Source organism: Paraburkholderia strydomiana, from assembly GCF_046030495.1.
Classification (GTDB): Bacteria; Pseudomonadota; Gammaproteobacteria; order Burkholderiales; family Burkholderiaceae; genus Paraburkholderia; species Paraburkholderia strydomiana_A.
Genome location: NZ_JAQQCJ010000025.1, coordinates 1 through 56752 on the forward strand (window position 1 = coordinate 1; position 56752 = coordinate 56752).

Here is a 56752-nt window from a genome sequence, read left to right on the forward strand (position 1 = left end):
TATACCCACCGGGGGGCGGGGGGCGCCGGGCGGCCCCCCCCCGCGCCGCGCGTCGACGAGGCCACACGATGAAAACGATCGCCGTCGTTTCCACCGCCGGCGGCACGGGCCGCACGACGCTGAGCGCCGCGCTCGCGGTATTGCTCGCGCGGCGCGGCGCTCAGGTGGTCGCACTCGACTTCGATCCGCAGAACATGCTCGGCGTGCATCTCGGGATCGACGGCCTCGCGCCCGCCGGGCTCGCGCAAGCGCTGCTCGACGAGACCCATGCGTGGCACGCGCATACGTGGCGCAATGCCGAGGGCGTGCTGTTCGTGCCGTACGGCGAGGTCTCGCTCGCACACAGCGCGCGCTGCGATGCGCGGCTTGCCGCCGAGCCGCGATGGCTCGCGAGCGCGCTCGCGCAACTCGATTTGCCGCGCGATGGCGTCGTGCTGATCGACACCGCCCGATATCCCTCGCAGCAGGCCGCGCAGGCGCTGCGCTGCGCCGACCTGGTGCTGTGCGTGACGCCGCCCGAACCGGCCGCCTGCGCGACGCTCGTCGCGCGGCTCGATGACTTGCGGCGCGACGGCGCGACTCTGAGGATCATCGTGAACCGCCTGAACCCGGCGCGCGACATGCAGCGCGACGTGCTCGCGATGCTCGCGGCGGCGCTCGGCGATGGTCTGCCGCTCGCGCAGCGCGTGCATCTCGATGTGGCGATGCCGGAGTCGTTCGCGCGCGGTACGTGGCTCTTCGACGATGCGCCGCATTCGCAGGCATCGCACGATCTGCATGGCCTTGCCAACTGGCTCGACGCGTGGGTCGGCGGGACATCGGCGACGCTCGCGCGCCGCGCAGGCGAGGCGGCATGAACCGGCCGATGAACGGCGACACGGGCGAGCGGGGCGAGGAGTCCGGCCTGGCGCCCCACGCCACCCCAACCCCCACCGGCGCCACCACACGCACCCGACGTCAGCGCACCGTCGACTGGCTCGCCCGCAACCTCGGCGTCCCCGTCAACCGCACACCGCTCGACTGGTTCGTCCGCCTGATGTTCCAGCCGCCTTCACCGGGCAAGCCCGACTACCCGCGCCGCTGGATCAGAGCCGTCGTGCTGCATCTCGCGCTGCAATGGGGTGTGCTCGAACCCCACCGCCTGCGCGCCTGGCTGTGGCGCGCTTTCATCCGCGCGCCGCGCCTGTCCGAGCGAAGCGCCGCCGCGCAGGTGCGCGCCGTGCTCGCGTGGATCGACCGCTGGCTGGTGCCGGTGCTATTGCGCTGGCGCCGCCTGCGCCGCCGTATCGAAGCGATGCTGCCGCGCCTGCCGTGGCAGCGCTGGGGCGCGCAACTCGAAAGCGGCACGCAGCGCGTCGGCCACATTCGCTGGCTGCTGCCGCTCATCGTGCTGGCGGGCGCAGTCCTGTGGACGATGATCGGCACCTCGCCGTTGTCCTCGGATGGTCAGTTCGAATTCTTCGCAGTGCTGGTGGCCGTCGCACTGACCTTGCGCCGCTTCCCTGGCCGCATGCCGGTGCTGATCCTGACGACACTCGCGTTGCTCGCGATGGCGCGCTATGTCTGGTGGCGCATCACGCAGACGCTGTCGTTCCAGACGCCGGGCGAGGCGATTCTCGGCTATCTGCTGTTCGGCGCCGAGGCGTATACGTGGGTCATTCTGCTGCTCGGCTTCGTGCAGACCGCGTGGCCGCTGAACCGCGCGGTCGCCGAACTGCCGGCCGATACCGCGAACTGGCCGAGCGTCGACATTTATATTCCGACCTATAACGAGCCGCTGTCGGTGGTGCGGCCGACCGTGTTCGCCGCCCAGGGCATCGACTGGCCGGCGGACCGGCTGCGCGTGTATCTGCTCGACGACGGCCGCCGCGAAGAATTCAGACAGTTCGCGCACGACAGCGGCATCGGCTACCTGACCCGCGACGACAACCGGCACGCGAAGGCCGGCAACATCAACCGCGCCCTGGAGAAGACCCACGGCGAGTACATCGCGATCTTCGATTGCGATCACGTGCCGACGCGCTCGTTCCTGCAAACCACGATGGGCACGTTCCTGCGCGACGCCCGTTGCGCGATGGTGCAGACGCCGCATCACTTCTTCTCGCCCGACCCGTTCGAGCGCAACCTCGGCACGTTCCGCCGCGTGCCCAACGAAGGCAACCTGTTTTACGGGCTCGTGCAATCCGGCAACGATCTGTGGAACGCGTCGTTCTTCTGCGGCTCGTGCGCGGTGATCAAGCGCACGGCGCTCGAAGAAGTGGGCGGCGTCGCGGTGGAGACGGTCACGGAAGACGCGCATACCGCGCTCAAACTGCATCGGCGCGGCTATACGACCGCTTATCTACCGACCGTGCAGGCCGCCGGTCTCGCCACCGAAAGTCTCGCGAGCCACATCAAGCAGCGCACGCGCTGGGCGCGCGGCATGGCGCAGATTTTCCGCATCGACAATCCGTTTTTCGGCCGCGGCCTGAGCTTCTTCCAGCGGCTCTGTTACGGCAACGCGATGCTGCATTTTTTCTACGGTATCCCGCGGCTCATCTTCCTGACCATGCCGATGGCGTATCTGTTTTTCCAGATGTATTTCATCAACGCGTCGGCGACCACCATCGCCGGATTCGTGCTGCCGTACATCGTGCTCGCCAACATCGCGAACTCGCGGATGCAGGGTAAATTCCGCCACTCGTTCTGGGCCGAAGTGTACGAATCGGTGCTCGCCTGGTATATCGCGCTGCCGACCACCATCGCCTTCTTCAGTCCGAAGCACGGCCAGTTCAACGTGACCGACAAGGGCGGCCGCATCGACGAAGGTTATTTCGACTGGGCCGTGTCGAAGCCGTATCTGGTGCTGCTCGGACTGAACGTGTGCGCGCTGGCGGCGGGCGTGTACCGGCTGATGTTCGGCCAGGGCGACGAGACCGCGACGATCCTGATGAACGTGTTCTGGACGCTCTACAACCTCGTGATGCTCGGCGCGGCGGCGAGCGTGGCGCGTGAGGCGAAGCAGGTGCGCGTGACCCATCGTATCGCGATGCGCGCGGCGGCCACGCTGCTGCTCGCGGACGGCACGACGCTCGCGTGCACCACCAGCGATTACTCGACCGGCGGACTCGGTCTCGAAGTCGATCCGGCATTGCGGCTCGCGCCCGGCGACAGCCTCGGCGTCTGCCTGAGCCGAGGCGACCGGCAATTTCATTTTCCCGTCTACGTGAGCCGTTTCGTCGGCAAGCATCTGGGCGTGCGCTTCGACGGCCTGACGCTCGAACAGGAACGGCAGATGGTGCAATGCACGTTCGGCCGCGCCGACGCATGGCTCGACTGGGACGAGCAAACCGTCGAGGACACCCCGCTGCGCGGCCTGAAGGACGTGCTGACGATGGGCATCGAGGGCTATTCGAGGCTGCTGACCGGCGTGCTGCGCGTGTGCCAGTCGCTGCTCGCGCTGGACCGCACACGCTATTAATGCCGCTGGCGTGCGCGCCCGGCCAATGTGAGAACTCTGTTCATGACTTTGTGGAACCTGTACTTCATCGTCAAGCTGTACCTGTTCGCGGGCGGCCATCTGCAACCGCTGTGGCTCGTCAACCTCGGCTTCGCGTTGCTGCTGGCCGCGAGCGCGACGCTCAGGCATCGCGGCCTGCGCGTGTTGCGCAACCTGCTCGGCCTCGCGATCGGCATACCGCTGATGTACCACGAAGCGAACGTGCCGCCGTTCGCGCGTCTGACCGAAGAATTCGGCAACCTCACCACCTTCAGCTTCGGCTACTGGGTGGAGCTCGCGCAGCGTTTCCTGCCGCCGATGCTGCTGCTCGGCGCGCTCGGTGGTCTGGTCGCCTATCTGATCGTGAACCGCTGGCTGCGCGTCGCGACCTTCGTGCTGATCGCGCTGGTCGCGATTCCGATGTGGCAGGAGGGCAGCACGGTGCTGGCGCAATGGCGCAGCGCGCCCGTGGCGGCAGCATCGGGCAATGCGCTCGCCGCGCAGCCGCTCGACCATAACGCGGCGCTCGCCGCATTCCGTACGCAGGAGTCGCAGCGGCAGGTCACTTTCGGCCATCTCGGCGCCGATCCGAACACGCAGTTCGACGTGATCGTGCTGCACATCTGCTCGCTGTCGTGGGACGACCTCGATGCCGTGAAGGCGCGCAATCACCCGATGCTGAGCCATTTCGACTATCTGTTCACGAACTTCAGCACGGCGGCGAGCTATAGCGGACCGGCCGCGATTCGCGTGCTGCGGGCGAGCTGCGGGCAGGAGGCGCACGCGGACCTTTACAAGGACGCGCCGCAACAGTGCCACCTGCTGGCCGATCTCGCCCAGGCGGGTTACACGCCGCAGACGATGCTGAACCACGACGGCCACTTCGACAACTTCCTGCAACTGGTGCACGACAACGCCGGCGTGCCGAACGTGCCGATGATTTCGAACACCAGCGTGCCGGTCGCGATGCACGCGTTCGACGGGTCCGCGATTCGCGACGATTACGCGACGCTCGCCAACTGGTACGCGCAGCGCGCCAGCACACCGGGACCGGTCGCGCTGTACTACAACACGATCAGTCTGCACGACGGCAACCGTCTGCCGAACAGCAGTCTGTCGAGCCTCGATTCGTACCCGCAGCGCGTGAACAAGCTGATGAGCGACTTCGACCGGTTCGCGGATCTGATCGCGGCATCGGGCCGGCGCGCGGTGATCGTGTTCGTGCCCGAACACGGCGCGGCCTTGCGCGGCGACGCGAACCAGGTGGCCGGCCTGCGCGAAATTCCGACGCCGCGCGTCATCCATGGTCCGGCGGGTGTGCGGCTGGTCGGCTTCCAGGGCAACCATGGACCGACTACGGTGATCGACAATCCGTCAAGTTTTCTCGCGCTCGCGCAACTGCTGTCGAATCTCGTGTCGAACAGCCCGTTCAAGCCGGGCGTGACCTTGTCGCAGTACGCCATGAATCTGCCGCAAACGCAGATGGTCGGCGAAAACGAAGGGACGGTGACGATGAAGACGGCATCGGGCTATGTCGTGAAGACGCCGGACGGCGTATGGGTGGATGGCAAATGACGGCGGCGACTACGAAGGATGACGGCAAGACGGCTTCGACGGCGGCGGTGAAGACCGCAGGGAAAGCCGTCGGGCATGCCGCTGAAAATGGCGGCGGCTGGCCGGTGGACGATATCACCGGCCTCGCGCGCCGCTTGCCCGAAGTCGATCCGGCCCGTTACTTCGACGGGCAGGCGAAGGAGGCGTTTCAGCAGTCTTTGATGCGGTGGCCGGTGCTCGCGCGGCTCATGAAGCTCGTGCCGGCCGAGGAAGCAGACGCGCTCGCCGGGCATGACCCGGCGCAGAAAGTGGCGGTGGAATAACGGCGCTTCGTGGGCGTTTGCGCATGCGGCGCAAGGCGGCGCGCTGAACCACGCCTTCGCCGCAACGGATCGCGATTACCGCAACTGGGTCACCGCAAGCAGCAACACCATGCTGCCGATCGCGCCGTCCAGCACGCGCCATGCGGTCGCCCGGCGAAACAGCGGCGCCAGTGCGCGCGCTCCGTAGCCGAGACCGACGAACCAGATCCCGCTCACCGCCATCGCGCCGAGCGCAAACGCGAGCCGAGCGTCCTGCGGCTCGCGCGCGCCGGCCGTGCCGATCAGCAGGAAGGTGTCGAGATACACGTGCGGATTGAGCCAGGTGAGCGCGAGCGTCATCAGGATGATCGGCAGGGCGCGTTGCGCGGGCGGCGCGCCGTTCGCCTGGGCGTCGAGCACCGCATGCCCGGGGCGCACGGCGCGGCGCAGCGCGTTGATGCCGAACCACGCGAGATAGGCGAGCCCGACGTACAGCATCGCATGGACGAACACCGGGTAGCGTTCCACCAGCACCGAGGCGCCGCCCACGCCCGCGCCGATCAGAATGAAGTCCGACAGCGCGCACAGCACGACGATCTTGCCGACATGCGAGCGCAGGATGCCCTGACGCAGCACGAACGCGTTTTGCGCGCCGATGGTCACGATCAGCGATGCGCACAGGGCGGCGCCGTGAGAAAAGGATAGCCAGTTCATAAAAACGAATCCAGTAGACGGAAGAAGCCAACGGGGCTAGTCTGCGGTTTTGCATCTCATAAGAGAAGCTAATTTACTTAATGCCGATTAAGGAACGCTAATGCTCGACTATGCGTTGCTCGACGCGCTGGCCGCCGTGGTGCGCCACGGTTCGTTCGATCGCGCGGCCAGCGAACTGAATGTCACGCCGTCGGCGGTGTCGCAGCGGGTCAAGCTGCTGGAGGAGCGGGTGGGCAGCGTGCTGGTCAAGCGCGGCCAGCCGTGCGTCGCGACCACCTCGGGCGCGCTGTTGTGCCGGCACACCGAACGCGTGCAATTGCTCGAAGCGGAGTTGACCGGCCGTCTGCCCGCGCTGCCCGGCGCGTTGGTCGAGCCGTGGCCGGCGTTGCGCGTGGCGGTCAACGACGACAGCGTCGGCACCTGGTTCATCGACGCGGTGGCGCCGTTCTGCTCGGAGCGCGAGATGCTGCTCGATCTGGTGATCGACGATCAGGATCACACGGCGGAGCGGATTCGCGACGGCAGCGTGCAAGGCGCGGTCACGACCCAGGCCGAACCGGTGCAAGGCTGCCGCTCCACGCGGCTCGGACGGATGCGTTATATGGCGGTCTGTTCGCCGGCGTTTTTCGCGCGCTATTTCGCCGACGGCGTCACGCGTGACAGTTTGCGCGGCACGCCGTGCGTCGATTTCAATCCGAAGGATCAGTTGCAAAAGCGCTTCATGCGCCGCATCACGCGCGCGGAGCTCGATCCGCCGTTGCACTGGATTCCCCACGTCGCCGGCTTTTTGCGGGCCTGCGTGACGGGCCTCGGCTGGGGCATGTGTCCGGAGCGGATGATCGCCGCGCATCTGGCGAGCGGCGAACTGATGGAGATGGCGCCGGGCAAGCACATCGACGTCGATCTGTACTGGCAGAGCTGGCGCCTGTCGATCGGCTGGCTCGACGACTTCGGCGTGGTGTTGCGCAAGCGGGCGGCGGAGTTTCTCGATTGACCGACCGGGTGCCGGGCGCGTCGCGCCGAACCGCGCCCGCCACCCTCAAAGCAGCAACTCGATCGAATGAAACAGCCGGCGCTGCTCCGGGTCCTGCGAGCTCGCCCCTGCGTCGATCACTTCGCGCAGGCAGTCGAGAAAGCACTGAGCCGCCGGACTGGTCGGCGCGCCGCGCCGTGAGGTGATGCTGACGATGGTTTCATCGACCGTCTCGCGCAAGGGCAGCGCCCACAGGTTCTCTTTCGCGAGCGTCACTTCGACGAGCGGCCACGGAAAGATGCTGAGCATGTCCGTGTGCGCGAGCAGCCCCAGCACGATCGACAGTGAATGCGCGAGATGAATGGTGTGCGGCACGCGCATGCCGCGCTGGCGGAACAGGTTGTCCGCGATCGACTCGCGGCTTGCGGGATCCCAGTTCAGCACCCACTCCGCGTCTTCGAGTTCGAGCAGCGTGCGGCAACCGGCCAGCGGATGATCACGCCGCGCGACCACCGCCGAATGCGTCGAGAAGAGCGGCACGTTGTGAAACTCCGATTGCGGCGACGCGGGCGGCGGCCGGCCGATCGAAAAATCGAGGCTGCCGTCGCGCAGGCGCGGCTGCACCACCGCGAGCAGGCCTTCGAAAAACTCCAGCTGAACTTCCGGCATGCGTTGCCGGAACCGCTGCACGGCGGGCGGCAGAAAGGTCAGCGCAACCCATGGCGTGACGCCGATCGACAGCTTGCCGGCGGCCGCGCCGCGCAGCGCTTCGATCTCCGCCTGCGCGCGTTGCAATTGCCCGAGCACGAGGCGCGCATGCACGACCAGCGCGCGGCCGAACTCGGTGAAGGCGACGCCGCTCGCGCTGCGCACGAGCAGCGGGGCGTGCAGATCGGCTTCCAGTTCGCGCATCGCCTTGGTCACGGCGGCCGGCGAAAGGCCCAGCGCGCGTGCCGCCGCCCGGATACTTCCGGTATCCGCAATGGCCGCCAAGGTACTGAGTTGATGCAGTTTCATCTAAAGAAGGTGCGATGAGGGTGGCAACCAGGAGTTGCTGCCGCAACGATTCTACGCCTGCCGCCGGAAAATCGGCGTCGCTATGCTGGGTTCACGCTTTCATCAACGGAGACGACACGTGAACACCATGGCCATCCCGGCGGGCATCGCCGAACTCGAAGACGAAATGATCGCGCTGCGCCGACGCATTCACGCTCAGCCGGAGCTGGCTTACGAGGAATTCGCCACCGGCGACCTCGTGGCCGAACGCCTGCGGGAGTGGGGCTACACGGTGCATCGCGGATTGGGTCAGACGGGCGTGGTCGGGCAGTTGAAGGTCGGCAACGGCACGCGCAGGCTGGGTCTGCGCGCCGACATGGATGCGCTGCCGATTCACGAAACCACCGGCTTGCCGTACGCGAGCACGGTGCCCGGCAAGATGCACGCGTGCGGCCACGACGGACACACCGCGATGCTGCTGGCCGCCGCCAAACATCTCGCGCAGGAAAAGGGCTTCGACGGCACGTTGAACCTGATTTTCCAGCCCGCCGAAGAAGGCCTGGCCGGCGCGAAAAAGATGCTCGAAGACGGCCTGTTCGAGCAGTTTCCCTGCGACGCGGTGTTCGCGATGCACAACATGCCGGGCTTTCCCACCGGCAAATTCGGCTTCCTGCCGGGCTCGTTCATGGCCTCCTCGGACACGGTGATCATCACGGTGACGGGGCGCGGCGGCCACGGCGCGGTGCCGCACAAGGCCGTCGATCCGGTCGTGGTGTGCGCGCAGATCGTGCTCGCCTTGCAGTCGATCGTCTCGCGCAACATCGCGCCGCTCGACATGGCGATCATCACCGTCGGTGCGATTCACGCGGGCGAAGCGCCCAACGTGATCCCGGAGACCGCCGAGATGCGCCTGTCGGTGCGCGCGCTCAAACCCGAGGTGCGCGACTACCTGCAGGAGCGCATCACGGCGGTGGCCACCGCGCAGGCCGCCGTGTTCGGCGCGCGTGCCGAGGTGGATTATCAGCGCCGCTATCCGGTGCTCGTCAACGACGTGCAGATGACCGGCCTCGCGCGCCAGGTCGCGCTCGACTGGCTCGGCGAAGACGGCTTGATCGCCGACATGCAGCCGCTCACCGGCAGCGAGGATTTCGCATTCCTGCTCGAACGCTGTGCGGGCAGCTACCTGATCATCGGCAATGGCGATGGCGAGGGCGGCTGCATGGTCCACAACCCGGGCTACGACTTCAACGACGCTTGCCTCGCCACCGGGGCGGCCTACTGGGTGCGACTCGCGCAGACGTTTCTGGTTTGACGCGGGCACGGTATGCCATAGCAGGCCATGCGGACGCTAGCGCGATGCGCTGCGTCAGCAGCAAGCACATCACGGAGAGACAGATGGACTATTCCGCCACACCGCAACCCGCAGGCGCCGATGCGCCCGGCAGACAGAACGCGTCGGCCGCAGGACAGACGACACAGCACAGTGCAGCGCCGGCCGAGCGCATGCATCACGCGAAAGCGATTGCCGCGATCACGCTCGGCAACGGTCTCGAATTTTTCGACTTCACGATCTACAGCTTCTTCGCGACGATCATCGGCAAGCTGTATTTCCCGGTGGAAGGGCAGCTCGCGCAACTGATGCTGGCGGTCGGCACGTTCGGCGTCGGTTTCATCATGCGGCCGGTGGGCGGCGTGGTGCTCGGCGGCTATGCCGATCGCGCGGGCCGCAAGGCGGCAATGAGTCTGACGCTGTGGCTGATGACGCTCGGCTCCGCGCTGATCGCGTTTGCGCCGACCTATGCGGCGATCGGTCTCGCCGCGCCGCTGCTGGTGATTCTCGCGCGGCTGATTCAGGGTTTCGCGCTGGGCGGCGAGATCGGCGCGTCGACCTCGCTGCTGCTCGAATACGGCAGCGACAAAACGCGCGGGTTCTACGGCAGCTGGCAGTTCGTGAGCCAGGGCTTGAACACGGTGTGCGGCTCGCTGCTCGGTGTCGCGCTGGCGGCGTGGCTGTCCACCGACGCGCTCGAAAGCTGGGGCTGGCGCGTGCCGTTCGTGATCGGCATGGCGATGGGGCCGATCGGCATTTATATCCGGCGTCATCTGGATGAGACGCTGCCCGGCATCGAGGACGGCACGGCGCCGCAGGCCGCGGCCGTCGCTCAAGTGCCGGCTTCGCAGCCGGTGCGCAAGCTGTTTCGCGACCATTCGCGCGTCATCACGATGGGTGTGCTGACGACGATCGGCGGCACCGCGGCGAATTACATCGTGCTGTTCTATCTGTCCACTTACGCGATCCGGATCCTCCATCTGCCGATGTCGTCGGCGCTGTGGGCCGCGTGGGCCGCGGCGGTGGTCACGGTGATCTGTTCGCCGTTCGCCGGCGCGCTGTCCGATCGCGTCGGACGCAAGCGCGTGCTGTGGGTGTCGCGGGTGTTGCTGATCGCCGCGGTGTATCCGGCTTTCATGATCATTAATGCCGTGCCGACGGTGCCGGTGTTGCTGTCGGTGGTGGCGGGGCTCGCGGTGCTGGTCGCGTTCACGGCCGTGCCCAATATCGTGATGCTGCCTGAGATGTTTCCGCGTGCGATTCGCGCAACCGGCATGTCGATCGTTTATTGCCTCGGGGTGTCGATCTTCGGCGGCTTCGCGCAGTTCTTCGCGACGTGGCTGATTCAGATTTCCGGCAACAATCTCGCGCCGGCGTGGTATCTGATCGGCTGTGGGCTGGTGTCGCTGCTGCCGTTGCCGTGGATGCGTGAGACGGCTGGCCGGGCGATTGATTGAGGCGCCGGGTGGGACGCGCGGCGCAATGCTTGCGGTGTGGGTCGTGTCGTACCTGAAGAGGGCACGGCCAGATTGAAAAAGAGCCGCGATGAATTTTCATCGCGGCTCTTTTTCACATGCGGCGAGCGGTTTCGTTGCGGTTCGATGCACCTCAACGCCTCCCAGTGCCATACCTGACGAGCGACCTAAGTGGCCCGGCCGCGCATGCGCGTTCGCCTGCCACCCGTCCGCCATCACCTCGCCGCTGATTTTTCTCCATCGGCCAGCGGCGCATCACCGGCTGCCGACGCATCACGCGTCTCGGGCATGGCCGCCCACACGAGCAGCACGGCCAGCGCACCCGCTGCGGCGAGACCGAAGAAGCTGACCGCATTGCCGAAATGATCCGCGACGAAACCCGCGGCCGTCGTGCTCAACGTCGCCCCGATCCCCGCCGCCAGCCCGAAGAGCCCGATACACAGGTTGTAGCGGCCCTTGTCGCCGGCGACGTCGGCGGCAATCAGCGGCAGCATCACGCCGAACACCGCGGCGCTCAGACCGTCCAGCATCTGCACCGGCACCAGCAGATACGGGCTGCTGATTCCGGCGAACAGCAACGCGCGGATCGGCAGCGCCGAAAAGCCGAGCAGCAGGATCGGCCTGCGTCCCCAGCGTTCGGCGGAGCGCCCGACCCACGGCGACATCATCGCGACGATCGCCTGCGGCACGATGATGCACGCCGCGATCACGAGCTGCACGTTGTCGCCCATGCCGGCCGTCACTTCGCCCGCGGCCAGATTCAGCATCGCCGCGTTCGACAGATGGAACAGCACGATGCACGCCGCGAACAGCAGCATGCGCTTGTCGCGCAGCAGCTCGCGCAGGCTCTCGCGCCGTTCGAGCTGCTGCGGCGTGGGCGCGGCCTTCGGCAACTCGACCGTATCGGTGCGCTGGATCATCGACAGCGCGATCAACGCGGGCACCGCGAGCCCGGCGGTCAGCCAGAACACCGCGCGCGGCGAATAGTATTCGCCGAATACGCCCATCAAGCCGGCCGCGACCGCACTGCCGATCGACGCCCAGCGCGCATTGCGCCCGAGCCGGTCGCCGAGATTCGCGCGCCCCACCAGCGCGAACGAAATCGCGGCGAGCGCCGGCGTCAGCATGCAGCTTGCGAAGCCGTGGAAGACCTCGGCGGCGATCACCGGCAGCACCGTCGGACTGGCGGCCAGCAGCACCGCGCTCAGGATGATCGCGATGATCGCCCACGCGGCCGCGCCTTTCTTGTTGCGCAGCGCGTCGACCGCGGCGCCGCCCGGCACCTGGCTCACCATCGCGCTGATGGTGCCGACCGAGAGCGCCATGCCGATCTCACCCTGGGTCCACTTATGCGACGCGAGATACGACGCGATGAACGGCCCGAAGCCCGTCTGCACGTTGGCGACGAAAAAATTAAGCCAATCGAGCGCGCGCAGACTGCGCGCCGTGACCATGGTGCGGCCGATCATCGGGCCGCCCGTGCGTTGGATACCGCGATGGCCGTCGACGCGGCAGGCGCCGACGCGGCGGCTGGCGCAGGCGTCGGGGCGGGCGCGGGCGGCGGCGCTGGAGACACCGCGCGAATCGGCTTGTCGTTGGCGTAGGGCGGCGTCGCGTTGATCTGCGCGTCGCTCAGATCGATGAGCGGACGCAGTTCCTTATCGCGCGTGACGAAGCGCAGTGCCGACCAGTTCGCGGCAATCGTGCGCCGCTCGGTGCTGACCATGCCGTTGACGTCGAGCACGACGGCCTGCGGTTGCGCGTTGCCGTCGATCAGCACGTCGATCACACGGCCGACCTTGGCGCCGTTCGAACGCTCGACGGTGGCGTCGATCAGCGGCATCTGCACGACATTGGATTTGGCCGGGCCGGTGGGCACCGCCGCGGCGTTGAGCGTGATCGGCGCGGATTTGGCGGTGGGCGTGAAGCGGAACGCGCCCCACGGGAAGTTCACCTTGCGGTCGCCGACACCGAGGAAACCTTGCAGATTGACGACCATCTCGCGCGGCTTGCCGAGGGCGTCGGCCGTCATGTCGACGGCGCGGCCGACCACCTTGCCGTCGGGCTTCTGCACTTCGCTGTCGAGCAGCGCGTGCGCCTCGTTGCGCTCGATCGTGCGCAGCACGATCAGCGGCGCGGGAGGAGGAGGCGGCGGCGCGGGCGTGACGACCGGCGGCGGAGGCTCGACCTTGTGCGGCTTGACGACCGGCTTCTTCGGCTTTTTCGGCTGCTCGGGTTCGCTCGCCTCGGTTTCGACGGGCTCGGGCGCGGAGGCCTCCACCGGCGCGCTGGCGGCTTCGACGGGCATGATCGTCGCATCGACGATCGGCGCCTGCTGCGGGCCCCACAACAGGCTGCAGCCGGACAGCGCGAAAAGCGCGACAGCGAGGATCAGCACGCGCCAGGCAGGACGCGAAAAACCGCCAGTCATCGGGACAAACTCCATGGGCCGGTGCGGACGGGCGCGAGAGGCCGCCGCGGTTATCACAGGTACGGGCCAGAGTGTAACCCGCGAGCCGGGGCGGCCCCGATTTTGCAGGCATCCGCGCGCGTGTTCGCAAGCATGCTTCGTGCCGTGCGGCGCTCGTCCGTGTCGGGCCGGCGGGCTGTGAAAGCGTCGGAAAGCCGTCAGAAGCCTTTCACCTCTTCATGACGAGCCGTAGGTGTAAACGCGCGGCGCGCTCGCGGCTGTGGCGTCTCCTGAACGATATAAGCGTCGTGACATGTCCGGCATGCCATCCATGCGATTGGAGACATATTTGTGTTGGCCTACATTTCGATGCAACAAAACAAGGCAGCAAAAGCGAAGCACGCAGAGCGAAGCACCCACACATCAATCAATTCAACGAGACGAACCCTGACGACGGCCGCATCGATGGCCGTTTCAGCATGCTGATAAAGGAGGCACTCATCATGATGGAACCCCACGCCCAGGCGATTTCCGAAGTCGCGACCGAGTCGTTCGACGGAAAGGGCTTACTCGACCGCTATTTCGAAATCTCGTCACGCGGCAGCTCGCAGCGTCAGGAGATCGTCGCGGGCATCACGACCTTTCTCGCGATGGTCTATTCCGTGTTCGTCGTGCCGGGCATGTTCGGCAAGGCGGGTTTCGACACCAGCGCGGTGTTCGTCGCCGTGTGCCTGACCACCGCGTTCGGCTCGCTGCTGATGGGCGTGTGGGCGCGCCTGCCGATCGCGATCGGCTGCGCGATTTCGCTGACCGCATTCACCGCGTTCGGTCTCGTGCTCGGCAAGGGGCTGCAGCCGAACGTCGCGCTCGGCGCGGTGTTCCTGATGGGCGTGGTGTTCACCGCGATCTCGGTGACCGGCGTGCGCTCGTGGATTCTGCGCAATCTGCCGACCGGCATCGCGCACGGCACGGGTATCGGCATTGGTCTCTTCCTGCTGCTGATCGCCGCCAACGACGTCGGGCTGGTCGTGAAGAATCCGGGTGCCGGTCTGCCGGTCGCGCTCGGGCAGATCACCGCGTTGCCGGCGCTGATGTCGGTGGCGGGGCTCGCGGCAATTTTCGGGCTGGTGCGCCGCCGCGTGCCGGGCTCGATCCTGATCGTGATCGTCGCGATTTCGGCGATCGGGCTCGCGCTCGATCCGGCCGTCGCATTCCATGGTGTGTTCGCGGTGCCGTCGTTGAGCGCGCCGGGCCATGCGTCGCTGATCGGCGCGATGGACATCAAGGGCGCACTGTCGATGGCCGTGCTGCCGAGCGTGCTCGCGCTCGTGATGACCGCCGTGTTCGACGCGACCGGCACGATCCGCGCGGTCGCGGGGCAGGCGGGCCAGCTCGATGCGAACGGCCGCATCATCAACGGCGGCCGCGCATTGACCGCCGATTCGCTGAGCTCCGTTTTCTCGGGCCTGCTGGGCGGCGCGCCGGCGGCGGCGTATATCGAATCGACGGTCGGCGTCGCGGCCGGCGCGAAGACCGGGATGGCGGCGGCGGTGGTCGGCCTGCTGTTTCTCGGCGTAATGTTCTTCTCGCCGCTGGCCGGCCTGGTGCCTTCGTATGCGACGGCACCGGCGCTGATGTACGTGGGGCTGCTGATGCTGTCGAACGTCAGCAAGCTGCATATGGACGATATGGTCGATGCGATGTCGGGGCTGATGTGCGCGGTGTTCATCGTGCTGACGGCGAACATCGTGACCGGCATCATGCTCGGCTTCGCGACGCTCGTCATCGGCCGCGTGGTGAGCGGCGAGTATCGCAAGCTGAACGTGGGGACGGTGGTGATCGCGGTCGTGCTGGTCGGGTTTTATCTTGGCGGCTGGGCGATCTGAGCGGGGAGGCGGGCACGGTCGTGCGCGAAGTTGGCTACCTCTTTGCGTGACTGGAATGCAGGAGAAAGACAGTGTGAGGCGGGGCCGCTTCACATTGAGCAGGTAGTCGGTTGTTCTCCACCTTGACGCGGTGCGTCGCAGTGATCGATCTGCGGCGCACCGCGTTTTTTTGGGCCGCATGCCTGAGCCGCTGGGATGCGTCGCCGCTTGCGCGCGCGGCGAATACGCGTACTCTGTGATTGCCATCCCGGTGTCCGTTTTCGACGCGGCGCGCAGGATGATGCAACTGCCAGGGAAGCGCTCGGGAAGCGTGTGAGCGCACCTGACCAACCTGCATCCAGCAGGCAAGGAGGCATAAATGGAACCGCAACACAGCATGGCCACGAGAGAGGAATGGTTCGCCGCGAGCAGAGCGCTGCTGGCCGAAGAGAAAGCACACATGCGCGCCGGCGACGAACTCGCCCGCAAGCGCCGCGCGTTGCCATGGGTCAAAGTCGACAAGACCTACTGGTTCGATACGCCGCAGGGCCGCAAGACGCTGGCCGAGCTGTTCGGCGGCCGCAGCCAGTTGATCGTTTATCACTTCATGATGGGCCCGGATTGGGAAGAGGGCTGTGTCGGCTGCTCGTTCCTGTCGGATCACATGACGGGAATCGTGACGCACCTGGAGCACCACGACGTGTCGTACGTGACGGTATCGCGCGCGCCGCTCGCGAAGATCGAGGTGTTCAGAAAGCGGATGGGATGGACCTTTCCGTGGGTGTCGTCGAGTGGCAGCGATTTCAATTTCGACTACCACGTGTCGTTCACACCCGAGCAGCTAGCCAGCAGGAAGGCCTGCTACAACTTTACCGAGCAGGACGTCGGCATCGACGAACATCACGGCCATAGCGTGTTCTACAAGGACGGCGACGGCGTCGTGTATCACACGTATTCGTGCTATGGACGCGGCGACGAACGCTTCATCAACACGTACGCGCATCTTGACGTCACGCCGAAAGGACGCAACGAAGCCAGCAATCTGACCGACTGGGTCAAACATCACGATCGTTATGAAGATGAAACGCGCGGCGGTGGTGACGCGTGCGGTGCCTGAACGGTGCAATACCGTTTGAAGTGAAGGCGTAGGCAATACGGCATGCGCGTCATGCCGTATTGCTCGCCCATCAAAGTGCCATGTCGAAGGCGGGCTTGAGGAAAAACTCGATCGCCATCACGGCGAGACCCATCGCGGCCGCGCTCAGCGTCAAGACGCCGTATTCGTCGTAGCGCGCGTCGTACAGGCACGCTACGATAAATAGAATCGCCAGCAGGTTCGTCAGCCAGTCGAAGTTCAACGCAAGGTTCATCGATAAAATCCGGGCTCGTGTGCGACCCTGATGGTCGAATCGCACGGTCAGGTGAGCGCGATTTTATCGGCACGAGCTTACGGATTCGCAACGGCCGTGCTTACACGGCTTACGACGTCTTGCTGGCGGCCAGCATGTCGTGCTCGATCCAGTCGATCACCGAAGTGCGCTTCGGCTGCCAGCCGAGCAGCTTGCGCGCGCGCTCGCCGCGCACGCGGCTGTTCGAGCCCAGACCGTACGAAGCCATTTCATAGCCCCATTCCTTCTGCGCTTCATCGAGCGGCCAGTCTTGCGGTTCGCCGAGCTTCATCACGCGAGCGATCGCGGCGCTCATGTCGCGGAACGACGCTTCGCCGCTTTCGACGAAATAGAACGTGCCCGCCGGCGTCTTCTCCAACGCGAGGCGATAGAGTTCGGCGACGTCGTCGATATGCACGTTCGACCAGATGTTGCCGCCGCTGCCGACGTGACGCACCACGCCGCTCTTTTGCGCCTGACGCTGGAGGCGCGGCAACTGCACGCTCGCGCTGCCGGCTACCGCGCCGTGACCGTAGATCAGCGTGTTGCACAGCACGGCCGAGCGGATGTTCTGCTGCGCGGCGTCGAGCACCAGCCGATCGATTGCGACGCGCGCCGCTTTGTCAGCGCCCGGCGTGGGCAGCGCGTCTTCGTGATAGATGCGCGCCTCACCCGCTTCGCCACCCGACGCATCGCCGACGATGCTCGAACCGCTCGTATGCAGGAACGGCTTGCCGGAACCGGCCAGCCCTTCGATCAGCGCCTTCACCGCGCCTTCATGGTCGCTGCTCGCGGCATTGATGACGGCATCGGCGGCTTGCGCTTCGGCGATCAGCAACGCGCGGTCGTCGAGCGTACCGGTGACCGGCTCGATGCCGAGACGCTGCAACTCGGCGCTGTGTTCGGGTTTGCGGATCAGGCCGCGTACCTGGTGGCCGGCGCGCACGAGATGCGCCGCGATCGAACCGCCGATAAACCCGCTTGCGCCCGTGATGAAAATTTTCAAGACGTTCTCCCTGGTGGAAACACGATGACAGGCATGCAGTATCCGCCGTCCTGATTCTCGCAAAAAGCGTGTTGGTCTCAAATCAATCTTGATTTGAAATCAACAATGGGAACACGCGCGGACGAGGGACTGGGGTTCGCGAGCCGGCTCTCCTATAACTTTCCTGAGGTGCAGCCGGGCTGCGTGGGACGAGGGCCGTGGCTGAGTGTTTTTTGTCCGGCTGGCTTCGCGCATGATGAAGGTGTATATACAAGTTCATTGCCCTCACGCGGCAACCCAAGCCGAACGAACCCGCGCAGGGATACCACTTCTAAAGGCAAGTAGGGCCACCCAATCGACCCTTAATGGAAATCCCCAGGCCGGATTTATAAAAAATAAGTTGTATATACAAGACCTCGCCGCTAGACTTCTCTGAAATTGTATAGACAGGACAACGACACCATGATTCTGACACCCGGCTACCTGACCCTCCCACAACTGCGCCAGATCGCACGTGAGCACGTCACGCTGCAACTCGACCCCGCCAGCCACGCCGCCATCGACGCCTGTGCGCAAGCCGTCGCGGACATCGCCGCGAAGGGCGAGCCGGCCTACGGTATCAACACGGGCTTCGGGCGCCTCGCGAGCACGCATATCCCCCGCGACCAGCTCGAACTGCTGCAACGCAATCTCGTGCTGTCGCACGCGGTCGGCGTGGGTGAGCCGATGTCGCGTCCGGTCGTGCGTCTGTTGATCGCGCTGAAGCTGTCGAGTCTCGGCCGCGGCCACTCGGGCATCCGCCGCGAAGTGATGGAAGCGCTGATCACGCTGTATAACGCCGACGTGCTGCCGGTGATCCCGGTCAAGGGTTCGGTCGGAGCATCGGGCGACCTCGCGCCGCTCGCGCATATGTCGGCGACGCTGCTCGGCGTCGGCGAAGTGTTCGCGAAGGGCGAGCGCATGCCGGCCACCGAAGGTCTCGCGCTCGTCGGCCTGAAGCCGCTCACGCTGCAAGCGAAGGAAGGTCTCGCGCTGCTCAACGGCACGCAGGCGTCGACCGCGCTCGCGCTCTACAACATGTTCGCGATCGAAGACCTGTACCGCACCGCGCTGGTGGCGGGGGCGTTGTCGGTGGATGCGGCCATGGGTTCGGTCAAGCCGTTCGACGCACGCATTCATGAACTGCGCGGCCATCAAGGCCAGATCGACGCGGCGGCGGCTTACCGCTCGCTGCTGCAAGGCTCGGGCATCAACGTCTCGCACGCCGATTGCGACAAGGTGCAGGACCCGTACAGCCTGCGCTGCCAGCCGCAAGTCATGGGTGCGTGTCTCGACCAGATGCGCCACGCGGCCGACGTGCTGCTGCTGGAAGCCAACGCGGTCTCCGACAATCCGCTGATTTTCCCGGACACCGGCGAAGTACTCTCGGGCGGCAACTTCCACGCCGAGCCGGTCGCGTTCGCCGCGGACAACCTCGCATTGGCCGCCGCCGAAATCGGCGCACTGGCCGAGCGCCGCATCGCATTGCTGATCGACGCGACGCTGTCGGGTCTGCCGCCGTTCCTCGTGCGCGACGGCGGAGTGAACTCCGGCTTCATGATCGCTCACGTGACGGCCGCCGCGCTCGCCTCGGAAAACAAGACGCTCGCGCATCCGGCCTCGGTCGATTCGCTGCCGACCTCCGCGAATCAGGAAGACCACGTGTCGATGGCGACCTTCGCCGCGCGCAAGCTCGGCGACATCGCGGAGAACACCGCGAACATCCTGTCGATCGAACTACTCGCCGCCGCGCAAGGCGTCGATCTGCGCGCGCCGCACAAGACCAGCCCGAGCTTGCAGAAGGTGATGGACGCGGTGCGCAAGGACGTCGCGCACTACGAACTCGATCACTACTTCGCGCCGGACATCGCGGCGGTCACGAAGCTCGTGCAGGACGGCACGGTGGCGAAGCTGAGCCCGTTCTCGTTCGTGTCCGAGCAGTAAGTTGTGAATACGCGGACGAGGCCAATGAACGCACCGGCTTATCAGGGCATCAAGGACTTCATCCTCGCGCGCATCCATGCGGGCGAGTGGGGTGAAGGCGACCAGGTGCCCTCCGAAAACGAGCTCGCACGCGAATTCAACGTCGCGCGCATGACGGTCAACCGCGCGTTGCGCGAGCTGACCTCGGAGCAGGTGCTCACCCGCGTGCAGGGCTCGGGCACGTTCGTGGCGCGTCCGAAGTACGAATCGACACTGGTGGCGATCCGCAGTATTTCCGACGAAATCGTCGCGCGTGGCCATCGCTATCAGGCGAAGGTGCTGCACATCGGCGCGAGCATCGCCGACGCGGCGCTTGCCGAGGAGATGCAGGTGAGCGCGGGCAGCCCGGTGTTTCACTCGCGCGTGCTGCATTTCGAAAACGACGAGCCGGTGCAACTCGAAGAGCGCTGGGTCAACCCGGCCGTCGCGCCCGACTACGCATTGCAGGACTTCACGAACACCACGCCGAACCAGTATCTCGTGCGCGTCGCGCCGTTGCAGCGGGTCGAGTACCGGATCGAGGCGCTGGCGGCGGATGCCGACACGCGCGAACTGTTGACGATGGACGAACTGGAGCCGTGTCTCGTGCTGCATCGGCGCACGTGGTCGCAAAGCCAGGTCGCCTCGATTGCCAATCTGTGGCACCCCGGCAGCCGATACCGCTTCACCGGACATTTCTGATTTCGCTGTTCCCGACTTTTTGCCGACGCATTCCCAGAATCTCTCCCGAACATTTTCCCGCCTTCCGAGGGCCACCATGAACAACCCGAAACACATCGATCCGCGACTCGACCCGACCCGTACGATCCGTGCGCCGCGCGGTGCGGAAAAGACCTGCAAGACGTGGATCGCGGAAGCCGCGTACCGGATGATCCAGAACAATCTGGACCCCGAAGTCGCCGAGCATCCGCACGCGCTCGTGGTGTACGGCGGCATTGGCCGCGCCGCGCGCAACTGGGATTGCTTCGATCAGATTCTCGCGTCGCTGAAGGACCTGAACGAGGACGAGACGCTGCTGATTCAATCGGGCAAGCCGGTCGGCGTGTTCCGCACGCATGCGGATGCGCCGCGCGTGCTGCTCGCCAATTCGAACCTGGTGCCGCATTGGGCGACGTGGGAACACTTTCACGAACTCGATCGCAAGGGCTTGATGATGTACGGTCAGATGACCGCGGGCAGCTGGATCTACATCGGCAGCCAGGGCATCGTGCAGGGCACCTACGAGACGTTCTTCTCGGTGGCGAACCAGCACTTCAACGGCGATCCGAAGGGCCGCTGGATTTTGACCGGCGGTCTCGGCGGCATGGGCGGCGCGCAGCCGCTCGCCGCGACCATGGCGGGCTTCTCGATGATCGCGGTCGAATGCGACGAGACGCGCATCGATTTCCGTCTGAAGACGCGCTACGTCGACAAGAAAGCAAAGACGCTCGACGAAGCGCTCGCGATGCTCGACGCAGCGAAGCAGGCCGGCAAGCCGGTGTCGATCGGTCTGCTCGGCAATGCCGCCGACGTGTTCGCCGAGTGCGTGGCGCGCGGCATCACGCCGGACTGCGTGACCGACCAGACCAGCGCGCACGATCCGATTCACGGCTACCTGCCGCAAGGCTGGAGCGTGGAAGACTGGCGCGAGCGCATGAAGACCGCGCCGGACAGCATCATCATGCCGGCCAAGCAATCGATGGCCAAACAGGTGCAGGCGATGCTCACGCTGCAGGAGCGCGGCGCGGCCACGCTCGACTACGGCAACAACATCCGTCAGATGGCGCTGGAAATGGGCGTCGAGAACGCCTTCGATTTTCCGGGCTTCGTGCCCGCGTATATCCGCCCGCTGTTCTGCGAAGGCAAGGGCCCGTTCCGCTGGGTCGCGCTGTCGGGCGATCCTGAGGATATCTACAAGACCGACGCGAAGGTCAAGGAACTGATCCCCGACGATCCGCATCTGCACAACTGGCTCGACATGGCGCGCGAACGCATCGCGTTCCAGGGGCTGCCGGCGCGGATCTGCTGGGTCGGCGTGAAGGATCGCTATCGCCTCGGTCAGGCGTTCAACGAGATGGTGAGGAACGGTGAGCTGAAGGCGCCGATCGTGATTGGCCGCGATCACCTCGACACCGGTTCGGTGGCAAGCCCGAATCGCGAAACCGAATCGATGAAGGATGGCTCGGACGCGGTCAGCGACTGGCCGCTGCTCAACGCGCTGCTGAATACGGCGGGCGGCGCGTCGTGGGTGTCGCTGCACCATGGCGGCGGGGTTGGCATGGGCTTTAGCCAGCACTCCGGCGTCGTGATCGTCGCGGACGGCACGGATGCCGCGCGCGAACGCCTCGGCCGCGTGCTGTTCAACGACCCGGCCACCGGCGTGATGCGTCACGCGGATGCAGGCTACGAACTCGCGCAGGACACCGCGCGCGAGGCGGGCCTCAATCTGCCGATGCTGGGCCGCTGATCGTGGCGGACGTGGGCAGCATGGCGACGCTCACGCTGATTCGCGGCGCCGAGCTCGTGGCGGCGCCGTGGAAGAACGGCGGCGGCGTCACGCGCGAAGTGGCGGTGTTCCCCGAGCGCGCCGGCATGAACGATTTCGTGTGGCGCGTGAGCATCGCCGACGTCGCGCAGGCCGGGCCGTTCTCGCGTTTCGAGGGCATCGACCGTACGCTGGTGTTGCTGTCCGGCGCGGGGATGGTGCTCGACGAAACCGGCGCGCGCGCGGTGAAGTCGCACCCGCTGACGCGGGCACTCGACATCGCACGTTTCGACGGCGAAGCGCGGATCGACGCGCGTGTCGTCGACGGTGCGACGCGCGACTTCAACCTGATGGTGCGGCGTGACGCGGCGCAGGGCGAACTCGACGTGTGGCGTGGACAATCGCAGCAACGCAAGCAACACAGCGTGTCGGCGGATGTCGTGCTGCTGTACTGCGCAAGCGGCTCGGTTTCGCTCGCCGCCGGCGACGCCGAAGCGCTGGCGCTCGACACCGGCGACACGCTGCGCATCGACATGCAGGACCCGTCGAACGCGCTGTCGTGCACACTCGAAGGCGCGGGCGCGGTGCTCGCAATCAGCATCCGCTACACCGTACGATGACGACGCTTCGCGTGCGCGCCTCGACGCCGCAGAAAAGCGCGCGCATGCGAACCACCAGGGAACCCAACGAGCTGCAACGGGCACGCGATGAAGCAAACCGTCTGGCATCACCTGAAACTCTGCCCGCAGGGCGACCCCCAACACACGCTCGCCGATGCCGCGATCGCCGTCGAAGACGGGCGCATTGCATGGCTCGGCGCAGCCTCCGAATTACCCGCTCACTACGCCGCGTGGCCGCGCGAAGATTTGCACGGCGCATGGGTGACGCCGGGCCTCGTCGATTGCCATACGCATCTGGTGTACGGCGGGCAGCGCGCGGACGAATTCGCGCAGCGCCTCGCGGGCGTCAGCTATGAGGAGATCGCGCGGCAGGGCGGCGGCATCGTCTCGACGGTGCGCGCCACGCGCGCCGCGGACGAAGCCTCGCTGTTCCGGCAAGCGGCCGCGCGGCTCGAACCGCTGCTGGCCGAAGGCGTGACGGCCATCGAAATCAAATCCGGCTACGGCCTCGATCTCGCCAGCGAGCGCAAGATGCTGCGCGTCGCACGGCAGTTGGGCGAGCGCTATCCGGTGACGGTCTACACGACGTTTCTCGGCGCGCACGCATTGCCGCCCGAATTCGCCGGCCGCGCGGACGCGTATATCGACGAAGTCTGCAAGACGATGCTGCCCGCGCTCGTCGATGAAGGCCTCGTCGATGCGGTCGATGTGTTCTGCGAGCGCATCGGCTTTTCGCTCGCGCAAAGCGAGCGCGTGTTCAACGCGGCAGAGCGCTACAAGCTGCCGGTGAAGATGCACGCCGAGCAGTTGTCGAACGGTGGCGGCACCGCACTTGCCGCGCGCCATCGCGCGCTGTCCGCCGACCACCTCGAATTCCTCGACGAAGCCGGCGTCGCCGCGATGAAAGCGGCGGGCACGGTGGCCGTGCTGTTGCCGGGCGCGTACTACTTCATCCGCGAAACGCAATTGCCGCCGCTCGAATTGTTGCGCCGCTACGAGGTGCCGATCGCGATTTCGACCGACAGCAACCCCGGCACGTCGCCCGCCACGTCGCTGCTGCTGATGATGAACATGGCGAGCACGCTGTTTCGCATGACCGTGCCCGAAGTGCTGCAAGGCGTGAGCACGCATGCGGCGCGCGCGCTCGGCAAAGCGGACACGCACGGCGTGCTTGAAGCCGGACGTGCGGCCGACTTCGCGGTCTGGTCGGTCGATTCGCTCGCGGAGCTGGCGTACTGGATCGGACGTCCGTTGTGCGCGAGGGTCGTGCGCGCGGGCGAGACCGTTTATACACGACGTGACCTGAGCTGAGACCCCGAGCCAGGACCTGAGAGACGACTTAAGCGATGACACAATCGAATCGAGCGCTGTTCGCCGAGTACGCCTATCTGCCGGATGGCTGGCGCCGCAACGTGCTGCTGGAGTGGGACGCGCACGGCACGCTGACGGCGGTCACGCCGGATAGCGCCGCCCCTGCTGAAGTGAGCCAAGCGGCCGGCCCGGTATTGCCTGGCATGCCGAATCTTCATTCGCACGCCTTCCAGCGCGCGATGGCCGGCCTCACCGAATATCGCGCCGCGACCGGCACCGGCGCCACCGACAACTTCTGGAGCTGGCGCGACCTGATGTATCGCTTCGCCGCGCGCATTACGCCCGACGGCCTCGCGAGCGTCGCGCAATGGCTGTACATCGAAATGCTGAAGGCGGGCTATACGTCGGTGTGCGAGTTTCACTACGTGCATCACGCCCAGGACGGCAACCGTTACGCGAATCAGGCGGAGCTGGCCCAACGCGTGGTGGAGGCGGCGTCGGCGAGCGGCATCGGCATGACGATGCTGCCGGTGCTGTATCAGTACAGCGGCTTTGGTTCGCGGGCGCCGCGCGACGATCAGCGGCGTTTCATCAACACGCCTGAAAGCCTGCTCGATCTGCTCGGCACGCTGCGCTCGGCGCGTCCCGAGAGCGCCGCGTTGCGTTACGGCGTGGCGCCGCATTCGCTGCGCGCGGTGTCGGCGGATTCGTTGCGGGTGCTGCTCGGCGGCATCGACGCCGATGCGCCGGTGCACATCCATATCGCCGAACAGACCGCCGAAGTCGATGCATGCGTCGAGACCGAAGGCGCGCGGCCGGTGCAATGGCTGCTGGATCGTTTCGAGGTCGATAGCCGCTGGTGTCTCGTGCACGCAACCCACGTCGATGCAAACGAAACGCTGGCGCTCGCGAGAAGCGGCGCGGTGGCCGGTTTGTGCCTGACCACCGAAGCCAATCTCGGCGACGGCATTTTCCCGGCGCAGGACTATCTCGACGCGCAAGGGCGTATCGGCGTGGGCTCGGATAGCCATATCGGTGTCGATTGGCGCGCCGAATTGCGGCTGCTCGAATACGGCCAGCGTCTGACGCGCCGCCAGCGCAACGTGCTGGCGTCCGCGCAGGCCCCGTATGTCGCCGACCGCCTGTTCAACGCCGCGCTCGATGGTGGCGCGCAGGCGACCGGCCGCGCGGTCGGCGCGTTGCAGGCGGGCCGCCGGGCGGACTGGCTGGTGCTCGACGCCGATCACGCGAGCATCGCCGAGCATGCGCCCGCTGCGTGGCTCTCGGGCGTTGTATTCTGCGAACATGGCGAGACGCCGGTTCGCGACGTCTACGCGGGCGGCGACAAGGTCGTCGAGAACCGCAGGCATCGCGACGAAGAGGGCGCTTACGCGCGCTATCGCGCGGCGCTCGCCGAGCTGCTGAAGTGAAGAGCGCAAGTCGATGACTTGCCGAACCGACGCTTCGATCCCACCGATTCTTCCGGACTGACATGACTGCATTGAACACACCGCCGGTTTTCTCGCTGCATCAGGGAAGCCTGCCGCTACTGATCTCGATCCCGCATCTGGGCACGCAGATTCCCGCCGACATCGCCGCGACGATGACCCCGGTCGCGCAACGCACCGACGATTGCGACTGGCATCTGGACCGCCTCTATGCTTTCGCCAAACGCATGGGCGCCTCGATTCTCGCGCCCACGTACGCGCGCTATGTGATCGATCTGAACCGGCCGCCCGACGGCGCGAACCTCTATCCGGGGCAGGACACGACGGGGCTTTTGCCGGTCGACACGTTCGAGAAGGAGCCCTTGTACCTCGACGGGCATCTGCCGGACGACGCCGAAGTCGCGCGCCGCCGCGACGCGTACTGGAAGCCGTATCACGACGCGTTGAGCGGCGAGCTCGCAGCGCTCAACGCGAAGCACGGCAAGGTGCTGCTGTGGGAAGCGCATTCGATCCGCTCGCGGGTGCCGCGCTTCTTCCCGGGACGTCTGCCGGATTTCAATTTCGGCACGTCGAACGGCGCGAGTGCGGTGGCGGGCATGGGCGAGGCCCTGGCTGCTGTCGTCGAACGGCATGGCGGCTATACGGCGGTCGCCAACGGCCGCTTCAAGGGCGGCTATATCACGCGGCAATACGGGCAACCGGCGCAAGGCGTGCATGCGGTGCAGCTCGAGTTGTCGCAGATCACGTATATGGAAGAACAGCTGCCCTACGCGTATGACGACACGCTGGCGGCGAAGGTCGAGCCCTTGCTCGAAGCGCTGGTGACGACGGCGTTGCAGCGCGTCGCAGGGGCTTGAAAGACGAATCGGAGATCATCTGAAGGCGAGATCGCCTCCGCCTTCAACTCAACGCTTCTCCACGCGGGTTATGCCGCCGCGCTATCGCGCGAGGTCTGGTCCGTGTCGGCTCGCACCGCAAAGGTGTAACAGCATGTGTCCGTGATTGCGTGGCGGCGCTTTCGCGCGGAATGTATATCGCGTCGAACACGTCCGTTGGCGCTGTGCCGCATCAAACCCGTCTGCTATAAAAAAAGCCCCGCTTTTGCGGGGCTTTGCGACGCGTGCCGTGCCTGTCGGGCACGGCATCGCCACCATTAGTGGCAGCGCTTTTCCCAGTGATGGTGAACACGCACCTTGTGGCATTCGCGATGATGCTCATACGCTTGTGCGGGAGCGATCGCGCTCAGGGTGACGACGGCTGCAGCCATGGCGAGAACGATTTTCTTCATTACAAAACCCTTAAGTCAATGTTGTGGAGCTACCGATGCAGCACCGGACGTACCGCATCGGCACGCAAGGATGCCACATTGCGTGGCGGCGCGCGTAGGAACACCGTGCGAATGCGTGTGTCAATGCAACACGCGGTCCGGCGCGAGGCGCGTGCAGCAAGGCGGGGCGCGCGGTACCGTGTATTTTCGACACAACGGCGCAGGTGTGGGGCAATGAATACACGGGTGCGCACGCCGGGATTGCGCCCCACGTAGTGAAGCGGCTACCCTTTCAAAACGATGACGCGCGCGAGCGTGTCGTCACTACATCGGGCAACAAGATGGAAGACCCAGCGATGGAAGATTCCGACGAATTGCTGCTCCCGGTCTGGCGAGCGAACCTGGTGCTGCTGACCCGCGAGGTCGGCGCGGCGACCCGGCTCGCGCGCATGATGACCTTTTCCGCGAGCTACCTGAAATTGATGCTGTCCGGGCAGCGCGAATTCAGCGAGGAATTCGTGCGCGGCATTGAAGCGGTGACCGGTTTGCCGGGCGGCTGGATGAACGTGCCGCACACCGAGCACGAGATACCGCCGAACGCGCGCGAGGCGATCGACAACGAACAGCCGCTCGCGCGTTTTCGCGGCACGGCGCATCCGGTGCGAAAGAAAACCGTGTTGCGGCCGCCCGAGCCGATCTTCGGCCAGCCGGGACCCGCGAAACGTGTCGAGGAAGAAACGCTCGACGTCGAAGCGCATCGGCGTCACGCGCATTTTCGTAAGGTCCGCGAGTCGGCGATTCAGGACGTGCGGCGTTTCGAGCGGCATCTGATTCACGCGCCGGTGGAGCTGTCGGTGATGCGTGCGAAGGTGGAGGAGGTGATCGCCGCCGCCGAGCTCGACGACCCGATCCAGGCCGACCTTGCGGGCCGGCTCGAGCAGATCGAGAAACATCGCCATTTGCTGCTCAGGCATGTGGAGAGGTTGCAGGCGCTGCTCGCGCATCTGGGCGAAGGGGAGTGAGACGCGCGAGCAGCAGCGCTCCGATTACACCGATCCGGTCATGGACTGAGCTTTGCGCCGGGCGAGAAACTCGGCTTCGAGCGTCCACGTCACGCCGTCTGCAGCGAGGGCCACGCCGGTCCAACGGAACGCATCGCGCGTGATGCCGGTGAAATTCCAGCGAATCGGCGTGCCATTGGCGTGCGTGCCGATCTGCACGAGATCGTCGCCGATGCGCCGGCCGGTCAACTCGTCGCGCTGGCCGGTCCGCGGGTTGAAGTAGGTGACGCGCCACGCGCGCAGCGCCGGGTCCCAGATGCGCAGGGTGGTGCCGTACATCGCGTCGGCTGCCGGATTCGTCGCATCGGTATTGCTCCTCGCGCCGGTCGCGAGTTCGCGTGCGCCGCGCGGCGGCATGATCCACACGTCCTGCACGGCGCGGCCTTCGAGCACCCAGCCGAAATGAATCTCGCCGCGCCGCGGCGCGTCGCGCAGGTCGACGCGATAGTGCACCACGTCCATCTCCCAGCTGCCGATCAGCCAGCCGTAGAGGTCGTCAGCGGCGTCGATATCGGCGGCACGCGCCGGTGCGTTCAATGCGGCGACGAAGCCGCCCTCGAAGATGTTCTCCAGTCGCTTCATGCTGTGTGCTCCATGGGCCGAGAGTCGGATCGACATCGCCGGGCGGGCCGAACCGCGCCGCCCGCCGATGTGCTAAAACCACGATACGGACTCGGCCGAGGTGCATCTTGGGGAAAATTGCCGTCACGTTGCAGCAGGCGCTGGCTCAGCGGGAGCGGGACGGCGCGCGCGGCGCCATGGCCGCGCGTGCGCTCGCCCAGGGCGCGGGCTGGGAGGTCGCGGACATGCTGTGCACGTTCGGCCCGCGTGACCGGCCCTTCGAGGAGAGGCACGCCGGCGTGTGCATCGCGATGGTGGTGGCCGGTTCGTTCGACTACCGTGCGGCGCCCGGCCGCGAATTGCTCACGCCCGGCGCGCTGCTGCTAGGCAACACCGGCGAATGCTTCGAGTGCGGGCACCGGCATGGGGCCGGCGATCGCTGTATCGCGTTCCACTATGCGCCCGCGTACTTCGAGCGGCTTGCCGCGGATGCGGGCGTCGCGAGCGGCCAGTTGACTTTCAGGTGTGCGTGCATTGCGTCGCAGCGCGCGTTCTCGCCGCTGCTAGCGCGGGCTTGTGGCGGCGCTCGCGCGGATTCGGACGACACCAACGAAGGCGTCTGGGACGAGCTGGCCATCGAGCTGGCGGCCGCGACCCTGCAAGCCGCCGGCGCCGTGACGCGTGCCGAGGCGTGCGCGAAGGGCGCGGCCAGCAGCATGGCGAAGTCGCGTGTCGCGCAGATCGTGCGCCTGATCGACGAGACGCCAAGTGCGCCGCATACGCTCACGAGCCTCGCCGACGCCGCGGGCTTGAGCGAGTTCCACTTCCTGCGCACGTTTAGGCGCGTGAGCGGCGTGACGCCGCATCAATACCTGTTGCGGGCGCGTTTGCGAGCGGCGGCGCTGCGTCTTCAGGACGGCGGCGCGAAGATCGTCGACATCGCGCTCGATTGCGGCTTCAACGACCTGTCGAATTTCAATCACGCGTTTCGCGCGGAGTTCGCCGCGAGTCCGCGTGCGTGGCGTGCGCGGGGCAGGGCGCGCCGTTCATGACGGGGCGCGTCGCGTTGCCGGGGCGGGCCGCTGCTTCGACGCCGGGTGCGTATGCCGCCTTTACCGTCCTTGTTGGCTTTGCCGCCTTCACGTTCTGCGCGCCCGCTCACGCCGACGGCGACGCAGCGGCAACCACCGTCGACGACCGCGCGCCATCCACGATGGAAAGCGACGTCCACGTGTTCACGATCCAGAAAGACGGTTCGATCGAAGAGCACGACGACACCATCCTGCGCGCCAACACGACGAGCGGTGTCGACGACATCGCGCAACGCTATGTGTGGTTCAACAAGGACATCGAACAGGTGCAACTGCTGGTGGCGGAAACCATCGACCGCAACGGCGTCGCGCATCCGGTCGGCCCCGAGGCGATCCGCGACGTGCAGGAGCCGCGCTCGGCCGGCGCACCGAGTTTCGAGGACGGCGTACTGCGCACGGTGATCTTCCCCGGCGTCGAACCCGGCGCGCGCGTGCATCTGGCGTTTCGCAAGACGCGCGCGAAGCCGCTGCAGGCGGGCACCTTCGCCTACCTGGTCGAGCCGACGCGCGAGCCGGTCGAACTGCAACGGCTGATCTTCGATCTGCCTGCCGACGTGCCGCTCCATGCCGACGCGCGCGGCTACACGGCGGTGCCGCCGGTGACGGCCAACGGCCGCACTCGCTATGAATTCGACTACCGGCACGGCCCGTATGCGCCGCTCGAAGCGGGCGCCGTCGGCTACGCGAACTGGGGCGACCGGCTGATGGTGTCGACGGTGCCGGACTTCGCGAGCTTCGCCGCGCGTTACCGCGGGCTCGCCACTGATGCGACCATCGACGATCCCGCCATCGTGCGGCTCGCGCAGAGCCTGAGCGCCAACGCCGCCGATCCGCGCGCGAAGGCGCAGGCACTGTACGACTGGATGCGTATGAACATCCGCTACGTCGCGTTGTTTCTCGGCGAGACGGCGGCGATCCCGCACAAGGCGAGCGACATCCTGCGCAACCGTTACGGCGACTGCAAGGATCACGTCGCGCTGTACGGCGCGCTGCTGGCCGCGGTGGGCATTCGCAGCGAGGCGGTGCTGCTCAACCTCGGGCCGTACTACAGCTTGCCGGACGTGCCCGGCTACGGCGCGAGCGCGATCAATCACGCGATCATCTGGATTCCTGAGCTGTCGCTGTTCGCCGATACGACGGCGGGCGGCACGGCGTTCGGCTATCTGCCGCCGGGCGTGATGGACCGGCCCGTGCTGCTGGTCGGTGAAGGCGTGTTGTCACGCACGCCGGCCACGCAGGTGCGCGGGCGCAGTGCGCGCCTGCAGATCGACGTCGACGAAAGCGGCGCGGCGAATTACGCGTACCGTGTCGAGGACGCCGGCTTCACCGCGGAGGTCGAGCGCAATACGTTCCGGCGCGCGACGCGGCAGCGCACGCAGCAGATCGCGGCGAACCGTCTGTTGCAGACGGGCTTGCATGGCACGGCACAGTTGCGCACGGACGACGTAAGCGCGACCAACGGCCCGTTCGCCACGGCGATGCAGGGCACGGTCGCGCATTTCGTGTGGCAGGACGGCACGACGGCGGTGCCGGCGCTGACGAGTCTGTCCGGCGGGATGGGCTCGCAGGTACAGAGCTGGCTCGCGGAGCCGACGCGGACCCAGCCGTGGGCGTGCATCGGTGGAGAGTTCGACGAGACGCTGGAGATGACGCTGCCGCGCTTCGTGCGCGTCACGGATCTACCCGCCGATACGGCAGTGCAGGACCGCTTTCTGACGTTTTCATCGCGCTACGTATTCGATCCCGCGACGCGGATGTTGCAGGTCACCCGCCATCTGCGCGCGGCGTTCGGCCATCAGATGTGTTCCGCCGACGAATTCGCCGCGATGAAAGACGACCTCGTGCGGATCGAGCGCGATCTCGATGCCGAGCTGGTGGTGAAGGTGACGAATCCAAAGTAGCGGCCCTGGCCGTTCGGAGCCCAGGGCCGTACACGCTTAAGGTTTTCGCTCTACGTTGGGCACTAGCCAGCTCAGGTCCCGCTCTTCGTGACGATCGGCACCCACCCGCCGTTCTTGACCTGATACAGCGTGGACGCACCGCTCTTCAACGCGCCGGTGCTATCGAACGAAATCTTGCCGGTCACGCCTTCGAAATCGATCGCCTTCAGCACCGGCCGGTAATCCGCCGGCGAGGTCGATTTGGCCTGCTGCATCGCCTTGATCGCGGCCCACGCGCCGTCATAGCCGAACGGCGCATAGGACAGGATGTCTTCGCCGAAACGCTTCTTGAACTTCGCGGAGAAGTCCTTGCCGCCAGGCAGCTGCGCAAGCGGGCGGCCGTATTCCCAGGCCATCACGCCGTCGGCCGAGTCGCCCGCGAGCTTGATGAAGTCCGGGTCCATCACGCCGCCGCCGCCCACCAGTTGCGCGCTCAGGCCCAGTTGCTTCATGCGCCGCGCGAAACCGGCCGCCTGGTTATCCAGTCCGCCGAAGAACACCAGGTCCGCATTGGTCCCCTTGATCTTGGTGATCTGCGTGCTGAAGTCCACCGCGTGATTGTCGGTGTACTCGCGCGCGACGATCGTGCCGCCGTGCGCCTTCACCGCCTTCTCGAACTCGTCGGCTTCGCCCTGGCCGAACGCGGTCCGGTCGTCGATGATCGCGATGCGTTTGGCCTTGGTCACATCCACCGCGTACGCGCCCGCGTTGCCGGCGTTCTGACCGTCGGTGGAAATCACCATGAAGGTGTTCGCAAAACCGCGCCCGGTGATGATCGGATTGGTGGCGGCGGGGTCGATCACGGGAATGCCGGCCTGTTCGTACACCTGCGAGGCGGGGATCGTCGTGCCCGAATTGAAGTGCCCCACCACCACCGACACGCCCGAATCGACGAGCTTCTGCGCGGCCTGCACGCCGATGCGCGGGTCGGCCTGGTCGTCCTGCGAGATGAGCTGGAATTGCGCCACCTTGTCGCCGATCTTGAGCTTCTGCGCATTGGCTTCCTCGATCGCGAGCCGGACTCCGTTTTCCAGATCCTTGCCGTAGCCGGCATTGGCGCCGGTCAGCGGCGCGGCGAAGCCGATCTTCACCTGCAGGTCGTCGGCAAAGCTGCTCAGCGGCGCGACTGCGAAGAGGGCGCCCGCGAACAGGGCAAGCGGTTTCAGCGTGTTGCGAAGACTCATGGTCTCTCCTTCCGTCGACGGTTCAAGTGATGAAAGCGGCAAGGCAAGTAACGCTGGCTCGACACGCGCGTTGAAGCCTGGCTTCGCGCGTATCGACAGACTACGAATGATCGAACGCCATAAACAATGCTGGAATACGCGCAGTGGCACGCAGCCGTGTTTATGCGTGGTCAATCTGGCGCGAATATAGAAAGCCAATTTGCCGCCGTCTTGGCAGTTCGAGGCGTTTTGGATGAGCATTTCGGCACAGGCCGCGCGGCGTGTCGGCGGCAAGCCGTGCGTGCCGGCGTGTGAGGTGCCGATTGCGGCACATGCTTAAGAAACCGGCGCGAGCGCGCCGGCGGTGTTGCTTGATGGTTGCTTGACGGTTGCTTCGTGGTGACGGGTGACGATGGCGCGTGGCGCTGAGCGATGTGCCAACCCGCCGGTCTCAGCGCCAGGCCGGATCAATACTCAACGCTCGCCTTGCTGGCGCAGCAATTCTTCACGCAGACGCAGCAGCGGCGCCTTGGTTTCGTCGTCGGCCCAGGTGTCGAGGTCGTCGATCGCGCGCTGGCAGCCGTCGAGCACGAGGTCGAGGTCCACCGGCACGCCGTTGTTCAGCGCGAACTCGATGGTTTGCGCGAACTGCTCGCACTCGTCCTCGCCGTACGAGATGTCGAGGTTGTCGGCGATGATGTCGGCGATGTTGCTGCGCGCCTTGTCGTCGGGCGTGACCATGTCGACGATGCCGCGCGCGACGGCCGGCGAGTAGTAGAGCGCGATGTCGAGCCACTGCGCCGGATCGAAATCGGCCTGATCGAACTGGTTCTCGAAGTACTCGATCGCTTCCTGCTCGTGCGCTTCGTCGGCGTCGACGCTCATGCACAACTGCTCAAAAAATTCTTCCCGCTCGCTGCGGATATAACCGTCCATCGATGCCTCGTCTGCTGAATGCCGGATGCGTGTGAAATGCCATGCGGACAGGCGGATGCCTCGTCCACGCGGCACGCATTATAGGACGGCCGGCTCACAGACGCGGCTGGCGGCGTGCCGCGCGCCTCCAGTTGCGGCCCTGAGCACGCCCCATGGCCACACCCTAAGCCGTCTCCGCCACCCACGCATCGAACCACTCGCGCGGCTGCGCGATGTCGTTCTGCGCGGCGACCAGTTCCAGCTCGTAACGGCCGGCCTGCCAGGTCGCCTTGACCACCGCGTTCACCGCAGCCAGCGTGTGCTCGAAGGCCGCGCGAATCGAATCGCCGAGCAGCGTGCGCGCGACGAACACCGCGCTCGTCAGATCGCCGACCCCCACCGGCTGCCGCGCGAACGGATAGAGCGGACGTTGCCCCATCCACGCCTCGCGCTCGGTGACGACCAGCATGTTGAAGCTGTCGGCGGGACTGTTGCGGTCGAGCAGGTGTTTCACCAGCATGAGCTTCGGCCCGCGGGCGATGACTTCGCGGCACGCGGCCACCGCTTCTTCGAGCGTCTCGATCTCGCGGCCCACCAGCCGCTGTAGTTCGGTGTGGTTCGGCGCCATCGCGTCGGCCGCTTCCGGCATGGTGCGCACCAGAAATTCCTGGATGCCCGGCTCGACCTTGCAGCCGCTCGCGGCGCCCATCACCGGGTCGCAGAAGAACCATGCGCGCGGATTGGCGGCCTTCACGGCCTTGACGATCTCGAGCACCGACTGCGCCTGCTCGGGTGTGCCGAGATAGCCGGAGAGCACGGCGTCGCAGCGCGGCAGCATGCCGATCGCGCCGATGCCTTCGACCAGATCTTCCATCTGCGGCGCACCGATCGCACTGCCGGTCCAATGGCCGTATTGCGTGTGGTTCGAGAACTGCACGGTGTTGAGCGGCCAGACGTTGACGCCGAGCCGGCGCATCGGAAACACGGCCGCGCTGTTGCCGGCGTGCCCGAAGACCACATGTGACTGGATGCTCAGAACGTTTTTCGTCATGGTATCGCCGCGCGCAAGCGGGGTTGCGCGTTTCAAGGGTCGCTGGAAGGATGTGCCGCGCCGGCGTGACCGAAGGTGGCCGGTCGCCGCGTGCGGCAGGACTGCTTCAGATGGTGCAAGAAAAATGCGCAGTCTGCATTGTCAGGAAACAATACATGAGTTTGCGGCGCGCGAGTCGATCCGTCCCTGTGTTGTTGCGTCGAACCATCAGAATGGCGGGAGAAGGGCGGGGGCGGCGTGGGGAGCGGGTGGGTGGGGATGCGGCGATGCGGGGGAAATTGAACGAGCGAGGCAAGCGAGGCAAGCGGGACAAACGGGACAAACGGGACAAACGGGACAAACGGGACAAACGGGACAAACGGGACAAACGGGACAAACGCTCGACACCTCAGCCGTCGCCCCGACACCTTTCCAGATCAAACCAGTTCCCGATACAACGCCAGATACCGCTCCGCCGAGGCCCCCCAGCCGAAATCCTGCCGCATCGCGCGCCGCTGCGCCGCCTTCCATTCGGTGCGCCGGCCATACAGCGCGAACGCGCGGCGAATCGCGGCGGCGAGGCCCTTCGGCTCGAAGCGTTCGAACACGAAGCCGGTGGCGAGATCGTCGGCGAGATTTTCGAGCGACGCGTCCGCCACCGTATCGGCGAGGCCGCCGACGCAATGCACGAGCGGCAGCGAGCCATACGCGAGCGCATAGAGCTGCGTGAGCCCGCACGGCTCGAAACGCGACGGTACGGCGATCACGTCGCTGCCCGCGACGATCGTATGCGCGAGCGTTTCGTCGAAACCGAGTTCCACCGCGACCGACTCCGGATGCGCCTGCGCGACACGCTTCAGGCCATTCTCCAACGCCGGGTCGCCGGTGCCGAACACCACCAGTTGCCCGCCGCGCCTGACGATTTCGGGCACCGCGCCGAGCAGCAGATCGAGGCCCTTCTGTTCGGTCAGGCGGCTCACCACGCCGAACAGCAGCGCATCGCTTTTCTGCGCGAGGCCGAAGCGCTTTTGCAGCGCCTCCTTGCACGCGAGTTTGCCGGCGAGGCGTGTGGCGTTGTAGTGGGTGTCGAGCAGCGCGTCGTCGGCGGGGTTCCAGACTGCGTAGTCGACGCCGTTGAGAATGCCGCTCAGATCGTGCGAGCGATGGCGCAGCAGCGCGTCGAGCCCGCCGCCCTGGGCGAGCGTCTGGATTTCGCGCGCATAGGTCGGGCTGACGGTCGTGATGCGGTCGCTGTAGTAAAGCCCAGCCTTCAGAAACGACAGCTGCCCGTAGAACTCGATGCCGTACATGCTGAAAAAATCGTCCGGCAGCGCGAGCTGGCCGAACTGATGCGCCGGAAAAACCCCCTGATAGGCAAGGTTGTGCACCGTGAACACGCTGCGCGCGAGCGCGCGGCCATGCTGGCGCTCTGCGGCTTTCAGATAGGCGGGCGCGAGCCCGGCGTGCCAGTCGTGCGCATGGACGATCTGCGGCGACCAGGCCGGGTCCAGTTGCTGCGCCAGTTGCGCGGCGACCCAGCCGAGCAGCGCGAAGCGTTGCGCGTTGTCGCCGTAGGGCACGTGTTCGTCGTTCAGGTACGGGTTGCCGGGCCGGTCGTACAACGTATCGGAGCGAATCACGTAGACGACCAGACCGTTCGACGGCAGCGTGCCCCGTTCGAGCGTCACGCCCGGCGAGTCGAACCGGCGCCCCAGTTGTGCGACCGGATGCAGGTCGGCGAGACCTTTGAGCACCGCCGGAAAACCGGGCAGCAGCACCCGCACGTCGGCGCCGCGCTCGATCAGCGCGGGCGGCAACGCGCCCGCGACGTCGGCGAGACCGCCCGTTTTGAGGAGGGGATACAGCTCGCTTGCGACGTGCAGGGCGCGAATCGTCATAGGCCGGGTCTCGTTCCTGAGTGAGGGTTGTGCCGCCAGGTCATGGCACCGGGTGCAAGGCCACGCAAGCTGCGTTCGGCGAACGGCCGCCCGCCGTGCGCGTCACTTCACCGTCTGTTTCTGGCGCAGTGCTTCGGGCGTGACCAGCACCACGCCGTCGTCGGTGCGATAGAAGCGCTCGGCGTCGGCCACCGGATCTTCGCCGATCACCGTGCCATCCGGTATCGCGCAGCCGCGGTCGATCACCACCTTCTGCAGCCGGCAGCTCGCGCCGACCGTGACCTGCGGCAACAAGACTGCCTCATTGATATTACAGAACGAACTCACCTTCACGTTCGACGACAGCACCGAGCGCGAAATCTGCGAGCCCGAGATCACGCAGCCGCCGCACACGATCAGATTGTTGCCCGAGCCTTGCAGCCCCTTCAGGTCGCGCACGAACTTCGCGGGCGGCAACTGCTCCTGATACGTCCAGATCGGCCAGTTGCGGTCGTACAGGTCGAGTGTCGGGATCGTCGATGCGAGATCGAGATTGGCGGCCCAGTAGGCGTCGATCGTGCCGACGTCGCGCCAGTACGGCTCCACGTTCGGGTCCGACGACACGCACGACATGCTGAACGGATGCGCGATCGCCGTGCCTTGCGTGACGACGCGCGGCAGGATGTCCTTGCCGAAGTCGTGATCGGTATCGATGCTGGAAATGTTCTCTTCGAGCAGCGTGTACAGGTAGTCGACGCTGAACACGTAGATGCCCATGCTGGCGAGCGCCGTATCGGGACGGCCGGGGATCGCGGGCGGGTCGGCGGGTTTTTCGACGAAGCCGGTCACGCGGCGGTGTTCATCCACCGCCATCACGCCGAACGCGACCGCGTCCATGCGCGGCACCTCGATGCACCCGACCGTGCAGTCCGCGCCGCTTTCCGCGTGGTCGGCGATCATGCGCGTGTAGTCCATCTTGTAGATGTGGTCGCCCGCGAGCACCACCACGTATTTCGGCCGGATCGAGCGGATGATGTCGAGGTTCTGGAACACCGCGTCGGCGGTGCCGCGATACCAGTGCGCGCCTTCCACGCGCTGCTGCGCGGGCCATAGGTCGATGAACTCGCCGAATTCGCCGCGCAGAAAACTCCAGCCGCGCTGCATGTGGCGCAAGAGCGAATGCGCCTTGTACTGCGTGACCACCGCGATGCGGCGGATGCCGGAGTTCAGACAGTTGGACAGCGCGAAGTCGATGATCCGGTATTTGCCGCCGAAGTGCACCGCCGGCTTGACGCGCTTGTTGGTGAGCGGCCCGAGCCGCGTGCCCCGTCCGCCCGCGAGGACGATGGCGAGGGTGGTGCGCTGGATGTCGTTGAGCCGCGCCGGAGTGTCCATGTCTGTCTCCTTTGTCGACCGCGGTGAGTGCAAAGCACTGACGCCGGTCGCCTGCATGTTAGTTGCTGAGTTATATGCCCGGATGATGTAGTCACTTGCTCCGCGCCGATGATTCGGGCTGCCAGGCGCTCCGTCTACGCGGTGCCTGTCAGCTAGTTCTAGCACCGATTAGCCCTGAGCGAGAGTGCGATTTGCCCGCAGACCGCGAGCGCGTCCATCTTGCGCACAATCGACTCTTGCACGGCGCCCATCCGTGCGGCACTGCACATAGAGCGTGAAGTGAGTTGCCGCAATATGCATGCCAAACCGGTCGACGCGGCGAGCGGCCTGCGCGAATGGCGGCAGAGTCCGGCGGCGCGTCGTAGAATCGTGCGCTTTCACGCCGGAGGTCGAAGGGCGGCGCTTCGCCGTTCGGTCCTTGCAGGTTCCCTGCCGCGTCTTTTTTGCAAAAAAAATCCGATGAGTGTTCGCCGCCATTCACTGCTTGCCCTGTTGAGCGTCTGCGCATGGGCTGCTGCATCCGCCGTTTCCTCTGCTTCAGCCGCCACGCCGGCGAATGCCGCTTCTGCGGCGGTGAGCGAGGCCAGCCCGGTCGCCGCGAGCGCCGCCGCCGTGTCTGCCGCCGCGCCTGTTGCCGATAACAGCGCTCCGGCGTACGGGCCCGAGTTGCAGGGCTTCACGTATCCCGCGCCGGTCGGGCGCTTCGAGTTCACGTCGCAAGGCGTGCCGCTGCAGATGGCCTACATGGACGTCAAACCCGCCAGGCCGAACGGCCGCACGGCGGTGTTGCTGCATGGCAAGAACTTCTGCGCAGCGACGTGGGACGCGACCATTCATCGGCTGAGCGATGCCGGCTATCGCGTGATCGCGCCGGACCAGATCGGCTTTTGCAAATCGAGCAAGCCCGAGCACTATCAGTACAGCTTTCAGCAGCTCGCGCGCAACACGCATGCGCTGCTGGAATCGCTGGGCGTGAGCGACGTGACGATGATCGGTCATTCGACCGGCGGCATGCTGGCGATCCGCTATGCGCTGATGTATCCGAGCGAAACGCAGCAACTGGTGCTGGTGAACCCGATCGGTCTCGAAGACTGGAAGGCGAAGGGCGTGCCGTCGCTGTCGGTGGACCAGTGGTATGAGCGCGAACTGAAAACGAGCGCCGACGGCATCCGCCGCTACGAGCAGGCCACCTATTACGCGGGGCAGTGGCGCGCGGACTACGAACCCTGGGTGCAGATGCTGGCGGGGATGTATCGCGGGCCGGGCAAGCAGATCGTCGCGTGGAATTCCGCGCTGCTGTACGACATGATCTACACGCAACCTGTTTTTTATGAGCTCGGCCAACTGAGCATGCCCACGCTCCTGATGATCGGCCAGAAAGACACCACCGCGATCGGCAAGGACGCGGCGCCGCCCGCGGTGCGTGCGCAGATCGGCCATTATCCGGAACTGGGCAAGGCGGCCGCGAAGGCGATCCCGCACGCGACGCTGGTCGAGTTCGCGGAGTTGGGGCACGCGCCGCAGATGCAGGACCCGCGGGCGTTTCATAAGGCGCTGCTGGACGGGATGGCGGCGGTGCCGGCGAATCGCTGAATGCGGACCGCAGTGGGCAACCCGGTCGGCACCTGACTGACCGGCTGACTTCAGCAAAAAAAGGGCGGCCAATGCGGCCGCCCTTTTTCATCCGCCGGTGCGACTACTTCCCGGCACTCAACTCGTCACGCACTTGCGCGCCGATCTCGAACGACCGCAGCCGCGCCGCGTGATCGTAGATCTGCGCGGTGAGCATCAACTCGTCCGCACCCGTCTGATCGATGATCGACAACAGGCCTGCGCGTACCGCATCGCGATCGCCGAGCACGGTGCACGCGAGCGAGTGCGCGACGCCGTTCAATTCCATCTCCGACGCATCGATCCGCTCGACCGGCGGCTGCAACTGGCCGGGCGTGCCGCGCCGCAGATTGATGAACTGCTGCTGCAGCGAGGTGAACAGACGCTGCGCTTCCTCGTTGGTATCGGCGGCGAACAGGTTCACGCCGACCATCGCATGCGGTTTGTCGAGCGTCGCCGAAGGCCGGAACTGCGAGCGATAGACCTGCAGCGCGGTGAGCATGTAATCGGGTGCGAAGTGCGACGCGAACGCGAACGGCAGGCCGAGCGCCGCGGCGAGTTGCGCACTGAACAGCGACGAGCCGAGCAGCCACAGCGGCACATGCAGCCCCGCGCCCGGCACCGCGCGAATGCGTTGGCCGGGCACCGGATCGGCGAAATAGCGCTGCAACTCGACGACGTCGTCGGGGAAAGAATCGGCGCTGTTCTGCAGATCGCGGCGCAGCGCGCGGGCGGTGCTCTGATCGGTGCCCGGCGCGCGGCCGAGACCGAGATCGATCCGATCCGGGTAGAGCGACGCGAGCGTGCCGAACTGTTCGGCGATGACGAGCGGCGCATGGTTCGGCAGCATGACGCCGCCGGAGCCGACGCGAATCGTCTTCGTGCCACCCGCCACGTAACCGATCACCACCGACGTCGCCGCACTGGCAATCCCTGTCATGTTGTGATGTTCCGCGAGCCAGAAGCGGCGGTAGTTCCATTTTTCCGCATGCTGCGCGAGATCGAGCGTATTTCTGAACGCGTCCGCCGGCGTGGCGCCCGCGGTGACTGGCGAAAGGTCGAGGACCGAGAAGGGGATCATTGTCTGTTCGTTTGCTGTTTCCGGCGCTCGCGCGCGATGGGGCATTGTGGCAAAGGTTGAGTTTTTCTGCTGACGGTGCGCGGATGTCCACGTTCATCGAAGGGGGTTTGGGCGGCAGCCGGCCCGCTCGAACGTTACATGCAAAGCCGATATAGATATGGCCGATCAATATTTAACAAGCGCATGTCGCGCTGCTACCTTAGGCCCCTCAAACAGCGTCACGCAGCCGGCGCAACACGCCGCCGCCCCGCCGGGCAACCATTCACGGAGACACCGACGTGTCCATCGAATTCATCGGTATGATCCAGACCCGCAAGGTGTCTGAAACTCACGCGCCGCAAGGTCCTGCAGTCGACACCGGCTACGTGGAGCAATTCGCCCGCGCGCATGAAGCGGCGGGCTTCGACCGCATTCTCGTGCCGCATCATTCGACCAGCCCCGACGCGCTGCTGACCGTTGCTCATGCGGCGAGCGTGACGAGCCGTGTGCACTTCATGCTCGCGCACCGGCCGGGCTTTGTCGCGCCGACGCTCGCCGCGCGCCAGCTGGCGACGCTCGATCACTACTCGGGCGGACGCCTCGCGGTGCACATCATCTCCGGCGGCGACGATGCCGAACAGCGCCGCGACGGCGATTACCTGTCGCACGACGAACGCTACGCGCGCACCGACGAATACCTGCATATCCTGCGCCGCATCTGGACCGAGACGAAGCCCTTCGATCACGCGGGCAAGTACTATCGCTTCGAACAGGGCTTCTCCGAGGTGAAGCCCGTGCAGCAGCCGCATATTCCGGTGTACTTCGGCGGGGCGTCGGCGCCCGCGCTCGAAATCGCCGGCCGTCACGCGGATGTCTACGCGCTGTGGGGCGAGTCGAAAGCCCAGGTGCGCGAGCAGGTGGCCCGCGTGCGCGAGCAGGCCGCGAAGCACGGGCGCAGCGTGCGCTTCTCGGTATCGTTCCGGCCGATTCTCGCGGCCACGGAAGCCGCCGCGTGGGAGCGCGCGGAGCACATCCTCGCCGAAACGCGGCGGCTGCGCGCGGCGCAGGGGCTCGGCGTCGGCGGTCCGGCGCAAAGCGAAGGCGCGCGGCGTCTGCTCGCGGCATCGGGTGAGTCGGATCGTGCCGACGAGCGCTTGTGGACCGGCATCGCGCGCGAAATCGGCGGACGCTCGAATTCGACCGCACTGGTCGGCACGGCGGAACAGGTCGCCGATACGCTCGCCGAGTATCACGCGCTCGGTGTGTCGACGTTCCTCGTGCGCGGCTTCGATCCGTTGGAAGACGCGATCGAGTACGGCCGCGCGCTGATTCCCGCGACCCGTGAACGCATCGCGCGCGTCGAGCGCGCGGCGGCCTGAACGGAGGCGCGCGTGACCGATCTCTCTCCCGCCGCATTCGACTCCCCGCGCGCAGCCGAGCCGCCGACGCTCGTGCGTCACGCGCCGCTGCGCAAGTTCTGGTTCGACGACGTGCCGCCGCGCGAGAGCGTCGCGGCCGAACGCCGTCATCGGCAGGAACGGCTGGCCGTCGCGTTTCGCCTGTTTGCGCGCTATGGCTTCGATCAGGGGCTCGCCGGCCATATCACCGCGCGCGACCCGGAGTGGCCCGACCACTTCTGGGTCAATCCGTTCGGCAAGCATTTCAGCCGTATCCGCGTATCCGACCTGCTGCTGGTGAATGCCGAGGGCGAGATCGTGGTCGGAGAAGGCCCGTTGAATCAGGCGGCCTTCGCGATTCACGCGGCGATCCACGAGGCGCGTCCCGACGTGGTGGCGGCGGCGCACACGCATTCGCTGTACGGCAAGGCGTGGTCGACGCTCGGCCGCACGCTCGATCCGCTGACTCAGGATTCGTGCGCGTTCTATCAGGACCATGCGCTGTTCGACGATTTTCGCGGCGTCGTGCTCGACACGCAGGAGGGTGCGCGGATCGCGGCAGCGCTCGGCGAGCGCAAGGCGGTGATCCTGAAGAACCACGGCATCCTCACGGCGGGCCCGAGCGTCGAAGCGGCGGCCTGGTGGTATATCGCGCTCGACAACGCGTGCCATGCGCAACTGCTCGCCGAAGCCGCGGGCGCCCCGCAACCGATTGCGCACGACGTCGCCGCGCTCACGCACGAGCAGGTGGGCCGCCCGGGCGGTGCGCTGTTTGCATTCCAGAGCCTGCTGGAAGGGCTCGTGGAAGCGGAGCCTGACGTCCTCACCTGAGCGCTTTTTCAACGACGGCGCACGCTTGCGGCTCGCGGCGCCGATCGCACGCGGATCGCACGCGGATCGGCGGGCGCCGCTCGCTTCGCGCACGCCGCGCTGCGCGAACGGCGTGCAGCGATGAACCGGCGTCTGCGTCGCGGCGCTCGCGCGGATTGCATGAGCGCCTGATTCGAACCTATCTTTTTTCCAACCCATCCATGACCCAGATGTTGAGGCCGGACCGGCTGCGCGCGTTCGTCGGCCGGATCGCGTCGCTTGTCGACGAAGCCGCGCATGACGACGCGAACCACGAAGCTCGCGACGCGTTACAAAACGACGCCCGCAAGGAAGCGCATCTGCTCGAAGCCGGCGCTGCCGCATTGCGCGAACTGATCGCGCACGACGACTGGCTGCCCGATGCATTCGCGCAGCCCCATCCCGAGCGATACCAGCAATTCCTGTTGCACGCGGACTCGCAACAGCGTTTCTCAATCGTCAGTTTTGTGTGGGGACCCGGGCAGGCGACGCCCGTGCACGATCACACCGTCTGGGGTTTGATCGGCGTGCTACGGGGCGCGGAAATTGCTCAGGCTTATCGTGTCCGCGAGGACGGCGCGCTGACCGAACACGGTGCGCCGCAGCGCCTCGAACAAGGTGCCGTGGACGCGGTGTCGCCGCGTATCGGCGACATTCATCGCGTGAGCAATGCTTTTGGCGACCGTGCGTCGATCAGCATTCACGTGTACGGTGGAAACATTGGCGCGGTGACGCGCTCGGTCTACACCGGCGACGCGGGCCGTAAGACTTTCATCTCAGGTTACTCGAACGACGTGTTGCCGAATATCTGGAATGTCTCGAAGGAGTTTCTTACCCCATGAGTGTCATCAACGAATTCCGTACCCGATCATTTGAAGACGTGCGCGGCGCGCTCATCGCCCGTGAAGAAATTGCACTTGTCGACGTGCGTGAGGAAGATCCGCACGCACGCAGTCATCCGTTGTTTGCCGCCAACCTGCCGCTGTCGCGGCTCGAACTGGACGCGCCGGCGCGGCTGCCGCGCGTGGCGCTGCCGATCGTCGTGTTCGATGCGGGCGAAGGCCTCGCCGAACGCGCCGCGCGGCGCCTGACCGAACTCGGCTATACCGACGTCGCCTTGCTCGAAGGCGGTCTGCAAGGCTGGCGCGAAGCCGGCGGCGAACTGTTTCAGGACGTCAACGCGCCGAGCAAGGCGTTCGGCGAACTGGTGGAAAGCGTGCGCCACACGCCGTCGCTGCCCGCGCCGCAGGTGCAGGCACTGCTCGATCATGAAGCCGACGTGGTGGTGCTCGACGCACGCCGCTTCGACGAATATCAGACCATGAACATCCCCGGCAGCATCAGCGTGCCGGGTGCCGAACTGGTGCTGCGCGCACGGCAACTCGCACCGAACCCGGCCACGCGGATCATCGTCAATTGCGCGGGGCGCACACGCAGCATCATCGGCGCGCAGTCGTTGATCAATGCGGGGGTGCCGAATCCGGTCGCGGCGCTGCGCAATGGCACGATCGGCTGGACGCTGGCGGGGCAGGCGCTCGCGCACGGCAGTTCGCGCCGCCTCGAGCCGATCGTCGAAGACGCGGTGCGTCTGGCCGCCGCTGATGCCGCGCGCGCGGTCGCGGATCGCGCGAAGGTGGGCCGCACCTCGCGCGACGAAGCGCGCCGCTGGGCCGACGAGGCGGTGCGCAGCGTGTATCGCTTCGACGTGCGCACGCCGGAGGAATACGAAGCGGGCCACGTGCCCGGCTTTCGCAGCGCGCCGGGCGGCCAGCTGGTGCAGGAAACCGACATGTTCGCGCCGGTGCGCGGCGCGCGCGTGATTCTCGCGGATAACGACGGCGTGCGCGCGAATATGAGCGCGTCGTGGCTCGCGCAGATGAACGTCGAGGTATACGTGGTCGACGGTCTGAGCGCTGCCGACTTTGCCGAGAAGGGCGCGGCGCCGCCCGCGCGTCTCGCTCCCACGCCGCCCGAGGCGGATGAAATCATGCCAGCCGAGCTGCGCACGCTGCTGCAGTCGCCGGGCACGGTCGTACTCGATTTCACGACCAGCGCGAACTATGTGAAGCGCCACATTCCGGGCGCGTGCTTCGCGATTCGCGGCATGCTCGATACGGCGGTGCGCAAATTGCCGGATGCGCAACGCTATGTCGTGACCTGCGGCAGCAGCCAGCTTGCACGCTTTGCCGCGCCTGAACTGGCGGCGCTGACGGGCCGTCCGGTGCAGGTGCTCACCGGCGGCACGGCGGCGTGGATCGAAGCGGGCTTTCCACTCGAAAGCGGCGAGACGCGCATGGCGTCGCCGCGCATCGATCGTTACCGGCGCCCGTATGAAGGCACCGATAACGCCCACGAAGCGATGAACGCGTATCTGGAGTGGGAGTATGGACTCGTCGCGCAGTTGGGACGCGATGGCACGCATGGGTTTCGCGTGCTTTGACTCGGATCTGATTTGAGTCCGACGGATGCGGGGCAGGCAGCGTACGGTTCACGCCGCGCGCTGCTTGCGTGTCTCCTTGAACGCTCGCTCGATGAGCGCGCCGAATTGCTCGACCGGCTGTTGCAGCTTGCCGAGTACGCGCGGCTGCACGAGCCAGATGTCGATCAGCGGCTTGAAGTCGCTGAGCGAGACGATGTCGAGTGCGTCGGCGTGCGCGCTCGCGTGCAGCAGCGGTAGCGGCACGAGGCCGAGCCCGTTGCCGCCCGCCACCAGTTGCAGTTGCAACTCGGTGCCGGGCGTTTCCAGATTGAGCCTGAGCGTGAGGCCCAGGCCTGTCAGCGCGCGTTGCAGTCCGTCGCGAAAGCCGCAGCCATCGGGATTCAACACCCAGCCGACCGATTGACAGCCGGCGAGCGTATGCGGGCACTTTTTCAGCATGCCTTTCTGTGCGACCACGGCGAGTTTGATGCGGCCGAGCGAGCGTGCGGATAAGGTGTCGTCGAAGGTCTTGTTGGCGGGCAGCAGGATCGCGGCGGCGTCGAGCTCGCCCTGTTCGAGCCGTTGCAGCAACCGGCTGCCCCAGCCGGTGGATGCGCGCGCCTGCAGATCGGGGTAGGCCGCCTTCAGATCGCGGATCGCGTCGCTCAGCGCGACATCGGCGATGGTTTGCGCGACGCCCACGCGCAAGGTGCCGGCGGGCGGCGTGCCGGTGGCGACGAGGCCGCGCAGCACGTCGAGTTCGCGCTGGATCACGCGGCACTGCTCATAGACGATACGGCCGGTGGCCGTCGCCTTGAGCGGCCGCGTATTGCGATCGAGCAGTTCGACGCCGAGCGCCTCTTCGAAATTCTGCAGACGTCGCGTGATCGCCGGTTGAGTGAGGCCGAGCGCGAGCGCCGCCTGTTGCAGCGACTGGCAGCGAATGACGGTGACGTAGGCGTCGATTTCGTCGATCTTCATGATGAACGGTGCCGGGACGAGAGCGCAAAAAGAATGCGTTCGATGATACCCGCCGCACCGCGTTCGCACGCATCGGTGCCGAAGAAAATTCGCATATTTGCTTAGAAGAATAATGCGTTTGTCTTATACAGAGGCGTCCCTTATCGTCGATGGCAAATCACTTCATGCCATCGGGCAAGCATCGCCATGACGACTCTGCGTTTTTCGTTCGACATCCTCTCTGTTTCGAAGCGTGCGTGGTCCGCACCGCTTGGCGCCGTCACGCTGACGATGGCAGCGCTGCTGTGCGCCACGCCCGCTCACGCGGCCGATCTGCCGGTGCTGAAAGTCGGCGACCAGTCCTTGCAAACGCGCGGCATTCTCGAAGCGTCGGGCCAGTTGAAAGACCTGCCGTACAGGATCGAATGGTTCAACTTTCCGGCTGCGCAACCGCTCGGTGAAGCGTTGAACGCGGGCGCGGTCGATGTCGGCGGGCTCGGCGATGCGCCGCTCGTGTTCGCGCTGGCAGCGGGAGCCCGGGTGCGGGCCGTGGCTGCGACGCGCTCGACGCCGCTGGATCTCGCGATCGTCGTCGGTGCGAATTCGCCGCTCAACGACGCGGCGAGTTTGAAGGGCAAGCGTATCGCGACGACACGCGGCTCGATCGGCCACTATCTCGCGCTTGCCGCGTTGAAGAAGGCCAACGTGCCCGTGAGCGAGGTCACCTTCGTATTTCTCGCGCCCGCCGACGCCAAGGCAGCGCTCGCGTCGGGCAGCGTCGACGCGTGGTCGGTGTGGGATCCGTACACGGCATTGGGCGAAGCGCGCGATCACGACCGCATCATCGCGAATGGCGTCGGTCTGTCGGAAGGGCTCAGCTACCAGGTCGCGACGGATCGCGCGATCGCCGACAAGCGCGCGCAACTCGCCGACTTCCTGCGGCGCGTGGCGCTCGGCCAGCGCTGGGCGCTGTCGCATCCCGACGAAGTCGCGGCGATGCAGTCGCGCGTGACCGGCCTGCCGGTCGACGTGCTGAAGACGGTCTATCAGCGCGGCCAGGTGCATCCCGTGACGATCGACGACAGCGTCGTCAGCGCGCAGCAACGCACCGCCGATACCTACGAAGCCGCCAACGTGATTCGTGCGCATCTGGACGTGCGCACGAGTTTCGACCGCAGCTTCCCCTTGCCTTGATGCGGCCGGCGGGAGTGTGAGCATGAACGTCGGGCGGGCGATGACGCCGTGTCCTGCGCCACTCGCAGGCGGCGCGTAAATCATCTGCCGATTCGGTGTAAACGCGCTCTCGTCTAAACCGTCCAATGCGATTAGATTATCTGCACTTGGAAGGCTTATCGAGGGACCAGGGCGGCCAAACAAGCAGCGGTTTGCCATTCCGGCGATGGCGCAAGGTGTGCAGCCAAGGTTGCCCACCGCTTCGACGGAACCGGACCGCTGCGCGTCGTCCGCGGTGCCTCGTATCTGGCGGCCAGTGGCCGCTTTCACTTCCGGTTGACTGTCTCGACCGACCTGGCGACGCTTTTCTGGCGTCGCCTTTTTGCTTGTGGCGACGCGGTGTCGTGCTTGTCCGCGATGAGACGCGCACTGCTGCTTTCAGTTCGCCACGGCACCCGCCGCTTCCGTGCCCCCCGTGCCACCCCCGTGCCGCGCTTTCGTCGCGCTTTTGCGATGCGCCGCGCAGACTCGCGCGAATTCCCGGTATTCAATCGACTTTGCATGCACGACGGCCACGTGCCGCCGTGTCGACCTCGCTCGCGGTTTGCGCCGGGTGCGGTTATCCTGTAGCTCGCTCCGAAGGAAGTCCCCTTGGGAGGCACTACATACCGGAACGCGCGTCTTGACAGCGCATCCGTACAGGGAATTCGCCGTGAGCCTGAAACTGCTTACCGTCGCGATGTTGGCCACGTGCGTCGCACTCACCGGCTGCGACGATCGACAGAGCGACTACGCCGTGCAAAAACTCAAAGATTTCTTCAATGCCGTCAAACCCGATGCGTTGCTGCTCAGGAACATGACGCCGGGTGTCACGACCGAAGCGCAGATCCGCGACCAGATGGGCAAGCCGGAAACCGAGCGCACCTTCACCGATGGCTCGAAGCGCTTCGAATATCCGCGCGGCCCGCAAGGACTGAACACGTACATGGTCGACATCGACCGTGACGGCAAGCTGCAGGCCATTACGCAGGTGCTGACGGCGGCCAGCTTCGCGAAGATCCGCATGGGCATGAGCGAGGACGAAGTGCGCCGATTGCTCGGCAAGCCCGGCGAGGTCGCGGTATTTCCGCTGAAGCCGGAGACCGTGTGGAGCTGGAAGTGGCGCGAGGGCGGCGTGACCCAGGAAGGGATTTTCAACGTGCACTTCGACCGGAATCTGAAGGTGTACACGACCTCGCGCTCGGACGTGATACGAGGGCGATAGAAGAAATGAAGCGGGGTGAGAACAATGATACGTCGACGTCGATACAGCCGGATCGGGCTGGTGTTGGGAGGTGGTGCCGCGCGCGGCTGGGCGCATATCGGGGCGATCCGCGCGTTGCATGACGCGGGCATCAAGCCCGACGTGGTGTGCGGCACGTCGATCGGCGCGCTGGTGGGCGCCGTGTACGCGAACGGCGACCTCGACTGGCTCGAAGAGTGGGTCGCGCGGCTCACGTGGCAGACCGTGGTGCGTCTGCTCGATTTGCGCATCTCGGGCGGTCTGCTCGGCGGGCGCAAGGTGATCCAGCTATTCGCGGACAAATTCAACGGCCGTTCGATCGGGGAGTTGAACCTGCCGTTCGCCGCGGTTGCCACGGAGCTCGATACGGGGCGGGAAATCTGGCTGCAGGAGGGCAGCACGATCGATTCGGTGCGTGCGTCGATTGCGATTCCCGGCATCTTCACGCCGGTGCGGCACAACGGCGTGTGGCTGGTGGACGGCGGCCTGAGCAATCCGGTGCCGGTCTCGGTGGCGCGCGGCATGCGCGCGGACTGTGTGATTGCGGTCGACCTGAACAACGACATTCTGAACGGCCGCGACTTCGGCGGCGCGGTGGTCGAAACGCCTTCGCTCGATCCGGACGCGCCGGCGCCCGGCGCGCTGCGCCGCAACGGCAAGCCCTGGCCGCGCTGGCTGGCGCCCGCCGACGCCAGCGCCACCGACGACGTGCGCGTGGCGCCCGCGCCGAGCGCGCGCGTGCCGTCGATGCTGAGTTCGATTGCGCAAAGCATCGACATCATGCAGGTGCGGATTTCGCGCAGCCGCCTTGCCGGCGAACCGGCGGACATCCTGATTCAGCCGCGGCTGGGCGGAATGGGCATTTTCGATTTTCACCGCGCGGCGCCGGCGATCGAGGAAGGGCGCGCGGCGGTCGAATACATGCTGCCGGCGATTCGGGCACGGCTGGGGATGGATTAAGGGGGGGCGGCTTGCGGGCCGGCGCGGGTTCGCCTCGATGCTACTGAACCAGCGCTGCCAGTTCCGGCGGCGCGCCTTCGAAGGCAAACGGATTAAGAAACTGGCGCCGCCACATCAGATTCCGGTCGACGTCACCGAGTTGCGCCTCGGCGCAGATAGGGAGCCAGTTATCGCGGATTATTTCGATCTGATGCTGGGCCAGCGCCATCGCATCGTCGTTGGACAGCAGGAATAGCGGCGCCGCTTTCAAACATGTATCGATCCGGCTGAGCCGCTCATTGCCGACGATAAGCATGGCCTGGGTGGCCTCGTTACCCGCCCGCGCTTGCGGACAGATGTCGTAGGCCGGTGTCAGCGCCAGCTCGTGACCGTTCCAGTAGGCCGCATGATTGCGTGCATGGTCGTCGGTGTTGCCGCACAGCACGTTGAACAGCATGCGGGCGAAAAGCTCCTTGAGCGTGGCTCGTGGATCGCTGAAACGATGGCGGATCAGCGTGGCGAAGTCTTCGTAGCTCGCATAGCGCGCCATCATTTCGTCGAGTGCGAACAGCGTCAGCGCCGAGACCATCGCGCGGCGCTGCCAGCCTTGCGTGGCGCGCACGCGGTCGAACCGTTCTATGAGCAGCACGTCCTTGCCGCCGACCTGCTTGAGCGTCACCGGCGCGGCGTGGATGCCGACTCCGGACGCGAGGCGCATCGCAATGTATTCGGCCTTTACGACGCTGTAGACGTCGCTCTGGGAAGAAAACTTCGCGATGAATTTGCGGTTGTGCGTGGTGATCATCGCTTTGGGGCGCGCACCGCCAATCGAGCTGCCGTGAAATAGCGCGCGCTCCAGATCGGGACTCAGCGGCACCCCGCGCTCGACGCTCGCGACGGCATTCAACAGATCGCTGAAGGACGCGGTGGCCGTCTCGCGTGGCACGTATTCCGTCGGCGACAACTGGAAGTCGAGCGCGCCGATGCGATCCGAGCCGGACTCCAGCAGATAGGTCATTTCGTCGAGCTCGCCAGTGTCGATCTCGGTCCCACGTGCGCCGAGCTTGCGATTGATGATTACGCGCCGGCCCCACGCGTCCGGCGCCGCGTCGCGGATGCTGCCCGGCATCGACAGGCCGTTGGCCAGCGGCAGCGCGCCGCGCTGCAGCGGTAGCTCGGGCGCATAGAGCGGGATCGCGGTTTCGCGCGCCAGGTAGCTCTGGCCGTAGTTGAACAGAATCTGATCGCCCGCGGCAGCGAGCCGGCCAGCGACTACGGGCTCGGTCGCACCGGGCAACCAGACCCAGACAAAGGCTTCTTTATAGGCGGAGTCAGAAGTCATCTTTCGTTTCGATGCGAGGTGCGCGCACGGCCCGCGGCAGCAGCGTCAGTATCTCCGCGTTGGCCTGGAGGGCGGCTGCCAGCGTCGACGAATCTGCATCGAACAGGCGTACGCCGACGACTGCCGCGGCTTCGAACACCGCGCCGATCGAACACGATAGATCGCCTTTTTCGATTCGCTGTACGAGACTGCGGGACAGACCGGCGCGCTCGGCCAACTGCGCCACGGTGATCTTTCGTTCAAGCCGCGTGCGACGGATTAGTTGGCCTAGCAGGCGTGCGGCCTCGAGGCTGTAGCGCGAGGCGGGACGAGTGGCGCGGAGGGGCATGAATGGGCTAATTGACTCGTATATGAATCACGAAGGGCCTTCGTGACTCGTTTGTGAGTCATTATGGCACGCGGCTTCGAAAAATCAATCGATAACTCATATATGAATCACGAAGTGCTCTTATGATTCATATATGAGTCATTCATCTGTCAGCCGCCAGAATTTCACCGATTGCCACGCCCGCGCGCGGTCTATCGAAAAAGCGACCCGAAACTTGCTAAATCGCGGCGGCGCCCGCCGCCCGCGCCGCACATTACAAACGCATATCTCCTGCAAAACCAAGCGCTACCGGCATTTCGCCGCGCCCAGACGCGTTTTGTTGCGTTGCAGCAAGATGCGCACCCTCTATTTGAGAAATTGATTTCCGCTTGCGAGACTCCGCGCCATGCCGGATGAGTCGGGCAGGCCGCGAGGCCGACGCCGTCCGCGACAACCTCAATAAACCTGGATGGAGACACGCGTGTTCCTATACGGCTTTGGTCCGGTGTTGCTGGCCGGCACGATCCAGACGATCGAGCTGTCCGTCCTGTCGCTGGCGGCCGCCGTGCTGCTCGGCCTCGCGGGTGCAGCGGCAAAACTCTCGTTCAATCGCCCGCTGCGGGCGCTGGCGACCGGCTATACGACGCTGATCCGCTCGGTGCCCGATCTCGTGCTGATGCTGCTGCTGTTCTACAGCATCCAGATCGCGGTCAACGATCTCACGGATGCGCTCAATCTGCAGCAGTTCGACATCGACCCGTTCGTGGCCGGCGTGCTGACGCTCGGCTTCATCTACGGCGCGTATTTCACCGAGACCTTCCGCGGCGCGTTTCTGGCGGTGCCGCGCGGCCAGCTCGAAGCCGGCAGCGCGTACGGCATGAGCGGCGTACGGGTGTTCACGCGCATCCTGTTCCCGCAGATGATGCGCTTCGCGCTGCCCGGCATCGGCAACAACTGGCAGGTGCTGGTCAAGGCGACGGCGCTGGTGTCGATCATCGGTCTCGCCGACGTGGTCAAGGCCGCGCAGGACGCGGGCAAGAGCACCTTCAACATGTTCTTCTTCATCCTGATCGCCGCGCTGATCTATCTGGCGATCACCACCGTATCGAATCTCGTGCTGATCTGGCTGGGCCGGCGCTATTCGATCGGCGTGCGCCACGCGGAGCTCTGAGCGACATGATCGACATCATCAATCAATTCTGGCGCGCGTTCCTGTTCTGGGACGGCCAGCGCATCTCGGGTCTCGCGGTCACGCTGTGGCTGCTGGTGGCGTCGATCGGCATCGGCTTCGTCGTGTCGATTCCGCTCGCGGTCGCGCGCGTGTCGAAAAAGCGCTGGCTCTCGACGCCGGTTCGCCTCTACACCTACGTGTTTCGCGGCACGCCGCTCTACGTGCAGTTGCTGCTGATCTACACCGGCATCTATAGCCTCGCGTTCGTGCGCTCGCACAGCCTGCTCGACGCGTTCTTCCGCAGCGGCTTTCACTGCGCGATTCTCGCGTTCGCGTTGAACACCTGCGCGTACACGACGGAGATTTTCGCCGGTGCGATCCGTTCGACCTCGCATGGCGAAGTGGAAGCGGCTCGCGCGTACGGCATGAGCTGGTTCACGATGTACCGGCGCATTGTGATACCGTCCGCGCTGCGCCGGGCGCTACCGTTGTACAGTAACGAAGTGATCCTGATGCTGCACGCCACCACGGTCGCGTTCACGGCCACCGTGCCGGACATCCTGAAGGTGGCGCGCGATGCGAACTCGGCCACCTACCAGTCGTTCAACGCATTCGGCCTCGCGGCGCTGCTGTACCTGATCGTGTCGTTTGCGCTGGTGGCGCTGTTTCGCCGCGCCGAGCGTCACTGGCTGGCTTACCTGGCGGTGCGCACGCACTGAGCGCGCGCAGTTGGCACCGGCGCCGCCGCATTGGCGCCGTCACAGATCGATTCGTATATTCACAGGGAGAGCATCTTGCTCCACACCACGCAGACCGAAGCTTGCAAGCTCGCCGTACAGGACATCCACAAGCGCTACGGCGACAACGAAGTGCTCAAGGGCGTGTCGCTCAACGCGAACAAGGGTGACGTGATCAGCATCATCGGCGCGAGCGGGTCGGGCAAGAGCACCTTTCTGCGCTGCATCAATTTTCTCGAACGGCCCAACGCAGGGCAGATCGTCGTCGACGGCGAAGCGGTCAAGACCAAGACCGATCGTGCCGGCAATCTCGAAGTCGCCGATCACAAGCAGCTGCAGCGTATCCGCACGAAGCTCGCGATGGTGTTCCAGCACTTCAACTTGTGGGCGCACATGAACGTGATCGAGAACATCGTCGAAGCGCCGATTCACGTGCTCGGCATGTCGCGTCGCGAAGCGGAAGAGCGCGCGCGCGAATATCTCGAGAAGGTCGGTCTCGCGCCGCGACTGGAAAAACAGTATCCGTCGCATCTGTCGGGCGGCCAGCAGCAGCGCGTGGCGATTGCGCGCGCACTGGCGATGAACCCCGACGTGATGCTGTTCGACGAGCCCACCTCCGCACTCGACCCCGAACTGGTCGGCGAAGTGTTGAAGGTCATGCAGAAGCTCGCCGAGGAAGGCCGCACGATGATTGTCGTCACGCATGAGATGGGTTTCGCGCGCAATGTGTCGAATCACGTGATGTTCCTGCACCAGGGCCGCACCGAAGAAGAGGGGCTGCCCGCCGAGGTGCTCACCGCGCCGCGCAGCGAACGGCTCAAGCAGTTCCTGTCCGGCAGCCTGAAGTAACGCGCGGCCCGCGCTCGCGTTTTACTGATTAGCGATGGCTCGATCGTCCAGCCCGGCTCGCACCACGCAGGTCGCCATCGTCGCCTTACCGCCCGTGTCGATGTCGGGTGTCGGGCCGATCGTCGACGCGCTCAACCTTGCCAATGAAATCGACGGCCGTGCGCTGTACCGCGTGCAGGTGTGTTCGTGGGACGGCCGCGCGGTGTCGCTCGCGGGCGGCGCGCAATGGCCGGCCGATGCCGCGTTCGGCGACGCGATCGCGTGCGACTGGCTGATCATCGTCAGCGAACGGTTTCAGCAATTCGCCGACTATCGGCTCTTTCTCGCGAGCCTCTCGCGCGTCGGCCAGCGCACGCCGCTCGTCACCGGCATTCACCACGGCGTGTGGTGGCTCGCGATGGCCGGGCAGTTGTCCGGCTATCGCGTGAGCGTGAATTGGGAAACCTATCAGCAGTTCTCCGAGCAGTTTGAACGCTCGATCGTCACCCAGCAGATCTTCGAAATCGACCGCGATCGCGCCACCTGCGCGGGCGGTCAGGCGACCGTCGATTTCATGCTGGCGATGATCGGCCGTGAGCACGGCCCCGAACTCGCCGACCGGATCGCCGACGCGCTTGGCGTGGGCGTGTTGCGCGCGGGCGAAGAGCGTCAGCGCATTCCGTTCGTGACCGCGCCGGGCGAGCGTCATCCACGTCTGAACGATGCACTGCTGCTGATGGAAGCGAATATCGAAGACCCGCTCACCACCGATGAAATCGCCGCTCTCGTGGGCGTCTCGCGGCGGCAGCTGGAGCGGCTGTTTCGCCAGTATCTCGGCTCGATGCCGTCCAAATACTACCTGGGGCTGCGCCTGTCCAAAGCGCGCACGCAATTGCAGCGCACCAGCAAGTCGGTGGTGCAGATCAGTCTCGCGTGCGGGTTTTCGTCGGCGGCGCATTTTTCCAATGCGTATCGCGAACGCTTTGGTGTCACACCGCGGGACGATCGTCGCAACTGGATCGACAAACAGACCGGCGCGAGCGGCGCCGCGGCCAGCGAACCGCGGCCGGCCGCGCTGATCGAGCGGCCGGATCTGGCGGATTGAAGCGCAGCGGCCCGGACGGCGGAGCGCATCGAAGCTCGCCGGGCGCGCGGAACGTCATAGAAAACGTCGCGTATGCGCAAGACGTATCGCGTGCGGTTTCCTACACTACCTGTATTACCTCTCACCTGTAACGAGGATTTGCCATGAACGACCTGACAGTGACACGCAAGACCTTCGACGAAGTCATGGTGCCGGTGTTTTCGCCCGCCGCCTTCGTGCCGGATCGTGGTCTCGGCTCACGCGTTTGGGATACGCAAGGCCGCGACTATATCGACTTCGCCGGCGGGATCGCCGTCACCGCGCTCGGTCATGCACATCCTGAGTTGCTCAAGGTGTTGCACGAGCAGGGCGGCAAGCTGTGGCATATCGGCAATGGCTATACCAACGAGCCGGTGCTGCGTCTGGCCAAACGTCTCGAAGACCTGACCTTCGCGGACCGCGCGTTCTTCGCCAATTCGGGCGCGGAAGCGAACGAGGCGGCGCTGAAGCTCGCGCGCCGCGTCGCGTTCGACCGTTACGGCGCAAAGAAGGCCGAGATCATTTCGTTCACGCAGTCGTTTCATGGCCGCACGTTCTTCACGGTGAGCGTGGGCGGGCAGCCGAAGTACTCGGAAGGCTTCGGCCCGGTGCCGGCCGGCATCACCCACTTGCCTTACAACGACATCGAAGCCGCGAAGAAAGCGATCGGCGCGCAGACCTGCGCGGTGATCGTCGAGCCGATCCAGGGCGAGGGCGGCGTGATTCCCGCCGATCCGGCCTTTCTCAAGGCGCTGCGCGAAGCCTGCGATCAGCACGGCGCGCTGCTGATTTTCGACGAGGTGCAAACGGGCGTGGGCCGCAGCGGCTACTTCTACGCGTATCAGGACACCGGCGTCACGCCGGACATCCTGACCACCGCCAAGGCGCTCGGCAACGGTTTCCCGATCGGCGCGATGCTGACCACCGCCGAACTGGCCGCGCATTTCAAGGTCGGCGTGCACGGCACGACCTACGGCGGCAATCCGCTCGGCTCGGCGATCGCCGAGAAAGTGGTCGAGCTGGTCAGCGATCCGAAGCTGCTCGAAGGCGTGCGTGCGCGCGGCGAAGCGCTGAAGGGCCACCTCGCGAAAATGCACGAGCGCTTTGGCCTCTTCACGGAAGTGCGCGGCAAGGGCCTGCTGATCGGCGCGGAACTGACCGACGCGTTCAAGGGCCGCGCGAAAGACTTCGTCACGGCAGCCGGCCAGCACGGCGTGATCATGCTGATGGCCGGTCCCGACGTGCTGCGTTTCGTGCCGTCGCTGATCATGCCGCTCGAGGACATGAGCGAAGGCTTCGAACGCCTGACGAAGGCCTTCGGCGAAATCGTCGGCGCGAACGCGCAAGCGGCGGCGCGTTGATTCACGCCAGCGCGCTGATGATCCGGCTCAAGCACCGCACCATGCGTCACATTCAACAGGATCGATGATGCTCTTCGTACGTCCAGGCCGCCTGGCCGATCTCGACGCGCTCGAACATATGGCGCGCACCGCGCAACCGGTGCTGCATTCGTTGCCGCACGACCGGCGCGCGCTCGAAGCGCGCGTCGCCTTGTCGGAAGACTCGTTTCGCGCGCATGTCGATTTTCCGGGCGAGGAGTTCTATCTGTTCGTGCTCGAAGACAGCGAAAGCGGCAAGCTGATGGGCACTGCGAGCATCGTGGCCGCGGCCGGTTATTCGGACCCGTTCTACGCGTTTCGCAACGACGCGCTGATTCATGCGTCGCGCGAGCTGCACGTGAACCGCAAGATTCACGCGCTGACCATGTCGCATGAACTGACCGGCAAGAGCCGGCTTGCGGGCTATTACATCGACCCGTCGCTGCGCGGCGAGCCCGCCGCGCATCTGATGTCGCGCGCGCGGATGATGTACATCGCGGCCAATCGCCGGCGCTTCACGCCCGAGGTGTTCTCGCTGCT

Annotated in this window: 51 protein-coding genes (1 of these 51 cut by a window edge); 34 read left to right on the plus strand and 17 right to left on the minus strand. The window is 65.7% G+C overall.

Annotated features, from left to right (window positions below; all coding sequences use genetic code 11):
- The first annotated feature begins 68 nt into the window (after window positions 1–68).
- From bcsQ to PQQ53_RS27090, 4 genes are read left to right on the plus strand one after another with little or no spacing between them, the layout of a single operon-like run.
- Entirely contained in the window at window positions 69–857 is a 789-nt protein-coding gene (gene bcsQ, locus PQQ53_RS27075) for a cellulose biosynthesis protein BcsQ (protein WP_408327456.1), read from the plus strand.
- Window positions 854–3460, plus strand: coding sequence for a UDP-forming cellulose synthase catalytic subunit (bcsA, locus tag PQQ53_RS27080; RefSeq protein ID WP_408327459.1), 2607 nt, complete (start codon window positions 854–856; stop codon window positions 3458–3460). The genes bcsQ and bcsA overlap by 4 nt, the downstream gene beginning before the upstream one ends.
- Window positions 3461–3502: 42 nt before the next feature.
- On the plus strand, window positions 3503–5053 hold the full coding sequence (gene bcsG / locus PQQ53_RS27085) for a cellulose biosynthesis protein BcsG (protein ID WP_408327461.1): 1551 nt from the start codon (window positions 3503–3505) through the stop codon (window positions 5051–5053).
- A complete protein-coding gene (locus PQQ53_RS27090) occupies window positions 5050–5355 on the plus strand; it encodes a hypothetical protein (protein WP_408327463.1) in 306 nt (101 codons plus the stop codon). Before bcsG ends, PQQ53_RS27090 begins: the two co-directional genes overlap by 4 nt.
- A gap of 75 nt (window positions 5356–5430) precedes the next feature.
- On the opposite strand, the gene PQQ53_RS27095 is transcribed toward PQQ53_RS27090, so the two are convergent.
- Window positions 5431–6048, minus strand: coding sequence for a LysE/ArgO family amino acid transporter (locus PQQ53_RS27095; protein WP_408327465.1), 618 nt, complete (start codon window positions 6046–6048; stop codon window positions 5431–5433).
- 100 nt (window positions 6049–6148) lie between these two features.
- Between PQQ53_RS27095 and PQQ53_RS27100 the strand changes: the two genes are divergently transcribed.
- Entirely contained in the window at window positions 6149–7042 is an 894-nt protein-coding gene (locus PQQ53_RS27100; RefSeq protein ID WP_408148842.1) for a LysR family transcriptional regulator ArgP, read from the plus strand.
- Between the two features lie 45 nt (window positions 7043–7087).
- Here the strand turns inward: PQQ53_RS27100 and PQQ53_RS27105 are convergent, their stop codons facing one another.
- Entirely contained in the window at window positions 7088–8038 is a 951-nt protein-coding gene (locus tag PQQ53_RS27105; protein WP_408327468.1) for a LysR family transcriptional regulator, read from the minus strand.
- A 118-nt stretch (window positions 8039–8156) separates the two neighbouring features.
- On the opposite strand from PQQ53_RS27105, the gene PQQ53_RS27110 reads away from it, so the two are divergent.
- Both PQQ53_RS27110 and PQQ53_RS27115 read left to right on the plus strand, forming a co-directional pair.
- Window positions 8157–9329 carry a M20 aminoacylase family protein gene (locus PQQ53_RS27110; RefSeq protein ID WP_408148838.1) on the plus strand — a complete coding sequence of 391 codons (1173 nt, stop codon included), beginning with the start codon at window positions 8157–8159 and terminating at the stop codon, window positions 9327–9329.
- Between the two features lie 83 nt (window positions 9330–9412).
- Complete coding sequence (locus PQQ53_RS27115) at window positions 9413–10804, plus strand: MFS transporter (protein ID WP_408148836.1); 1392 nt, start codon at window positions 9413–9415, stop codon at window positions 10802–10804.
- A 233-nt stretch (window positions 10805–11037) separates the two neighbouring features.
- Here PQQ53_RS27115 and PQQ53_RS27120 read toward each other — a convergent pair whose 3' ends face one another.
- On the minus strand, window positions 11038–12291 hold the full coding sequence (locus tag PQQ53_RS27120; RefSeq protein WP_408148834.1) for an MFS transporter: 1254 nt from the start codon (window positions 12289–12291) through the stop codon (window positions 11038–11040).
- On the minus strand, window positions 12288–13253 hold the full coding sequence (locus PQQ53_RS27125; RefSeq protein WP_408327470.1) for a PRC-barrel domain containing protein: 966 nt from the start codon (window positions 13251–13253) through the stop codon (window positions 12288–12290). The genes PQQ53_RS27120 and PQQ53_RS27125 overlap by 4 nt, the downstream gene beginning before the upstream one ends.
- A 482-nt stretch (window positions 13254–13735) precedes the next feature.
- On the opposite strand from PQQ53_RS27125, the gene PQQ53_RS27130 reads away from it, so the two are divergent.
- Both PQQ53_RS27130 and PQQ53_RS27135 read left to right on the plus strand, forming a co-directional pair.
- Window positions 13736–15118, plus strand: coding sequence for an NCS2 family permease (locus PQQ53_RS27130; protein WP_408148830.1), 1383 nt, complete (start codon window positions 13736–13738; stop codon window positions 15116–15118).
- 358 nt (window positions 15119–15476) lie between these two features.
- Window positions 15477–16214, plus strand: coding sequence for a DUF899 domain-containing protein (locus PQQ53_RS27135; protein ID WP_408327472.1), 738 nt, complete (start codon window positions 15477–15479; stop codon window positions 16212–16214).
- 70 nt (window positions 16215–16284) lie between these two features.
- Here PQQ53_RS27135 and PQQ53_RS27140 read toward each other — a convergent pair whose 3' ends face one another.
- Entirely contained in the window at window positions 16285–16467 is a 183-nt protein-coding gene (locus PQQ53_RS27140; RefSeq protein WP_408148826.1) for a hypothetical protein, read from the minus strand.
- Between the two features lie 109 nt (window positions 16468–16576).
- Window positions 16577–17491 carry an NAD-dependent epimerase/dehydratase family protein gene (locus PQQ53_RS27145; protein WP_408327475.1) on the minus strand — a complete coding sequence of 305 codons (915 nt, stop codon included), beginning with the start codon at window positions 17489–17491 and terminating at the stop codon, window positions 16577–16579.
- 441 nt (window positions 17492–17932) lie between these two features.
- On the opposite strand from PQQ53_RS27145, the gene hutH reads away from it, so the two are divergent.
- From hutH to hutG, 7 genes are all read left to right on the plus strand, one after another.
- The gene (hutH, locus tag PQQ53_RS27150; RefSeq protein ID WP_408327477.1) at window positions 17933–19453 is read left to right on the plus strand and encodes a histidine ammonia-lyase; all 1521 of its coding nucleotides are present in this window, start codon (window positions 17933–17935) and stop codon (window positions 19451–19453) included.
- Window positions 19454–19477: 24 nt separating this feature from the next.
- Entirely contained in the window at window positions 19478–20173 is a 696-nt protein-coding gene (hutC, locus tag PQQ53_RS27155; RefSeq protein WP_408148821.1) for a histidine utilization transcriptional repressor HutC, read from the plus strand.
- Between the two features lie 76 nt (window positions 20174–20249).
- Window positions 20250–21938: a urocanate hydratase gene (hutU, locus tag PQQ53_RS27160; protein WP_408327480.1), complete on the plus strand. Its 1689-nt coding sequence runs from the start codon at window positions 20250–20252 to the stop codon at window positions 21936–21938.
- A gap of 20 nt (window positions 21939–21958) precedes the next feature.
- Window positions 21959–22576 carry a HutD/Ves family protein gene (locus PQQ53_RS27165; RefSeq protein ID WP_408327483.1) on the plus strand — a complete coding sequence of 206 codons (618 nt, stop codon included), beginning with the start codon at window positions 21959–21961 and terminating at the stop codon, window positions 22574–22576.
- 87 nt (window positions 22577–22663) lie between these two features.
- Window positions 22664–23887 (plus strand): imidazolonepropionase, encoded by a 1224-nt coding sequence (gene hutI / locus PQQ53_RS27170; protein WP_408327486.1) that lies wholly within the window; start codon window positions 22664–22666, stop codon window positions 23885–23887.
- A 35-nt stretch (window positions 23888–23922) separates the two neighbouring features.
- Window positions 23923–25317 (plus strand): formimidoylglutamate deiminase, encoded by a 1395-nt coding sequence (locus PQQ53_RS27175; protein WP_408327489.1) that lies wholly within the window; start codon window positions 23923–23925, stop codon window positions 25315–25317.
- Window positions 25318–25379: 62 nt separating this feature from the next.
- Complete coding sequence (hutG, locus tag PQQ53_RS27180) at window positions 25380–26192, plus strand: N-formylglutamate deformylase (RefSeq protein ID WP_408327491.1); 813 nt, start codon at window positions 25380–25382, stop codon at window positions 26190–26192.
- Window positions 26193–26488: 296 nt separating this feature from the next.
- On the opposite strand, the gene PQQ53_RS27185 is transcribed toward hutG, so the two are convergent.
- Window positions 26489–26623, minus strand: coding sequence for a hypothetical protein (locus tag PQQ53_RS27185; protein ID WP_255219733.1), 135 nt, complete (start codon window positions 26621–26623; stop codon window positions 26489–26491).
- 335 nt (window positions 26624–26958) lie between these two features.
- Here PQQ53_RS27185 and PQQ53_RS27190 point away from each other — a divergent pair, with 335 nt between their 5' ends.
- Window positions 26959–27624 (plus strand): hypothetical protein, encoded by a 666-nt coding sequence (locus PQQ53_RS27190; RefSeq protein ID WP_408148809.1) that lies wholly within the window; start codon window positions 26959–26961, stop codon window positions 27622–27624.
- 24 nt (window positions 27625–27648) lie between these two features.
- On the opposite strand, the gene PQQ53_RS27195 is transcribed toward PQQ53_RS27190, so the two are convergent.
- The gene (locus PQQ53_RS27195; protein WP_408327494.1) at window positions 27649–28245 is read right to left on the minus strand and encodes a hypothetical protein; all 597 of its coding nucleotides are present in this window, start codon (window positions 28243–28245) and stop codon (window positions 27649–27651) included.
- Between the two features lie 107 nt (window positions 28246–28352).
- Between PQQ53_RS27195 and PQQ53_RS27200 the strand changes: the two genes are divergently transcribed.
- Both PQQ53_RS27200 and PQQ53_RS27205 read left to right on the plus strand, forming a co-directional pair.
- On the plus strand, window positions 28353–29276 hold the full coding sequence (locus PQQ53_RS27200; protein ID WP_408327497.1) for a helix-turn-helix transcriptional regulator: 924 nt from the start codon (window positions 28353–28355) through the stop codon (window positions 29274–29276).
- Complete coding sequence (locus tag PQQ53_RS27205; protein WP_408327500.1) at window positions 29273–31216, plus strand: DUF3857 domain-containing transglutaminase family protein; 1944 nt, start codon at window positions 29273–29275, stop codon at window positions 31214–31216. The genes PQQ53_RS27200 and PQQ53_RS27205 overlap by 4 nt, the downstream gene beginning before the upstream one ends.
- A gap of 71 nt (window positions 31217–31287) precedes the next feature.
- Here the strand turns inward: PQQ53_RS27205 and PQQ53_RS27210 are convergent, their stop codons facing one another.
- The 5 genes from PQQ53_RS27210 to glgC all read right to left on the minus strand — a co-directional run bounded on the left by PQQ53_RS27210 (window position 31288) and on the right by glgC (window position 37635).
- Window positions 31288–32439, minus strand: a complete 1152-nt coding sequence (locus PQQ53_RS27210) for a branched-chain amino acid ABC transporter substrate-binding protein (RefSeq protein ID WP_408154428.1) — start codon at window positions 32437–32439, stop codon at window positions 31288–31290.
- A gap of 453 nt (window positions 32440–32892) precedes the next feature.
- Window positions 32893–33354, minus strand: a complete 462-nt coding sequence (locus tag PQQ53_RS27215; protein WP_408148799.1) for a hypothetical protein — start codon at window positions 33352–33354, stop codon at window positions 32893–32895.
- A gap of 163 nt (window positions 33355–33517) precedes the next feature.
- A complete protein-coding gene (pdxY, locus tag PQQ53_RS27220) occupies window positions 33518–34384 on the minus strand; it encodes a pyridoxal kinase PdxY (protein ID WP_408148797.1) in 867 nt (288 codons plus the stop codon).
- A gap of 416 nt (window positions 34385–34800) precedes the next feature.
- Window positions 34801–36261 carry a glycogen synthase GlgA gene (glgA, locus tag PQQ53_RS27225; protein WP_408148795.1) on the minus strand — a complete coding sequence of 487 codons (1461 nt, stop codon included), beginning with the start codon at window positions 36259–36261 and terminating at the stop codon, window positions 34801–34803.
- 102 nt (window positions 36262–36363) lie between these two features.
- The gene (gene glgC, locus PQQ53_RS27230) at window positions 36364–37635 is read right to left on the minus strand and encodes a glucose-1-phosphate adenylyltransferase (protein ID WP_408154424.1); all 1272 of its coding nucleotides are present in this window, start codon (window positions 37633–37635) and stop codon (window positions 36364–36366) included.
- Window positions 37636–38094: 459 nt separating this feature from the next.
- On the opposite strand from glgC, the gene PQQ53_RS27235 reads away from it, so the two are divergent.
- The gene (locus PQQ53_RS27235) at window positions 38095–39228 is read left to right on the plus strand and encodes an alpha/beta fold hydrolase (protein ID WP_408327503.1); all 1134 of its coding nucleotides are present in this window, start codon (window positions 38095–38097) and stop codon (window positions 39226–39228) included.
- Window positions 39229–39331: 103 nt separating this feature from the next.
- Here PQQ53_RS27235 and PQQ53_RS27240 read toward each other — a convergent pair whose 3' ends face one another.
- Window positions 39332–40327 carry an LLM class flavin-dependent oxidoreductase gene (locus PQQ53_RS27240; RefSeq protein ID WP_408148789.1) on the minus strand — a complete coding sequence of 332 codons (996 nt, stop codon included), beginning with the start codon at window positions 40325–40327 and terminating at the stop codon, window positions 39332–39334.
- 278 nt (window positions 40328–40605) lie between these two features.
- Between PQQ53_RS27240 and PQQ53_RS27245 the strand changes: the two genes are divergently transcribed.
- The 4 genes from PQQ53_RS27245 to PQQ53_RS27260 all read left to right on the plus strand — a co-directional run bounded on the left by PQQ53_RS27245 (window position 40606) and on the right by PQQ53_RS27260 (window position 44992).
- A complete protein-coding gene (locus PQQ53_RS27245; RefSeq protein WP_408327506.1) occupies window positions 40606–41685 on the plus strand; it encodes an LLM class flavin-dependent oxidoreductase in 1080 nt (359 codons plus the stop codon).
- Between the two features lie 12 nt (window positions 41686–41697).
- The gene (locus PQQ53_RS27250; protein ID WP_408148785.1) at window positions 41698–42534 is read left to right on the plus strand and encodes a class II aldolase/adducin family protein; all 837 of its coding nucleotides are present in this window, start codon (window positions 41698–41700) and stop codon (window positions 42532–42534) included.
- Window positions 42535–42734: 200 nt separating this feature from the next.
- Entirely contained in the window at window positions 42735–43394 is a 660-nt protein-coding gene (locus tag PQQ53_RS27255) for a cysteine dioxygenase family protein (RefSeq protein WP_408327508.1), read from the plus strand.
- A complete protein-coding gene (locus PQQ53_RS27260; protein WP_408327509.1) occupies window positions 43391–44992 on the plus strand; it encodes a rhodanese-related sulfurtransferase in 1602 nt (533 codons plus the stop codon). The genes PQQ53_RS27255 and PQQ53_RS27260 overlap by 4 nt, the downstream gene beginning before the upstream one ends.
- A 48-nt stretch (window positions 44993–45040) precedes the next feature.
- Here the strand turns inward: PQQ53_RS27260 and PQQ53_RS27265 are convergent, their stop codons facing one another.
- Window positions 45041–45952: a LysR family transcriptional regulator gene (locus tag PQQ53_RS27265; protein ID WP_408154418.1), complete on the minus strand. Its 912-nt coding sequence runs from the start codon at window positions 45950–45952 to the stop codon at window positions 45041–45043.
- A gap of 270 nt (window positions 45953–46222) precedes the next feature.
- On the opposite strand from PQQ53_RS27265, the gene PQQ53_RS27270 reads away from it, so the two are divergent.
- The 3 genes from PQQ53_RS27270 to PQQ53_RS27280 all read left to right on the plus strand — a co-directional run bounded on the left by PQQ53_RS27270 (window position 46223) and on the right by PQQ53_RS27280 (window position 49346).
- Window positions 46223–47125 (plus strand): ABC transporter substrate-binding protein, encoded by a 903-nt coding sequence (locus PQQ53_RS27270; RefSeq protein ID WP_408148854.1) that lies wholly within the window; start codon window positions 46223–46225, stop codon window positions 47123–47125.
- A 691-nt stretch (window positions 47126–47816) separates the two neighbouring features.
- Window positions 47817–48368, plus strand: a complete 552-nt coding sequence (locus PQQ53_RS35075) for a hypothetical protein (RefSeq protein ID WP_459252114.1) — start codon at window positions 47817–47819, stop codon at window positions 48366–48368.
- A 24-nt stretch (window positions 48369–48392) separates the two neighbouring features.
- A complete protein-coding gene (locus PQQ53_RS27280; RefSeq protein WP_408148777.1) occupies window positions 48393–49346 on the plus strand; it encodes a patatin-like phospholipase family protein in 954 nt (317 codons plus the stop codon).
- A gap of 40 nt (window positions 49347–49386) precedes the next feature.
- Here PQQ53_RS27280 and PQQ53_RS27285 read toward each other — a convergent pair whose 3' ends face one another.
- Both PQQ53_RS27285 and PQQ53_RS27290 read right to left on the minus strand, forming a co-directional pair.
- On the minus strand, window positions 49387–50667 hold the full coding sequence (locus PQQ53_RS27285; RefSeq protein ID WP_408327511.1) for a type II toxin-antitoxin system HipA family toxin: 1281 nt from the start codon (window positions 50665–50667) through the stop codon (window positions 49387–49389).
- Entirely contained in the window at window positions 50657–50995 is a 339-nt protein-coding gene (locus tag PQQ53_RS27290) for a helix-turn-helix transcriptional regulator (RefSeq protein WP_408148774.1), read from the minus strand. The genes PQQ53_RS27285 and PQQ53_RS27290 overlap by 11 nt, the downstream gene beginning before the upstream one ends.
- A gap of 133 nt (window positions 50996–51128) precedes the next feature.
- Here PQQ53_RS27290 and PQQ53_RS27295 point away from each other — a divergent pair, with 133 nt between their 5' ends.
- The 7 genes from PQQ53_RS27295 to aruF form a co-directional block, all read left to right on the plus strand.
- Entirely contained in the window at window positions 51129–51356 is a 228-nt protein-coding gene (locus PQQ53_RS27295; protein WP_408154414.1) for a hypothetical protein, read from the plus strand.
- A gap of 99 nt (window positions 51357–51455) precedes the next feature.
- Window positions 51456–52145: an ABC transporter permease gene (locus PQQ53_RS27300; protein WP_408148771.1), complete on the plus strand. Its 690-nt coding sequence runs from the start codon at window positions 51456–51458 to the stop codon at window positions 52143–52145.
- Window positions 52146–52150: 5 nt separating this feature from the next.
- A complete protein-coding gene (locus PQQ53_RS27305; RefSeq protein WP_408148769.1) occupies window positions 52151–52864 on the plus strand; it encodes an ABC transporter permease in 714 nt (237 codons plus the stop codon).
- A gap of 75 nt (window positions 52865–52939) precedes the next feature.
- Window positions 52940–53731, plus strand: a complete 792-nt coding sequence (locus PQQ53_RS27310) for an ABC transporter ATP-binding protein (RefSeq protein ID WP_168664476.1) — start codon at window positions 52940–52942, stop codon at window positions 53729–53731.
- A 34-nt stretch (window positions 53732–53765) separates the two neighbouring features.
- The gene (locus tag PQQ53_RS27315; protein ID WP_408327513.1) at window positions 53766–54815 is read left to right on the plus strand and encodes a GlxA family transcriptional regulator; all 1050 of its coding nucleotides are present in this window, start codon (window positions 53766–53768) and stop codon (window positions 54813–54815) included.
- Window positions 54816–54958: 143 nt separating this feature from the next.
- Window positions 54959–56194, plus strand: coding sequence for an aspartate aminotransferase family protein (locus tag PQQ53_RS27320; protein WP_408148764.1), 1236 nt, complete (start codon window positions 54959–54961; stop codon window positions 56192–56194).
- Between the two features lie 67 nt (window positions 56195–56261).
- Window positions 56262–56752, plus strand: the 5' end (the start) of a protein-coding gene (aruF, locus tag PQQ53_RS27325; RefSeq protein WP_408327567.1) for an arginine/ornithine succinyltransferase subunit alpha. 571 nt of this gene lie beyond the right edge of the window; only the first 491 of its 1062 coding nucleotides appear in the window; the start codon lies at window positions 56262–56264; its stop codon lies off the right edge, out of view.

What these genes read in the sequence shown, in the direction of transcription:
- bcsQ (WP_408327456.1), top strand. Translation starts at nt 69, where the DNA reads ATGAAAACGATCGCCGTCGTTTCCACCGCCGGCGGCACGGGCCGCACG.
- bcsA (WP_408327459.1), top strand. Translation starts at nt 854, where the DNA reads ATGAACCGGCCGATGAACGGCGACACGGGCGAGCGGGGCGAGGAGTCC.
- bcsG (WP_408327461.1), top strand. Translation starts at nt 3,503, where the DNA reads ATGACTTTGTGGAACCTGTACTTCATCGTCAAGCTGTACCTGTTCGCG.
- PQQ53_RS27090 (WP_408327463.1), top strand. Translation starts at nt 5,050, where the DNA reads ATGACGGCGGCGACTACGAAGGATGACGGCAAGACGGCTTCGACGGCG.
- PQQ53_RS27095 (WP_408327465.1), bottom strand. Translation starts at nt 6,048, where the DNA reads ATGAACTGGCTATCCTTTTCTCACGGCGCCGCCCTGTGCGCATCGCTG.
- PQQ53_RS27100 (WP_408148842.1), top strand. Translation starts at nt 6,149, where the DNA reads ATGCTCGACTATGCGTTGCTCGACGCGCTGGCCGCCGTGGTGCGCCAC.
- PQQ53_RS27105 (WP_408327468.1), bottom strand. Translation starts at nt 8,038, where the DNA reads ATGAAACTGCATCAACTCAGTACCTTGGCGGCCATTGCGGATACCGGA.
- PQQ53_RS27115 (WP_408148836.1), top strand. Translation starts at nt 9,413, where the DNA reads ATGGACTATTCCGCCACACCGCAACCCGCAGGCGCCGATGCGCCCGGC.
- PQQ53_RS27120 (WP_408148834.1), bottom strand. Translation starts at nt 12,291, where the DNA reads ATGATCGGCCGCACCATGGTCACGGCGCGCAGTCTGCGCGCGCTCGAT.
- PQQ53_RS27125 (WP_408327470.1), bottom strand. Translation starts at nt 13,253, where the DNA reads ATGACTGGCGGTTTTTCGCGTCCTGCCTGGCGCGTGCTGATCCTCGCT.
- PQQ53_RS27130 (WP_408148830.1), top strand. Translation starts at nt 13,736, where the DNA reads ATGATGGAACCCCACGCCCAGGCGATTTCCGAAGTCGCGACCGAGTCG.
- PQQ53_RS27135 (WP_408327472.1), top strand. Translation starts at nt 15,477, where the DNA reads ATGGAACCGCAACACAGCATGGCCACGAGAGAGGAATGGTTCGCCGCG.
- PQQ53_RS27140 (WP_408148826.1), bottom strand. Translation starts at nt 16,467, where the DNA reads ATGAACCTTGCGTTGAACTTCGACTGGCTGACGAACCTGCTGGCGATT.
- hutH (WP_408327477.1), top strand. Translation starts at nt 17,933, where the DNA reads ATGATTCTGACACCCGGCTACCTGACCCTCCCACAACTGCGCCAGATC.
- hutC (WP_408148821.1), top strand. Translation starts at nt 19,478, where the DNA reads ATGAACGCACCGGCTTATCAGGGCATCAAGGACTTCATCCTCGCGCGC.
- hutU (WP_408327480.1), top strand. Translation starts at nt 20,250, where the DNA reads ATGAACAACCCGAAACACATCGATCCGCGACTCGACCCGACCCGTACG.
- PQQ53_RS27165 (WP_408327483.1), top strand. Translation starts at nt 21,959, where the DNA reads ATGGCGACGCTCACGCTGATTCGCGGCGCCGAGCTCGTGGCGGCGCCG.
- hutI (WP_408327486.1), top strand. Translation starts at nt 22,664, where the DNA reads ATGAAGCAAACCGTCTGGCATCACCTGAAACTCTGCCCGCAGGGCGAC.
- PQQ53_RS27175 (WP_408327489.1), top strand. Translation starts at nt 23,923, where the DNA reads ATGACACAATCGAATCGAGCGCTGTTCGCCGAGTACGCCTATCTGCCG.
- hutG (WP_408327491.1), top strand. Translation starts at nt 25,380, where the DNA reads ATGACTGCATTGAACACACCGCCGGTTTTCTCGCTGCATCAGGGAAGC.
- PQQ53_RS27185 (WP_255219733.1), bottom strand. Translation starts at nt 26,623, where the DNA reads ATGAAGAAAATCGTTCTCGCCATGGCTGCAGCCGTCGTCACCCTGAGC.
- PQQ53_RS27190 (WP_408148809.1), top strand. Translation starts at nt 26,959, where the DNA reads ATGGAAGATTCCGACGAATTGCTGCTCCCGGTCTGGCGAGCGAACCTG.
- PQQ53_RS27195 (WP_408327494.1), bottom strand. Translation starts at nt 28,245, where the DNA reads ATGAAGCGACTGGAGAACATCTTCGAGGGCGGCTTCGTCGCCGCATTG.
- PQQ53_RS27205 (WP_408327500.1), top strand. Translation starts at nt 29,273, where the DNA reads ATGACGGGGCGCGTCGCGTTGCCGGGGCGGGCCGCTGCTTCGACGCCG.
- PQQ53_RS27210 (WP_408154428.1), bottom strand. Translation starts at nt 32,439, where the DNA reads ATGAGTCTTCGCAACACGCTGAAACCGCTTGCCCTGTTCGCGGGCGCC.
- PQQ53_RS27215 (WP_408148799.1), bottom strand. Translation starts at nt 33,354, where the DNA reads ATGGACGGTTATATCCGCAGCGAGCGGGAAGAATTTTTTGAGCAGTTG.
- pdxY (WP_408148797.1), bottom strand. Translation starts at nt 34,384, where the DNA reads ATGACGAAAAACGTTCTGAGCATCCAGTCACATGTGGTCTTCGGGCAC.
- glgA (WP_408148795.1), bottom strand. Translation starts at nt 36,261, where the DNA reads ATGACGATTCGCGCCCTGCACGTCGCAAGCGAGCTGTATCCCCTCCTC.
- glgC (WP_408154424.1), bottom strand. Translation starts at nt 37,635, where the DNA reads ATGGACACTCCGGCGCGGCTCAACGACATCCAGCGCACCACCCTCGCC.
- PQQ53_RS27235 (WP_408327503.1), top strand. Translation starts at nt 38,095, where the DNA reads ATGAGTGTTCGCCGCCATTCACTGCTTGCCCTGTTGAGCGTCTGCGCA.
- PQQ53_RS27240 (WP_408148789.1), bottom strand. Translation starts at nt 40,327, where the DNA reads ATGATCCCCTTCTCGGTCCTCGACCTTTCGCCAGTCACCGCGGGCGCC.
- PQQ53_RS27255 (WP_408327508.1), top strand. Translation starts at nt 42,735, where the DNA reads ATGACCCAGATGTTGAGGCCGGACCGGCTGCGCGCGTTCGTCGGCCGG.
- PQQ53_RS27260 (WP_408327509.1), top strand. Translation starts at nt 43,391, where the DNA reads ATGAGTGTCATCAACGAATTCCGTACCCGATCATTTGAAGACGTGCGC.
- PQQ53_RS27265 (WP_408154418.1), bottom strand. Translation starts at nt 45,952, where the DNA reads ATGAAGATCGACGAAATCGACGCCTACGTCACCGTCATTCGCTGCCAG.
- PQQ53_RS27270 (WP_408148854.1), top strand. Translation starts at nt 46,223, where the DNA reads ATGGCAGCGCTGCTGTGCGCCACGCCCGCTCACGCGGCCGATCTGCCG.
- PQQ53_RS27280 (WP_408148777.1), top strand. Translation starts at nt 48,393, where the DNA reads ATGATACGTCGACGTCGATACAGCCGGATCGGGCTGGTGTTGGGAGGT.
- PQQ53_RS27285 (WP_408327511.1), bottom strand. Translation starts at nt 50,667, where the DNA reads ATGACTTCTGACTCCGCCTATAAAGAAGCCTTTGTCTGGGTCTGGTTG.
- PQQ53_RS27290 (WP_408148774.1), bottom strand. Translation starts at nt 50,995, where the DNA reads ATGCCCCTCCGCGCCACTCGTCCCGCCTCGCGCTACAGCCTCGAGGCC.
- PQQ53_RS27295 (WP_408154414.1), top strand. Translation starts at nt 51,129, where the DNA reads ATGAGTCATTCATCTGTCAGCCGCCAGAATTTCACCGATTGCCACGCC.
- PQQ53_RS27305 (WP_408148769.1), top strand. Translation starts at nt 52,151, where the DNA reads ATGATCGACATCATCAATCAATTCTGGCGCGCGTTCCTGTTCTGGGAC.
- PQQ53_RS27315 (WP_408327513.1), top strand. Translation starts at nt 53,766, where the DNA reads ATGGCTCGATCGTCCAGCCCGGCTCGCACCACGCAGGTCGCCATCGTC.
- PQQ53_RS27320 (WP_408148764.1), top strand. Translation starts at nt 54,959, where the DNA reads ATGAACGACCTGACAGTGACACGCAAGACCTTCGACGAAGTCATGGTG.